Below are 57,671 nucleotides of genomic sequence, written 5' to 3'. Positions count from 1 at the left end.
TATTGAGGATAGCTTCCTGCATTGGAAGCAGATACTGGAAGCCTTGCCTGCTGCAGGTGACCGCGTGTGCGTGTACGTTGCTGAAAGCGAAGGACACATTATCGGATTCGCGTCTGGTATGTTGTTGCCTGAGCCGAAGTTGGGAATGCGCGCAGAATTGACCGCAATTTATCTGCGTCCGGCGTGGCAGCGTTCTGGCATTGGTCGTCGTCTGCTGCAAAAGGTCGCCCGGACATTGCAAGCGCAGGGCGCTGATAATTTGCTGGTCTGGGTGATTTCAGGTAATGCCATTGCCCGCAATTTTTACGAAGATCTGGGTGCTACTTTACTGCATGAACAGGCATTTACCTGGGATGGTATCGATTTGAAAGAAGTCGGTTACGGTTGGCGTGATTTATCGGTGCTGATGGCATCGGTGCATGCGATGCCGACATCGAGTGCAGTGCACTGAGATTTTTGCAAAATAGTTTGATTTTTATTGTTCTTTTATTGTTGTTTAGTCCTTTGGAGATAAAACCATGACGATTCGCGTCGCAATCAACGGCTATGGCCGTATCGGCCGCAACATCCTTCGCGCTCACTATGAGGGTGGTAAGTTCAAGAACGAGATCCAGATCGTCGCGATCAACGACCTCGGTAATGCAGAATCCAATGCTCACCTGACACGCTACGACACGGCCCACGGCAAGTTCCCTGGCACCGTCGTGGTTGAAGGCGACTCCATGATCGTCAATGGCGACAAGATCAAAGTATTTGCAGAGCGCAATCCTGCGAACATTCCTTGGGGTGAACTGAATGTTGACGTCGTGCTGGAATGTACAGGTTTCTTCACAACCAAAGAAAAAGCCTCTGCCCATCTGGCTGGCGGCGCAAAGAAAGTCATCATCTCCGCACCTGGCGGTAAAGATGTTGATGCAACCGTTGTTTATGGCGTGAACCATGGCGTATTGAAATCCACAGACACTGTGATCTCCAATGCGTCCTGCACAACGAATTGCCTCGCACCATTGGCAAAACCATTGAACGACGCGATCGGTATCGAAAGCGGTTTGATGACAACGATCCATGCTTACACCAATGACCAGGTGTTGACAGACGTGATGCATGAAGATTTGCGTCGTGCACGTTCTGCAACGATGAGCATGATTCCAACCAAAACAGGTGCAGCCGCTGCAGTTGGTTTGGTATTGCCAGAGTTGAACGGTAAATTGGATGGTTACGCAATGCGCGTTCCAACCATCAATGTTTCCGTGGTTGATCTGACTTTCATCGCAAAACGTGATACGACAGTAGAAGAAATCAATAAAGTATTGAAAGACGCATCCGAAGGTGCCTTGAAAGGTATTCTGGATTACAACACAGCACCACTGGTGTCGGTTGATTTCAACCACAATCCAGCATCTTCCACTTACGACGAAACATTGACGAAAGTAAACGGCGGCCGTTTGGTAAAAGTATCCAGTTGGTACGACAACGAGTGGGGCTTCTCCAACCGTATGCTCGACACGACTGTTGCACTGATGAGCGCAAAATAACTCCGCGTTTTGATTTCAAAAAATACCCCGAACTTTCGGGGTATTTTTTTGTCTATTCGGTATCACTGTAATAAGCCTTGTGATTTTCATGGTGAGCAATGCACGGTGGAATCTGATGTTGTTTTTACGGTGATTAAAATTAGCCAATAATATTAATCAGGACTGACGTAAAACTGTCCCCAGCAAAGTAACGACTCTTTACTTCCTAAGGCGTCTGCCTTGCCGGAGCAATTTTGTGCAAGTCCAATTAATGATATGTAGCATCCCTTTTTCGGAGTCAAGATGATTAATGTAAGAAAGCTGCTCGTTGAAAACAGAGGTTTTCTGATGTTTTTGTTTGGCATGATATTGGTGCGCAGTGCGCTTGCAGACTATTACACCGTGCCAACCAGTTCCATGTATCCAACGTTGCTGGAGGGGGACAGGGTTATCTGTAACCGGATTGCATACGATGTCAAACTTCCCTTTACGGATATCGTGTTAAAACATATGGCTGATCCTGAGCGTGGCGATGTCGTTACTTTTTCGTCACCGGAAGACGGTACCCGGCTGATCAAGCGACTCATCGCATTACCCGGCGATACTGTCGAAATGCGTGATGAAAGATTATTTATCAATGGACAGTCCGCGACTTATCAGCCTTTGGATCTGAAAAGTGCAGATCATCTGACGCCTGTTCGGGAATATGCCGGTCAGCAGCTCGTTTATCAGGAGCAATTGGGCACGTTGTTACATAAAATGATTGTGATGCCCGAGCGCGAGGCTATGCGTAATTTTGGCCCGGTCAAAGTGCCTCAAGGCCAATATCTGATGCTGGGTGATAATCGGGACAATAGCAAGGACTCACGTTTTATCGGTCTGGTAAAGCGCGAGTTGATTACTGGTCGAGTACAACATTTGCTTTATTCTCTGAACGCCGATCATTATTATCTGCCGCGTACTGAGCGATTTGGTGCCGCGCTGTAAGCCTTGGTGATAAGAGTGACGCAACGTAGGACGGATACGAACGAAGGGCGGATGTCAGGCAGATTCTGCTTAACATCAGCCTTATTTCATTGTTTTGAACGCATGGATGACTGCCATTATCTGAACGCAGATGTTCTCATTGGTTTGATGAGTGACTGCTGATCAGATTTATGCTGTCGTGGATGCATTCTGCCGGGATACTTCAGTATACTTTTTCACACAAGAGTGAGTATCAGGCGATTTTGTAGCCTAACTCAGCAGAAATTTGCTGCGCTGTATCAGTCAAGTTAATCAGCCAGTCATCCTGTAAGCGATCTGCCGGTGCAGAAATTGATAGTCCGGCGATCATTTTTCCGCTGTCATCACGGATTCCGGCTGCCATGCAGCGTACGCCAAGTTCGAGTTCTTCATTGTCACGGGCGTAGCCATTTTCACGCACTTCAGCGAGTTCTTTTTCTAACTTGAGCAAATCCGTAATCGAATTTTTATTGTGTCCGGCAAGGCCAGTCCGCGTTGCATAGGCACGTATTGCTTTCGGCTCATCCAGAGATAAAAACAGTTTTCCGGTCGATGTGAGGTGCAATGGGGCGCGACCACCAATGGCACGCACAACCTGCATTCCCGAGCGCTCAGAGAATGCGCGGTCAATGTAGACGATTTCATCACCTTGACGTACAGACAGATTGACAGTCTGATTGGTTTGTCGATGCAGGGCACGCATGAATTCCAACGCAGCTTCACGTACATTCAGACGGCTTTTGACAATATTGCCCAATTCCAGCAAGCGCATCCCTAACCTGTACGAGCCAGTATCTGCGCGGTCAACAAAACGAGTAATGACCAAGTCATTCAGTATCCTGTGCGTGGTGGATGGATGAAGTCCGGTAACAATGGCGAGTTCTTTCAGACTAACCGGGTCCTGGTAGCGAGAGAGGGCATCAAGCAAAGACACCATCCGCTCTATAACCTGGATAGATGTTTTTTCGGTGGGAGTAGATTCGTTTTTCATATTATGGTTGGTGCAGTGCAATATGTATGTTATACCACAATGTGAAATATTCGTCACGATGACGTCGCTAAAATGCAGCACAAGATTGAACCTGCTCAGAATCTCGTTTGATTTCTGTCAGTGCTTCCTTTCGGCTATCACTATATTGTCCTGTAAAATCCGGCTGCGAGCAGGGAGCTGGTGATCGCTTCCACAATTTCACCGATATTGAGGGCATATATGTCGAATCAGGAACAACCAGTCAGTCAATTCAAAAGCAAGAGTGGTCTGCGCAGAATTTTTTCAGCTTTTTTCTATTCCGTTGATGGATTTTGCTCGGCATGGAAAACGGAGCATGCCTTCAGGCAAGAGTTGGTGTTGGTGATTATCGGCGTCGTGATCGCACTGGTATTGCATGTATCCGTTTTTGAAAAGTTAATGATGATTGCTGTGCTGGCCTTGATATTGGTAGTGGAATTGATTAATTCCGCAATTGAGGCAGTGGTGGATCGCGTTTCTCTGGAGCGCCATACCTTGTCAAAAAATGCCAAGGATTTTGGTAGCGCCGCCGTATTGCTGACTTTTCTGATTGCAGTTGCCACCTGGACTGTGATTTTACTTGACCGTTTTTATTATTAAATCGAATTCCCATGATTCCTACGATCGTCACAACCGCTGATCCCGTATTGCAAGAAGCGCTGACACTGCGCATTGATCACAAAACAAAACCCAGAGGCAGTTTGGGCAAACTGGAGCAACTGGCGGCACAAATCGGTCTGATTCAGCAAACAACTGAGCCATCCTTGCAGCAGCCTGCCATTTTGGTATTTGCCGCCGATCACGGTGTGGTAGAAGAGGGAATATCGGCATTTCCTCAGGATGTAACCTGGCAAATGGTAGAGAATTTTCTTGCGCAGGGAGCTGCTATTAATGTATTTGCACGCCAAAACCGAATCGCTTTGCACATTGTGGATGCTGGTGTGAACCATGAGTTTGGCTCGCGAGAATCATTACTGCAGATGAAGGTGGGCAAAGGAACACGTAACTTTGCCAGACAGCCTGCGATGACCCATGCAGAATGTCAGCTTGCCATTGAACATGGAAAAGCGCTGGTATCTGGTTTGGCAGGTAATGTTCTGGGGTTTGGTGAAATGGGTATTGGCAACACCACATCGGCAGCAGCATTAATGCATGCACTCACCGATATTCCGGTAGCGCAGTGCGCAGGCGCGGGAACAGGGTTATCAGAAGCAGGAATATTGCATAAGCAGCATGTCATTGAGCGTGCGATGACTTTACATGGGAAACTGAGTTCACCTTTGGATGTACTAGCCACTTTTGGGGGCTTCGAAATTGCGATGATGGTAGGTGCGATGCTGGCAGCAGCAGAGCGTCGTATGGTGTTGTTGATTGATGGTTTTATCGTTAGCAGCGCGCTGCTGGTCGCCGCCAGACTGCAACCGGCAATTCTTGACTATTGTGTGTTTGCCCATCAATCAGATGAGAGTGGACATGCCAGAATGCTGGCGAATCTGAACGTCAGTCCTGTTCTAAAGCTGGATTTACGACTGGGGGAGGGGACAGGTGCTGCTCTTGTTTATCCTTTGCTGGAAGCTGCCGTTCATTTTTTGAATCAGATGGCGACATTTGATTCCGCGGCAGTCAGCGGTAAAAGTTCCGACTGAATGACGGATATGAAACCTCTGACGCAGCAATTGTTACACCAGTTGCGCCTTTTTTTTATTGCCCTGCAATTTTTCACCCGCATACCAATTCCAGCCTGGGTGGGTTTCGATCCTGCATGGCTGCATCAGGCTTCACGTTATTTTCCAGCGGTTGGATGGGTTGTCGCATCATTGACGACAACCGTTTATCTATTGGCGGCGCAGTGGTGGCCGCAGGTAGTTGCTGTCTTGCTCTCCATGATTGCAGGTATATTGCTGACCGGTGCTTTTCATGAAGACGGTTTTGCCGATATGTGTGATGGCTTTGGCGGCGGTATGACTGCGGAGCGGGTGCTTGAGATTATGAAAGACTCAAGGATCGGCGCGTATGGGGCGATCGGTATCGGCATGATGTTATTGCTGAAGCTGATCCTGCTGTCGAGCATGCCAACGGCATTGTTGATACCTGCGCTTTGTATCGCACATCCGTTGTCGAGACTTGTGTCATGCAGCCTGATTTGGCTGCTTGATTATGCAAAGTTGGAGGGGAAGGCAAAGCCCTTGGCGCAGCATATGACGAGTTCAGAATTTGCGATTGCGTGCATGACCGTATTACTGCCTGTTGTCGCGATTGCTATCTGGGAACCCGCTGTGGCAGAAAGACTGTTGCCAGCGGCCGTTTTAATGATTCTTGCGACGGTATGGCTTGCCCGTATGTTTATACGCAAAATCGGCGGGTACACTGGCGATTGTCTGGGGGCCGTTCAGCAAGTGGCAGAAGTGATGTTTTATCTGGGTTTGCTGGCCCGTACCGGCAATTAAAGCCAGTTGAGGCCGGCAAATCAATAGTGCCAGATGCCAGGTAAGCTGCATTAAAATTATGCAATAAGTTCAGCAAATTGGATCAATAAATAAGATCGGTAACGACCATCAACTTCAACATGCGACTGCACTTGATTCGTCATCCCCCGCCGGATATTGCCTCCGGTATTTGTTATGGGCAATCTGACGTGCCTGTGCGTCAATCGGATTGTCATGCAATAGCAAAACAGCTTCAGCCCTGTATGCCCGTTGATGCGCCCTTGTTCTCCAGCCCTTTGCAGCGTTGTTTGCAATTGGCGCAATTACTGCACACCACTCCGCGCTGTGATTCCCGCCTCATGGAAATGGACTTCGGTAGTTGGGAGATGCAGTCGTGGAGGCAGATTGCACGTCACGAAGTGGATTCGTGGGCAGCTGATGTCGTACATTATTCACCCGGTGGGTCTGAGAATGTGCTGGCGATGGCCACCCGTATTATTGCGTTTGCAGAAGAGATGATCTGCTTACCTTGTTCAGACATTGTGATTGTTTGTCATGCAGGTTGCATACGTCTGTTAATGCAGTGGCAGCCTGGCATGAGCGCAGCGACATTGGCTGCCCGTACTTGTGAACAGCAGCGTCACTTCGAGTTTGGTAGTTGTACACTGCATACATTGTTGATATAGAATCAACCCATCTGTTACCTGAATTTCCTTTCTCTTCCATGCTAGAACTTAGAAAATCTCCTCGTCTGAACGTCAATTGGCGTGCGGGTATCAAATTGCCCGATGGTAGATTTATCTTTTGCCATGTGATGAATATTTCCAGCGAAGGCTTGTTATTCCATTCTCCCGAAAATCTGATCGTTTTACGTGGTTACCCTATGATGATAGAGATTCCGGGTATTGATGGTGCTGAACAGATGTATAAAGTGAGCTGTAAAGGGATTGTGAAGCATACGATATTGAGTTCGGATTATTACCGTATTGGTGTTCTGCTGACAGACATTTCTTCTTTGCATCAAGAGCTGGTGAATGCTTGGCTTTCAAAAGTGAGCAAGTAAATACCTGATTCTTCGATGTTTCATTTGAGATCAATTGCCATTTAATATCTGTGGGATTTTTGCTGAAATTGATATCCGTCATGTTCAATTCTTGCCCACACCGGCTTCTGCCTATAGAATGGCACTGTTTTGGTGCTCGCGGATATGTTCATATCTGCGGTTAAACGGGAAACATAATGCACCCTGATATCAATCCAGAGAGACAGATTCTCTTTGAGTAGAAGATATAAGGTTGATGCAATAGTGTGCTGCCCCCGCAACGGTGTACAAGTTGCTGCAAGCAAGATGTTGCAGCAAGCCATTTTCCAATACCACTGTGCAATGTGCATGGGAAGGTCAGATGGTGATACTTGTCAGCCCGGATACCGGCCAGAATAAGTGAAGTATTACGGACGGGGAAATTTCGTAAGATGACAGTGACTTTGCAAGTCACTGTGCATTGAGACTGGCGATTGGTAGATATCGAAAACCATTGTCTGTCGAACTCCATTGTTCCTGATATTTTGTTGAGTGTGGCCTGCGGGGACGTCGGCTGCATGCACCTATATAATCTGAAGATCATGACTTTTGTATTCAAACCGCTTGCCATTAGCTTGGCAATTGCTACCGTATTCCCTGCCTACTCCGTTCAGGCTCAGTCCGTTTCTGTTGCCGCAGCCTCCAGCGTGATTGTGACAGCTGGTCGTCAAGCACAGGCTGCCAAAGATGTGCTCGCTGATAATGTGGTGATCACTGCTGAAGAAATTGCCCTGTCCGGTGCCGTTTCTATCGTTGATTTGCTGCAGCAACAGCGAGGTATCGAAATTTCTCGCACTGGTGGGCCTGGCAACGCGTCTTCCGTTTTCATGCGTGGAGGTTCTAATGCGCAGAACGTTGTTCTCGTGGATGGTGTCCGCATTGGTTCCTCCACTACCGGTGGTGCGACCTGGTCTTCTATTCCTTTGAGCCAGATTGATCATATCGAAATCGTGTATGGCCCGCTGTCGAGTTTGTATGGCGCAGATGCGGTAGGTGGTGTTATTCAGGTGTTTACCAAAAAAGGTGAGGGCCCAATAGCCCCAACCGTTTCTGCCGGTTTTGGTACCAATAATACGCGTAAATTACAGGCGGGTGTTTCTGGTTCCGTTGCCAACAATATCAGTTTCGCACTGAGCGCAGGCCATGATGAAAGCGACGGTTTTTCTGCAACAAAACCAGCCGCTGGCCCTTACAGTTATAACGCCGATAAAGACGGCTATACATTGGACAGTGTCAGTGGTCGCCTGAACTGGGAGTTGAGCAAGGGATTTGATCTGGGTGTGCATTTTCTGCAAAGCCGTTTGAACGCACAATTTGATTCTGGACCAGGTTACGATGACCGTAATATTCAAAAACTGGAAACAGTTGCTGTGTATGGTAAAGCCAGAATCAACGACATCTGGACTACCTCTTTGCAAGTATCGCAATCGTCGGATAAAACAAAAACAGATGCCTCGTATGGCAAAAGCAATATAGAGACGCGTCAACAGGCAGTCACGCTGCAAAATGATATTCGTATCGGCAAAGACGTACTGCAACTGATCGCGGAAACTCGCCAGGAGAAAGTCGATACCACCACATTGGCACTGAATGGCATTCGCAATACGGATTCGCTGGCAGCTTCTTATGTATTCAAACAAGAGGCGCATCTTGCCAGTGCCAGCGTGCGCTATGACCGTAGTTCTGTTTATGGTTCTAATACCACCGGCAGTATCGCATACGGATATCGTCTGAATGATGCTTTGCGTGTCAACGCCAGTTATGGCAACAGTTTCCGTGCTCCAAGCTTTAATGAGCTGTATTACCCAGGTTACGGAATTGACAGCAACAAGCCAGAAAAAGCAAAAAATGCAGAAATCGGACTTTATTTTGAACAAGGCGATACTGAACTCAGTGCTGTCTATTATCAAAACAAAGCCACAGATTTACTGGTGACAGCGAATGTTTGTCCTGTACAACAATCTACGCATCCGTATGGTTGTGCTTACAACGTCAACAAGGCAACGATGTCCGGCCTGACGCTGGGTGGGGCATATCATCTGGGCAATTTCATGTTGCGTGGCTCCCTGGATTTGCAAGATCCTAAAGACGATACAACAGGTCTACGTCTCGCCCGCCGTTCCAAGCAGCATGGAACTTTGGCTGCAGAGTATGCGTTGGCGAAAACAAAAATCGGTGTTGAAACAATTTTTTCCGGTGAGCGTTTTGATGACGTGGCAAATAAAAAACGCCTCGGTGGTTACAACTTGCTGAATCTGTATGCCAGCCATGAAATCTCGCATAACCTGTCTGTACTCGCTCGTTGGAACAACGTGCTGGATAAAGACTATGAACTGGCAAAAAATTACGCAACACCCGGTTCTACCTTGTTTGTCGGTCTGAATTACGGTTTCAAATAAGTAGTGTCATGCAAAGTGCCGTGTCATCCGATGATACGGCACTATTCTGAACATTCCCTGTCGCGACGATGAGTGGCGACAGGATGCTATTGACAGCAATGTCGGGTTGAGGCGATCACTAAGCAATACATGTCATCGTGCACATCTCGTCATGCAATATTTTTCAGCCTGGCAAAACATGATGTCTCTCTTATTGAACCGGAAGAGCGTGTCTGCTCCAGCGACATCCAGCATGTTGGCAGCCAGACGTGCGGGTCTGGTGTTGCCGGCATTATTAGTACTTTCTCTTTTCAGTATCTTGCTTGCTTGTCTGGTGGGATCGATATCACTGGGATTCTCAGACTTAGCTCAGGCTGCGCTTGAGTTATGGCATGCACATCCATCGTCATTAGCAGCGAGCGTGCTGGATTTACGTCTCAGCCGTGCATTGACCGGATTTATTACCGGCAGCACATTGGCGTTGTCTGGCGTCATGATGCAGGCCTTATTGCGTAATCCGCTGGCCGATCCTTATGTACTCGGGATTTCTGGCGGTGCTTCGGTCGGCGCGCTGGCAACGATTTTATTCTACGGCGCATTCTGGATGGTCGATCTGGCAGCCTTTGCCGGCGCTGTCGCGGTGGCCTTGCTGTTGTTTGCACTTGCCTATCGGGATTTGCGTGGCAGTGGCAGTAGTGACGGCAGTGCTCCGATATTATTATTGACCGGAGTGATTGTGGCCTCCGGTTGTGGTGCACTGATTACATTGATGTTATCCATCGCGCCGGATAGCCGTTTGCGAGGCATGGTGTTCTGGATGATCGGAGATTTGTCCAATACACAGTCGCGTTATTTGCCGTGGTTGATTGGTGCAGCTGTTTTCTGGTTTGCAATGCGTAATGCGCGTGCGATCAACATCACTGCGATGCATGCTGACAATGCCAGCAGTCTTGGTGTCAATGTGGGACGTTTGCGCCAATGTCTGTTTCTTTGTTCGGCTTTGTTGACCGCCAGCGCTGTGAGTACTGCGGGCAGTATTGGATTTGTGGGACTTATCATACCGCATGCTTGTCGTTTCGCCCTCGGCCCTGATCATCGCTTACTGATTCCTGCGGCGACGCTGACCGGAGGCAGTTTTCTGGTACTGGCAGATATGATTGCCCGTACCGTTGTTGCACCCCAGCAGCTGCCGGTTGGTGTGATTACCGCCATGATCGGCGTACCTGTATTCCTGTTGCAGTTACACCAGTTAAGGAGACGCTGATGGAAACCCGTGCACTCGATATTGTGATTGCCGATCGTCAGCTTGTTCGTCAATTGAATTGGCAGGTCATGCCCGGTGAGTGCTGGTGCATTATCGGGCGTAATGGTGCCGGTAAAACCAGTCTGTTACGGACACTCGCAGGACTGCGACCAACTGATGGCGGGCAGGTTTTTTTACAGAACAAATTATTACCAGATTGGTCGTTGATGGCGTTGGCAAGAGAACGTGCATTTTTATCGCAAGGACGCGTTGATGCTTTTGCTTACTCAGCCATTGATACCGTCCTGAGCGCAAGACATCCCTATCATGATACCCAATACTGGGAATCAGGTGATGATCTGACGACTGCAATGGCGGCGTTAAAAGCACTGGATGTCGAGCATCTTGCACAGCGAGACGTGCGTAGTTTATCTGGCGGTGAGCGTCAGCGTGTGGCGATTGCAGCACTGCTAGCTCAGGATGCACAACTCATGTTGCTGGATGAGCCTGCGAACGCGTTAGACCTTGCACATCAGATCAGCGTGATGCAATTACTCTCCCGACTTTGCAAGGAGCAGAAAAAATCCGTTGTCATGGTCAGCCATGATCTGAATCTGGCACAGAGTATTGCCACACATGCCTTGTTGCTGATGGGGAATGGACAATGGCTGGCAGGTCGCGCGCACGACATTCTGACGGAGCAACAACTGACTGCATGTCTGGGACATCCGATACAACGTATTGAATATCAAGGGCAAATCCTGTTTGTTCCTCAACATTAAATTTTCATCTGCGAATTGTTATGCCGATGACGGATGTCAACGCTTCAAAAACGCTTCAACACGAATACATATAATCATGAGTACAACACAAGAACAGATCGCCGCCGACAATATCAATACCCGACACCAACGTCGCATGGAGCGTAAAAAGGCGTTGATGGATGACAAAATTCAGAGTGCGCAACGTGAAACTGGCGTGTTGCTGGTACATACCGGCAATGGCAAAGGAAAAAGTTCGAGTGCCTTTGGCATGGTCATGCGAGCTATGGGACATGGGATGAAAGTCGGCGTGGTGCAGTTTATTAAAGGTGCGATGTCGACTGGTGAAGAGATTTTTTTGCGCCGTTTTCCAGAAGAAGTCCAGTTTCATGCGATGGGCGAGGGGTATACCTGGGAAACACAGAACCGTGAACGTGATATAGAAAAAGCGCAATTGGCGTGGGAGCAGGCAAAACAATTTTTGAGTGATCCTGCCATTGGTCTGGTCGTGTTGGATGAATTAAATATTGCCCTGAAATATCACTATCTTGATATCTCAACCGTCATTGCGGATATTGATGCTCGCCCCGAAATGCAACATGTCGTTGTCACTGGACGTGGTGCATTACCGGAAATTATTGCCATCGCCGATACCGTCACAGAAATGAATGTCGTCAAACATGCATTCAAAGAAGGCATCGTCGCACAAGCTGGTATCGAGTGGTAAATCCATGAATACCGTGACTGCCAAAGTAGTATTGATCTCTGCCATTGCATCGGGCCAAGGAAAAACCACCACGACTGCCGCTCTGGCGCGCAAATTGCGTCTGCGCGGAGAGCGGGTGGTCGTATTCAAGACGGGGCCAGATTTTATAGATCCTGTTATGCTTGAGCGCGCCAGTGGCGCCGCAGTACATTCTCTGGATTTATGGATGACCGGATTGCCAGCATCCCAAGCGATGCTGGCCCATGCAGCTGCCAATGCTGATGTGATTCTCATCGAAGGTGTGATGGGTTTATATGATGGTAATCCGTCTTCCGCTGATCTGGCTAGCGCGTTTGGTGTGCCTGTGGTGGCAGTGCTGGATGCGTCAGCAATGGCGCAAACCGTTGGCGCACTGGCGATGGGGCTGCGTGATTTTGGTCCCGTCAATCTGGCAGGTGTGATCGCCAACAGGATCGCATCGCCTGGTCACGCGACGATGGTCGCTCAAGCGATGCGTGATATTCCTTTGCTCGGTAGTCTGTCACGTCAGGAAGACGCCTTGCCTGAGCGTCATCTCGGGCTGGTGTTGCCGGAAGAAGTCGGGCATATCGACAACATACTCAGCACGCTCGCCAATCAGCTCATCTTGGATGACGATGCCTGGAATGCTTTGCCCAGCACGACTTTTTCACTGCCTTCATCAGCAGAGAGTGCATCAGAGTGGCAGTCACCGCCGCAATTATTGAAAGGCAAAACGATCGCCATTGCGCGTGACGCGGCTTTTGCATTCATCTATCCGGCAAATCTGCGCTGCCTGCGCGCGTTGGGGGCGACATTGATTTTTTTCTCGCCGCTGGCCGATATGCCTGTGCCTGCCACTGCGGACGCTGTATATCTGCCCGGTGGCTATCCAGAATTACATGCGGAAACATTGAGTAGTGCGATGCAATGGCGTGCATCTGTAATTGCCGCCCATGCAGCGGGCATGCCAATCCTCGCAGAATGCGGCGGCATGATGGCGATCACGGATGCGCTGGTGGATATGCAGGGACATTCATGGACTATGGCGGGCTTATTGAACGGACGTGTCATCATGCAAAAAAAACTGGCTGGTTTAGGTGCGCAGGCCTGGATGTTGCCAGCAGGAGAGTTGCGTGGCCATACCTTCCATTATTCCCGTTTTGAGACAGAGTTAAATGCCGTCGCCCACACGCTTAAGCACAGACCCGGATACAACATTGAAAAAGGTGAGGCGATCTATCAAAATGGCAATCTGCGCGCTTCGTATTTTCATAGCTACTTTGAGTCTCATCCCTCAGCGACTGCCTCTTTGTTTCTGAGAGCTGCTACATGAGTTGTACGTTGATTTTCGGCGGAGCACGTTCAGGCAAAAGTGCCTATGCGGAACAGCTTGCACAACAATCTGGGCGGCGATCCGATCAGACCGCAGCACACAGACAAGTATTGTATCTGGCGACCGCTCGGGCCGATGACGAAGAAATGCAGACACGGATTGCACATCATCAGCAGCGTCGCCCGGTGGATTGGAAAACCCTGCAAGAACCACTCAACCTCGGGACTGTGATACGTGAAAACAGCCGATCTGATACCGTCTTGCTGATCGACTGCCTGACTGTCTGGTTGTCGAATTGTCTGTTCAGTAGTGGGCAGGTGTTTCCTGAGGTGGGAAACATCGAAGCACCTGCAATCTACGTGGAACAGCGAGCAGAATTGTTGGCAGCACTATCAATTGCCAGTAGCCAGAAAGCTGAAGTGATTCTGGTATCGAACGAGGTTGGCATGGGCATTGTTCCGATGGGAGCTGCATCGCGCTGGTTTGTCGATGAAGCGGGGCGGTTGAATCAGGCGGTGGCAGCCTTGTCTGACCGAGTGATCTGGGTTGCTGCCGGATTACCTTTATATCTGAAAGGGCAGCCATGCTGATGTTAAGTGGCTTCACACTGGCGCTATGCCTGGTGCTGGGCGTGGCCCTTGATATGGCTTTAGGGGAGGCGAAACATTGGCATCCTTTGGTTGGATTTGGACGATATGCAGGCATGATCGAAAGAGTGACCAATCATCCGGCCAGCACGCGCTGGAGAGGCGCTGTGGCATGGATACTGGCAGTGATACCAATCGTGATAGCGATTCAGAGCGCGCTGTTACTGGCTACCTATCTGAGCACATGGCTGGCACCGGTATTACACGGTGTATTGCTATATGTCTGTCTGGGTTTGCGCAGCTTGCGGGACCACAATTTACCGATACAACAAACACTGGACGCGGGCGATTTATCTACCGCACGACAACTCACTTCCCGTATTGTCAGCCGTGATACTGCCGATGCCGATGAGGCAGGGTTGGCTAAAGCCAGTGTTGAATCATTACTGGAAAACGGTTGTGATGCTGTGTTTGGTACCTTGTTCTGGTTCATTTTATTTGGTGGTGCCGGGGCAGTGTTATACCGGCTGGTGAACACGCTTGATGCCATGTGGGGTTATCGCACGCCAAAATGGATACGTTTTGGTTGTGTGGCGGCGCGTGCCGATGATGTACTGGGGTGGATACCTGCCCGGCTGACGGCTATTACCTACGCGCTACTGGGGCATACCCGACGGGCGTTGAATTGCTGGCGTATCCAGGCACCTGCATGGCCTAGTCCGAATGCTGGGCCTGTCATGTCGGCGGGAGCAGGTGCTCTGGGTATTATATTGGGTGGAAGCGCACGTTATGACGGTGTGGATGAATTGCGTCCTGTGTTGGGAAGCGGGACTCCAGTTGTGGTCGCTGACATTACCAGAGCATGGCGGCTGGTATTGTATGGTGCGCTCTTGTGGTGTGGCATTGTCATCCTGGGAACGATTTTTCTGAGCGGAGTTTTATATGCTTGAACACGGCGGTAATCTGCGTGATGCAGTGAAGAATTTTGGACGTCCGCTGGAGGACTGGGTGGATTTATCCACTGGTATCAATCCTTATTTTTACCCCGTTCCAGCGGTCAGCGTACATGCCTGGCATCGCCTGCCAGAACCATTGGAAGCATTAACAGACGCGGCTCAACACTATTACAACGCACCACATCTGTTGCCAGTAGCGGGCACCCAGGCAGCAATTCAGGCCTTGCCACGACTGCGCAAGACTTTGCATGATATTTCCAGCGTCGTAGTGTCTGCTCCATCCTACGCTGAACATGCATACCAATGGCGACAAGCAGGACACACCGTGACCGAGTGTCTGTACACAGAATTGGATGCAGCGAGTCATGCGGCAGATGTCGTGGTCGTCTGCAATCCCAATAACCCCACTGGTGAGACGCTGGAGGCAGCGCAGTTGCTTGCATGGGCTGGACGCCTTGCTGAACGGGGGGGCTGGCTGATTGTTGATGAGGCTTTTGCTGACACACTTCCTGAACTGAGTGTAGCCGCACACTCTCAACAACCTGGTCTGATCGTATTGCGGTCGATTGGTAAATTTTTTGGTTTAGCAGGAATACGACTGGGTTTTGTCGCGGCGGAATCTGCTTTGTTGCGAATGTTATCGAGTTTACTGGGACCATGGACGATCAGCGGTCCTGCACAGGAAATCGCTATTACTGCGTTACATGATCGCCATTGGCAGCAACAGACTACCAGGCACCTTCAGGAGCAAGGGCATCGTTTGCGCAGTTTGCTGCTGACACATCAGATATCGAGTTCTGGAACTGATCTATTTCAATGGGCGAGCCATAGAGACTTGAATTCATGCACAGAAATTTTCTGGCAGTTTATGGCACAGCATGGTATTTGGTTACGCTGGTTTGCTGAAGGTGAAGCGCGACCACATGGCGTACGCTTTGGTTTGCCTGGTTCAGAAGCAGCGTGGGGGCGGTTGGAGAATGTGTTGTCAGCCTGGAATAAAAAACATGCCTTTACAGCAGAGAGTTAGCGTGCCGCAGTGAAAAAAATAATAAAAGTAATACAAAATAACTGGCCGGTGTTTTTTTTGCTTGGCGTCTTTTCTGTTGCAACTGCCGCACCTGTGATTGTTTCTGACGATGCTGGCAATACTCTGACAATTAATCGGGCACCACAACGTATTGTCAGTCTGGCTCCGCATGTGACAGAGCTGATTTTCGCTGCAGGTGCGGGTGACAAGATTGTTGGCACCGTGAGATATAGCGATTTTCCTGCGGCAGCAAAAGATATTCCTCGTATCGGTGATAACCGTCAGCTCGATATGGAGCGTGTTATGGCGCTCAAGCCTGACTTGCTGGTAGTTTGGATGCATGGTGCATTTGAACGCCAACTGGATGTATTGAAGCAATCAGGAATCCCATTTTTTTTCAGCGAGCCACATAAACTGGAACAGATTCCGGAAACACTGGTCAAATTCGGCAGTATGTTCGGCACCGAAAAAACAGCCAATGCGGCTGCGGCTGATTTCCGGCAACGTTTGTCAGAGCTGACGAATAAATATCAGGGCAAGCCGAAAGTCAGAACGTTTTACCAGGTATGGCATAAGCCTTTGTACACGCTCAACGATAAGCATATCGTCAGCGATGCGATACGTTTGTGCGGCGGGGAAAATATTTTTGGCAAGTTACCAGTGACGGCTCCTGTTGTCAGTATTGAGGCTGTATTGCACGAAAATCCAGAAGTGCTGATTAGTGCCGAGAGCAAAAATCAGCGCGATAACGGACTAGAACAATGGAAGACATTCAGCAGCATGACTGCTGTAAAAAATAATCAGCTGATGACAGTCGATGGTGATCTGGTGAACCGCTCCGGGCCACGTATCATCGATGGAGCAGCAGCGATTTGCGATGCTCTGGAACAAGCGCGCATTCATCGTAATTCCGGCAATAATAAAGAAAACAAAGGGAAAAAATGAGTTATTACCAGCGCATTGCTTGTTTATCTACCGAAGCTGTTGAGGTGATGTACGCCCTGGGCGCAGAAGATTTACTGGTGGGTATTTCCGGTTATACCGTCAGACCGCCGAGGGCGCGTGACGAAAAGCCAAAAGTCAGTGGTTTTTCGTCTGGCAAGATAGAACGCATTCTGGCGGTGAACCCCGATCTGGTAATCGCCTATTCGAACATGCAATCTGAATTGTGCCGCGATTTGATCAGCGCCGGTATTGAAGTTCATGCGTTTAATCAGCGCGATGTTGCAGGCATATTCCGGATGATAGGCGTGCTTTCAGCATTGATCGGTAAAGCGTCAGAAGGGCAGGCACTGATCAGCAGGCTGGAACAACAGATCACCGCCATTCGCGCTCAGACAGCCACCTGGACCCGCCGCCCTAAAATATATTTCGAAGAGTGGAATGCGCCTCTGATGTCCTGTATCGGCTGGGTCTCTGAGCTGATCGGCATTGCTGGTGGTGAGGATGTGTTTTCTGATCTTGCCGGTTTTCACAGCGCCAGAGAACGCATCATTGCTGACCCATGTGAAGTGATACGTCGCGCGCCCGATATCATTATTGGTTCCTGGTGTGGTAAAAAATTCAGACCAGAAACTGTCCGCGACAGAGCTGGTTGGGAGCAGATTCCGGCGGTTCAGTCAGGTCGGGTGCTGGAAATCAAATCGCCCGATATTTTGTCCCCCGGGCCATCTGCTATCGAACACGGATTGTTGCAGTTACATGTGCTGATCGCAGAATGGCAGTCTGCACAAACCAGATAAATCACAAAAATGACGTAAGCCGGAGGCTGACGCAAAACTACTCCGGTGGTGTGATGGTTTTTTTTTAAACCTGTAAAAACACAGTATATTCAAATTCGCATAGCACTCGTTTTTTTCAGATCAGGATGGGCATGAATATTTCCACTTTAATGGTACAAGGCACGACGTCTGATGCGGGCAAAAGTACGGTTGTTGCCGCTTTGTGCCGGCTGTTACATCGCCAAGGTGTCAGTGTCGTGCCAATGAAACCCCAAAATATGGCGCTCAATAGCGCGGTCACTATCGATGGTGGTGAAATAGGCAGAGCACAGGCTTTGCAGGCAATTGCAGCGGGTTTGCCTGCGCATACGGACATGAATCCGGTTTTACTCAAGCCGTCATCCGATATTGGGGCGCAGGTGATTGTGCACGGCAAAGTCAGGGCAGATATGGATGCCCGTGATTATCATCAGTATAAAACTATCGCCATGAGTGCTGTGCTGGAGTCTTATCAACGTTTGCAAGAACAATATGACGCGATCATTGTGGAAGGGGCTGGCAGCCCGGCAGAAGTGAATTTGCGCGATCGGGATATCGCGAATATGGGATTTGCCGAAGCTGTCGATTGCCCGGTCATTCTGGTTGCGGATATTGATCGTGGCGGCGTGTTTGCTCATTTTATTGGCACACTCGCTTGCCTGTCTGAGTCAGAGCAACAACGCATCATTGGTTTTGTCATTAATCGTTTTCGTGGTGATATTGGATTGTTGGAACCCGGTCTGGAGTGGTTGCAGAAAAAGACCGGGAAGCCAGTGTTGGCGGTATTGCCCTATCTGCACGGTTTGCAACTGGATGCGGAAGATGCGATTCAGTCCAGTCAACATAGCACCGGAAAATTCCGCATCATTGTTCCTGCAATTCCTCGCATCTCCAACCATACGGATTTTGATGCGCTGCGTGCTCACCCTGATGTCGATTTGCAATTCATTGGCCCTGATATGCCGATACCGGCCGCAGATTTAATTATTTTGCCTGGCAGTAAAAATACGCGTGCCGACCTGGCATTTTTACAGCAACAAGGTTGGGACCATGTGCTGGAAAAACATTTGCGCTATGGCGGTAAAGTGATTGGTATTTGTGGTGGTTACCAAATGTTGGGGCAGGTTGTCAGTGACCCGCACGGTGTCGAAGGAATCCCCGGCGATTCTGACGGTTTGGGCTTACTGGAAATGAAGACCGAATTGACGCAGGAAAAGCGTCTTCAGCAAGTGAGTGGTGTCTGTATGTTTGAGGCGGAGAATAATGAAAGTCCGGCAGCAGTCAGTGGCTATGAAATCCATATGGGGTTGACGTATGCCACGCATTCGACTTTGCCGGTATTTCATATCGATGGTCAGAACGAAGGTGCACGGTCAGCAGATGACTTGATTTTGGGAACCTATCTGCATGGCTTGTTTGATCACCCTGAGGCATGTGCTGCGTTGTTGTCATGGGCCGGACTCAAAAGTGAGTTCAGAATTGATCTATCGGCATTACGTGAACACAGCATTGATCGTGTTGCGGATGCCTGCATTCCTTTATTGATGGCGTTGCAGGCACTCTAGCGTCCATATTATTTTTTGCTGATGACATGTTGAACCATTGTTTTAAGGCAGAGTGGCATGAATGATTTTGGCGACATCAGCAACATCAATTCCATCAATATCGACAACAACTTTGATACATCAGATGAAGATCGATCGATGAAACTTAATGAAGCTTCATCTGATACAGCAATAGTTTACTGCCAACGGATTTTGTTAATCCGAATGCGATACGGATAGTGTGATCAACACAATCTTTATTGCAGACTGTTTTAACATTCATCAATCACCTCTTTTAAATCTTCTCAACTCAGCTGCACCTTACTGGGCTCATTGCTTCGGCATTGCGCGGTTTCTCATCTCACAGCAATCTGAGTGCAGCATGTATTTTTCATTTTATATGGTGAGATATGTTGAGCAACGACACCTGTTCTTTTCAATGAAAGCTGATTTTTTTAGTGCGTTTTGATACCGCTGAGTAGAAATGCGTCATTTCAAGGTCATAAAAGGTCACTAAGCTACGCGGGCTATTTATATTGCTTTGCGTTACTTACCTTATTTATTGAAGAGAAACAGATGAAATCAGCTCAATTAAAAAAGAAATCGAAGGCGCCGACGGTTTTTCCATTGCTCGCCATTTCTGCCGCTTGTTTAATGGCATTCTCTCCTGTAATCAGTGCACAAACTACGCCCGTAAAGGCTGGTACAAATCAGGATGATAAGGGAGACAAGGCTGAAGGTAGCGTGGCAACTGTGGAAATTTCTTCGCAAAGCACACGTTCGGCAGTGTCCTTACGTGGTAGCGAAATGCAGAAAATTCTTCCTGGCATCAACCCTGTCAAATCCTTGCAGACCTTGCCAGGCGTGACCTTCGCAACTGCTGATCCCTGGGGTAATAACGAACAGAATCTGTCATTGTTTGTTCATGGATTCAACGGGCAGCAACTGGGCTACACGATGGACGGCGTACCATTGGGTGATCAGCAATACGGTAATTACAACGGGCTGTCACCGCAACGTGCTGTCATCAGCGAAAACGTGCGTAACGTCATCTTGTCATCGGGCGCTGGTAATCTGGCGACGCCATCCACTAGCAATCTGGGCGGCACGATAGAGGTATTTTCCAGTGATCCGCTGGCCACCCGTAAAACAACGCTAGAACAGACGCTGGGTAGCTATCGCGCCTCCAGAACTTATGCACGCTTTGACACCGGTAATTTTGGCGAGGGCAATGCTGCTTATGTGTCAGTCATGCGCCAGGATGCACGTGCCTGGGACTTTGATGGAAAACAAGGCGGCAAACAGTTCAATGGTAAATTTGTCAGTAATAAAGATGCAGGCAAGCTGACTTTATTCTTCAATTACAACGACAAAATAGAACCGAATGAAGATAGCACCGTGCATGTTACGGGGGAAACCAGTGCGCCATATACCCGTCCTTTCCTGTATCCCGATTTCAAGGCGGCATTAGCGTATTTGTCAGCAAACGGTGCCACGCCTGCTGCAGATGGCTCCAACTATCGCAATTTTTACAGTGATGCACAGCGTAAGGACGTGCTGACTTATGCCAAATACGACTGGAATCTGAGCCCAACTACTGTTTGGTCGAATCAGGTATATTTTCATCGTGATGATGGTGTCGGTGTCGTCGCAGGCCCTATCAGCGCGGCGGGTTTGCCTGCTTTGTTCGGTGTGTATTTTCCTAACCAGGATTTGAAAAAAGTATTTGGTAATTCTGGCTATGCCACACGAACAACCGAATATGATATTCACCGCACCGGACTGATCTCTAATCTGCGTACCGAGTTCGGCAATCATCAGATTGAATTGGGCGGCTGGTGGGAACACAACGAATCTTCCGCATATCGCCGATGGTATCCGCTGGATGTGAATAATCCAAGTTCCCCTTACGATCGTCCTTCTAATTCGCTGATCACACAATACGGTAGTGAAATCCGTAACAATGTCGTGCAGTTACATTTGCAGGACGAGTGGCGCGTGCGTTCTGATCTTGCTTTGCAAATGGGTTTCAAATCCAGCTTGCAATATGCAAAAGGTGATTTCCCGGTACAGCCATTGCCAGGCGCAATCTCAGGTGGCTCTACTGCATTGCCAGTCGGTGATATCACGACGAAGAAATGGTTCTTGCCACAAGTTGGTTTGTTGTGGGATATCAATTCACGTGATCAGCTCTTTATCAATATCCAGAAGAACATGCGCCAGTTCGTCACTTATGGCGGTGGTGGCGCATCGCCGTGGAGTTTGTCCAGCCAGTCTGCTTTTGATCTGTTCAAGAACACTGCACAGCCAGAAACATCGGTGACTTATGAAGCAGGTTTGAGGGGTAAGCGTAATCTGGATCTTGGTGCATTGACGCGTGTTGATGGTCAGGTGACTGTCTATCATGTTGATTTCAGTAACCGTTTGCTGCAGATTAGCCCGACTCCTGTGATTTCTTCTATCGTTGGCGGCAATCCTGTGCTGGCGAACGTAGGTAGTGTGACTACGGATGGTATTGATCTGGCCGGTACACTGCATTTTGGGAAACACTTCAGCTTCTACAATGCGCTGTCGTATAACCGTTCTGTGTACAACGATGATTACAACAATGGTAAAGCGCTGGTTTCCACTTCTGGCAAGCGTGTTCCGGGTAGCCCTGAATGGATGAATAAGTTTGTGGCGACCGCAAACTTTGGCAATATCGAAGCGCAATTGATTGGTGATTACGTCGGCAAGCGTTACGCGACTTATACCAATGATCTGGCCGTTGACAGTTATTTCATGCTGAATCTGGGGGTGACGGCGAAAATTCCTATGGAAGGCAATTCATTCGTCAAGAACGCCCGTGTGCGTCTGAATGTCACGAATTTGAATCAGATTACCGGCGTATCCGCTGTTGTGGTTGGCGCCGCAAGTGGTACGTATAACACTTTCCCTATCGCACCGCGTCAGTTCTTCGTCACTTTTGGTGCTGACTTTTAATGGAGAATCGTATGAGTCAATTTCGCAGAACATTGTTGAAAACCGGCACAGTAAGTTTGTTCATGGCTGCTGCTCCGATACGGTTGTTATCTTCAGCCCTTGCCGCAACGCCGAGAACGGTTGAGTTGTTCGCGCATCGTGGTGCCTCTGCATTGCGTCCTGAACATACCTTGGCGTCTTACGCCAAGGCGATTGTGGATGGTGCAGATTATATTGAGCCTGATCTGGTTATTACTCGCGATGGTGTGCTGGTCGCCAGACATGAGGCATTTCTGAGTGAAACAACGGACGTTTCCAAACGCCCTGAATTTGCTTCTAAAAATGTGACGAAGACAATTGATGGCGTGACGCACACAGGATGGTTCGTCGAGGACTTCACACTGGCAGAACTGAAGACTTTGCGCGCAGTTGAACGCTTGCCAAGCGTGCGTCCACAAAATACTCGCTACGATAGGATGTTTCAGATACTGACCTGGGATGAGATTATCGATTTTGCTGCGGCACAATCCGTCACTAGCGGTAAGGTGATTGGCTTAATTCCAGAATTGAAGCATTCCACGTATTTTTCCAGCATCGGCTTGCCGCTGGAAGACCGGTTTTTAGCAAGTATCGCGGCGCATGAATATACGCAACGTTGTCCGCTGGTGATTCAGTCGTTTGAAGTTGCTAACCTTAAATATCTGCGAAAGAAGATTGGTAAAAGTGCGCATATCAGGCTGATGCAATTGGTCGAGCGTGGCAGTGTTCGTCCTGCGGATGTGGTTGCCAGCGGTGGTGATCTGACATTTGAAAAAATGTGTAGTAAAACAGGTTTACGCGACATTGCTCGTTATGCCGACATTATCGCACCACCAACCCGAGCACTGATACCATTGTTAAGCAACGGCAAATTAGGTGAACCCACATCCTTGATCGCTGATGCACACGACGCTGGCTTGTTGGTGCATACCTGGACTTTCCGTCCAGAGAATCGCTTTCTGGCAGCCGATTTCCGTAACGACCAAGGTGATGATGCGAGGCATGATCAAGGATCGGTGGCAGAAATGCGGCGTTATATCGATGCTGGAATTGATGGATTTTTCTCGGACGATTCTGCGCTTGGCCGACTGGCAATTTCAGGGCGGTGATCGTTTGATGACGAGGTTGATAAGGTAGTCTCACTTATTCTCTAAGCCGGCATGAGCATGCCGGCTTTTTTATTTATTTTGCAGACCGTAGAAGCGAAATCCGAGATGGTCAGGGGAGAGCAATGATGACCGCTGTGTAGGTTTTGATCCTGCTGCTGGATGGAGGATCATTCACTTTTGTTCAGCTTGCATTGGCTGCACTGTTACTAAAATGGATTCCATCATGATTTAGTGGTTGCTACTGGTTCCCATTCCCGTGCAGTGGCTGTTGCTTCCTCTATTTGCTCTTCACTCATGCTCTGACGCGCATATTCACGGAAAGTCACTGCATCATCATATTCACCTGCCAGCGTCATCCATTTATAAGCCTCTACTTTATCGACAGTCATTCCTTTGCCTTTAAAGTACATCAGGCCCAGCTGATACTGGGCGCTGGCATTGTTTTGATCGGCTGCTTGCTGAAATAAATCTTTCGCTTTGTTGAAATCCAACGATGTGCCATTTCCCGTCACATACAGTACACCCAGACTATATTGCGCATCCGCATACCCTTGATCAGCCGCTTTTTTGAACCACGAAACTGCCGTATTGTAGTCAGGTGCGACGCCTTTGCCTTTGGCATACATACGAGCCAGATTCACCTGTGCCCGGACATTATTCTGCGCTGCGGATTGTTCAAACCAGTGCATGGCTTGCTGGTAATTTTCTTCTATACCTTCCCCATTCAGATACATTAGCCCCAAATTGAATTGTGCATCGGCATTGTCCTTATCTGCCGCGGCCTGGAAGGCATCAGCAGCCTCAGACATTTCCTGATTCTCGTATAAATTCACGCCATCTTCAAAGTCATCAGCATGTGCCAGGTGAATGGAAATGCCAGTGAGCGTGATGGCTGACATCGCGATCGCGTATTTGAATATCCGGGAGTTCATATTATTGCCCTGTTGCAATTAAACGAGAGCTTTTATTGTAGTCGTTTTATCTGGCAACTTAAAGAGTAGCGCGAGAGAATCGCTCCAGATGCCGCCGGATATGGTTTGGGTCTATTTGTACCTTACACAATATTGCGAAGAAATAAATGCACAGACGAATTCGTAGGTGAATCAGCAGATGGCTCAACATCTCTTCTCAGTGACATTTTATAGGCCAGATGGGGAGTTCAGATAATGAGCAAATGGATTATATGCTCACTGTATGGGGTGGAATTTAACCAGCAGTTTCTGTGCTGACTTTATCCCAATCATGTTCGTCTTCGTACTGAATCATCCAGTTGGCAGCTTGATGCCATGCATGGACCGCATGAGCATCAAGCCTGCCAGGTGTTGGCTTACCTGTAATCTGCGCATGTCGGACAGCCCAGTGCAAACGGTAAAGTAAGTCAGCCCAGTCGAGTAATAATGTTTTGGAACGGAGTTTGATTTTTTTTTGCACAAGCATCGCGTCCGCGCTGACATCTCTCCAGAGTTGCTCAACAACCGATTTTTGTTGTCTGCCATCTGGCATACCAATATCTTCTAGTCCGGCAGCCCACATTAAAAAATGTAATGCCTGAGCTTGTTGATAAACCATGCATGTCTCATCAGTCATTTTTGCGCCAGAGAAAAGATATGACTGCTCCTGTGGAGAAAAACATGCCTGTAGCTGTGCAGACTCGATCAGATCGATCACAGCCTGACGCTGTTCCGGTTGGGCAAACTGATGCATGAGACATAGTGCGATCAGTCGTTGTGATATTTCGTCAGAAGAGCGTACATGAATTTCATCTTCACTTTCTATGAGCGGAAGTTGAAAGTTAATGCGAATACCGCGCTTGTGTAACATTAATTCAGATAGTTCTTTGCGCAATTCCGGAGATTTCATGACTAGCCGGTAGAAAAAAGGGTGCCAGATTGTACCGCGCTCATCAAGTCTGCAACAGATGCATTCTTTAAAGCAGTGATATTTTTGAGCAACTCGATATTGAGGGAGTGGAAGTTATTCACTTCTATCGAAGTTCGATGCGCTTATCGAGGACTGCAACTAATATCAGAAGCTTTCGTAAATAAAGCGGTATCGCAAGATCATAGGATTTTATGATCGGTTTTATATTCGTTTGTACTGAAATGTACTTTTGTCAGAATTTAAAAACAAAAAAGCCCTTGATTTTTCAAGGGCTTTTGTAACCTTGGCGGAGAAGGGGGGATTCTTCGCCAACATTTATAAGTCATTGATTTGTTAGAGGTTATTTTTTTGAATTTCACAGAATGAAAGCAAAAAGGAGTGACCCCAATGAGTGACACCTGTCGATTATATTGGAAAGTGGAATGCTGCGTCGATTCAATACGAATTCGTGTTTGGGATTCGAATTGCTGATAACAGGATTTTTTTAGGGGCAGGTTACTTGCCCCCGCCTAATCTATACTCCCAACGCATTCGTACATGTCCATGTCGTGCCATTAAAATCAAATTCGCATAAGTCGCCGCCAAGCTCACAGTCACGAGCATATTTTTCGTAATCAATATAAGCACGGACTGATTCAGGCACGTCGTCTAAGTAGAATTCGTCAAACAGGGTTTCGGCTACATCCATCAAATTACCTTCAGACAAATTTACGTCGTCCAGCTTATCCAAAGCATTTTCCAAGCAGTAGCCCAAAACACTCCGCAAATAATACAAGCCAGTTTTTTCATAATCGCTCAGGTCAACGATCGTTTCAAACCATACAGCCAAACTCCCCTGATCAATGCTACAAGCTGAAAATAACTCGCTGTCGTCGCCGTCTATAAACTGGATTTCAAACTCTTCCACAGGGTTTCCAAAGCGATCCAGCAGGTTTTCCGACTGGCTGGTGTAATCGTCCAGGCTGTCAAAGTAAAAACCGTTTGCATTGGTGTTATACGGCTGCGCAAAGTAGGTGCTCATGGTGTTCCTGCTTTCGTATCGTTTTTAGGCTGGTTGAGCCTGAAGTTGATTTTGACTTGCTCTGTTTTTGCAGACTTCACAACTCGTTTATCTGCATCATTTTTGAGTCGTTTCGCCTGCCAGCGATAGGCACGGACGAACAAGAAGCAATGCAAGCAATTTGTCAAAATCGCAGTCGCAACGAAGTGAGAACCGATTGCAGAAAATCCCGAAGGGCGTGTGCTTGTGTTGATTCGCGTCCGGGCAAATCTTGGTGACTTGGCGAGACGGGGAAACGGTGGTGCAGATAGATTGACGGGCAAAAACAGAGAAGCAGTGGAGGTTGAATTTGAGTTCAAAAAAATTTTTTCAATTAAATGAGGTTTTTTTATCAATATTGAATAAGGCAAGCCCAATGCCATAATATGAATTTGTTGACACTTTTGATACCATTTAACGGTTAAATTTATTGTCCCTCTCGTCGCGTTAATTACTCAGGAATCTTATGGAAATTACGGATACTCAATTTGCTCGGGCATACGCAATAGCAAAACAAGTATTTATTGGTCAGCTTTCTGCTTCACGTGGAATAGAGGTTTTACATTTAGAACACGGGTTAAATGAAGCCTCAGCAGGTGACTTCATAAATGACTATAAATATTTACGTCGAGGCCAGGTTTTTCATAGGACGATGAGTGCTTCTGCGATGCACTACTTCATTGAGCAAATTTTCACAGAGCATGGTTCTACTGGATTGAATATTGCTTTAACTTCTCTTCGCTTACATATCCAATATTACGAAGGACACACAAAGACAACTATGCATCGCATGCGGTCGGTCGTTGACGACTTAGAATTACTTGTCGACAAACCTGTTGAATCGTCAATTGCAAAGGCGGTCACGTGCGCAGATTTATGTCCGATAGAAAAACTATTGGTTAAGAAGGTTGTTGAGCTAGTCAATATCAGAACTGACGACTGGAAAGGAGTTGGCGATACATACAGAAATAGCCAATGGAGTTTCGGTGGTAAAGGTGAACCTGTCTTACTATTTATTTGGTGGAAACATTTAGAAAATTCAGAAAACGGCAAAATATTTGTCAAAATCAATATGCTTAGTCTGGCAAACAAACTGAGAAGAAGCACAAATAAAAATCTTGGGATTAAAGCTAAACGGGCAGAAGAATTTCATGGTCGATGTCTCACTGCATTCAGTAACAAAACACCGGTTAGAGTAGCATTATTAGCAGGGCAAGAATTTAACGACATAGATAAAGCTGATACTGTCGACGCTCGTGAATTAGACAGTGAGAGTTGGTATGTCAGCAATTACGATGAACCGACCAATGAGTTTATTTTGGTTCGTGGATCTAGGAGTTTCGAATGCTCAGACTCGATTGGTAACACCGAAAATGAAATTTCAGCGAATGCAAATTTGCCTATTAGTGACACCCGACAACAGAAGCATATAAGCCGCACAACTACATTTTCTCGTGACTCCGAAGTTGCACGAACTGCAAAAAATCGTGCCGACGGAATATGCGAGTATTGTAAGCAGCAAGGTTTTGAAACTGCACAAGGCGGATATTATCTGGAGGCACACCACGTAATTCCATTAAGCTGCAATGGAGATGATCAAGAATGGAATGTTGTTGCCATTTGTCCAGAAGACCATAAGAAAGCACATTTCGGAATTAATAGAAATGAAATGCGAGATGAGCTAATTGAATTTTTAGGAAAAGAATACAGCGCATTCCATGAAGTACTTAAGCAAAAAGCACTATTAATGGACTCTGACTTAACCACTGGTGATCTACTAGAAACCAATCTTGAACTTTAATTCATGGGCCAGATAAATATGAGAAAAATTTCTGACCAGTTTTTATGACTTGAATTGAGGAGTAAATTTATTTTGGCTCACATATTTATGATAAGCAATTTAATATCTGAAGAATTTGAAAGATTAAAAGATAAATTTTCGTCTATTCAACATTACCAACGATTGGTCGCTAAGAACACCGAGAATATTTTAGAGAAATTGCTAAATGATGAGGAGCGTAACCAAAACGCACCTGAAATTTTCAAAGATATTGTTGGTACTTCCTACGACAGTTTTTATTATCCAGCTCCTTGTACTGGCGAACCACTAATTTACTCGCATAAAAAAACCAGTATTCAAGAAATAATTCAACTTACGTACCTGGTCAAGAACAAGCAATATCAATGGCTTCTTTCTGAGGCATATGAAGCATTTGAAGATTTCATCGAGATGGTTTATGCCCATTGCGGATTTGTGGAAAATGATTTTTGGAGTATGCAACACAGAAAAAAATTGTCTCAAGCTTCCGACACTTCAGACATTGAAAATTTTAAAATAGCCTCAAAAAATATTTCAGTTTTTGAAATACTAAATAGAATTCGTTGCAAAGTTCCAAGAATAAAAAATGATGAAAATGGGCATTCAATTCATGGTCATCTTCGGTTTTATTTGATTCTTATAGAAAAAATCCGACACGTTGTGGTTCATGTGAATGGTATTACCGCAGATAAGGAAAAATTTGCAAAGGAGATATTGGACAAATGCAATGTGTCCGGAAATAAGGAAGTTGAACCAATAGTAAGAAATATGATTGAAGAATATTTCGGTACCGAAGAATATTCAAATTATATTAACCTTTTAGAGAGAAATATTAAACATCCGTCTGGGCTACCATTAAATTCGAACATACAGGAAAAATTGATCAACAAAATGCTTACGTATGCACATCTTTTAATTACACATCTGAACAGTTATTTTGAGCCTGTAAATTCTGATAGCCAAGTGAGAAAGAGTCTAAGTTCAGGTACTTTGCAAGGCTGAGATTCATTATTTTGAATTGTGCAAAAAATTCTGATAGGACTATTTCAGGCAATCGTGTGACGAAATGATTTTTTCGCTGAACTCTGGGAACTGTTCAAGAAAGCGAAGCAGTGAATAGGAATGTTTTGGCGCTGAAAATCCATCTTTCCTGCAATCAATGGTAAGAGTCGTCTTATCATCAAAAATTTCTATTTCAGGATAAATCAGGGCGATCCAGACATGCTCAATATTTGCATTGGTATCGTCGTCAAATGGCGATTGAATGAATGACTTAAAAAACGCGAGAGACGATTCGGCATTCACGTTTGTATCGGATTTCGCAGCCATGGCAATGGTGGGTAGTTGCTGGTGATTTGTACACTAGCGGCGTACCGATTTCTGCGTCAACTGGAATTTAACGGTGCGAATATGTTGAATGCAGGAAGTGTATGAACAATCTACTCGATTATCGTTCAAGCCAAAAAAGCGCAGAACCGTACAAGCCAATGCCAGCAACACTCTTAAGACGAAACCCTTACTGGCATTGGCTTTCAGCCGAGTAGAACCATGAAAGCCTTGTCTATCAATGCTTTTCAGCAAAAAAACAGGTTCTGCGCGAATCATGGAAGTTTGGTATAGGTAAAAAGAGCAGTAGCCTTTCTGCTCTTTTTTTATATCAATTATTTAGAGTAGAACCGCAGAACCAATAAGGAAAGCTATGCGGGGTAAGGCTTTCATGGTTCTACTCGGTTATTTTTTTAGAGTAGAACCGCGCAGAACTAACAAGCAAGATGTTTGTGTATAACCATCTTTATCGCCAGTCCAAGCAATTTACAACTTCGTTAGTTGAACGGAATTTGAAGTTTGTCAAAGAATGCTCGATTACGTTTTTTCGCATCATTAAGCATTTTGTCGTAAGACAAAATTTCAATGTAGCAGCCACTATTTTTATGAAAGAAAAAATATCCTTCATCATCAGCAGTGGGCGTAAAATCCCTGTCCGCCGCAATTTGTCTTATTTTTGGAGTGAGGCTGCAAATTATGTAAGCGTAAAATGGTATCCGCTGACCATTTATAGTTTTACCTTTAATACTCTTAGCTTCCCCATCCTTTATTTTTCGTACATAACGAAGAATTTGCTCTACAGGGTCTTCATCTTTGCTCGGATATTCATTTCGTTCTGGGCGTTTAAACTCAACGAGTACAATTGACTGAAACGCCTGCTCTGACTCAGAAAAAGCAGTTGGTGCATTGAACACAACAATGTCAGGCTCGTCCGTATCATCTAAATTCACGACCTTCAATTTTTTTAATGCAACATCAGAGCCTAAATGCATATGAAAGGCAAGTCGTTCGTCAATAACCCAAAGATTCTGTTCTGAGAATGGAACATCGTCAGACGTAACACGCATTGGAAAAATTAGTTTATGCACTAACTCCTCTTTTGCATAACGACCGTCTTCCTGAAACTCTAGTGCTCTATCCAAAAGCTCAAGAATGGTTCTCCTATGAATGACATATTTTGCTAATGCGGCTTTTCCCAGCTCATTTTCTTCTTGGATGTAGCGATCGTAAAGTTCCGTATATTGCTCAGAATCAGACTGCGCATTATTTGAAAGAGTTGTGATCTGTTTTGCTCTTTCACGGTGTTCAATTTCAATGTCGCGTTGAACCTTAAACAGTGCTAAGTCGAGTGCATCATCTGACAAGTGAGGTGGAACAGAATCAAGATGCTCTTCGTATCGTTCGTTCAAAATGAATCTATATTCAGGCCCTTTATTTGCGACAAACTGCTCCACATTTCGAATTTTTTCGACTTTTAGCGTGGCTAAAAATGGTGCAGCTACACTTCTAATTTGAGCACCAACGGCTTTGTAGAGATCTTGCTTGGAAAGCTCCTCGATTAAGTCAGTCTCGTCATCACGCATAAATAAAAAATCTGTGCGTTCAGAATTCACATTCTCATCTAAATACTGCCCTGAGACATATGTAAGAAACACAAATGACTCTTCTGCGTCGTCCAATAATTTGACCGTTAAATCTGAAACTAACGAACTGGCTTTTTGTGTTCGCACTTCTCGCTGATGTGCGCAATAGGAAACGGAATGCTGTTTTGCTGAACTTGAATGGTATTTCACAATTCTTGCAGTGAATGGCCACTCTTTAACTTTGAACGACATCTCTGTGACGGAAGAACGAATTTCGTCAGCAAACATATTATTGACACTTAGCGAAGGGCTTCCCAAATTATCATGCAGCCAAATTTCTGGGCAATTTCCTGATACAAGATAAATCAAGAGGTGGTCAATAATTTTGCGACTTATTGTTTCCAAATTTTTTGGAAAGTGCTTTTGGTATTCTGTTCGTAACGAATTTAACGATACTATCGTTTGATATTTTTTATTTTTTGCTTCTGAGGTATTTTCGTTTTCAACCCCGTTTTTCGTTTTCAAGAAATCGAAATTACGCTGAGACCAGTCTGCTCCATCAAGGTATGTACTTCTAACAGATGCTTTTTCAAAAACCTTCAGCCATGTAAACCGACCAATTCCTTTATTACCGTTTGACACTTTGTTAGTGGAGTCTGAAAGAAAAAAAGCTTGAAAATTTGTATCATCAAAACCAACGCCAGTATCGGAAATAGATATGTTTTGTATTGACGATGCGGCCTCCTCAATACCTTTTAAACCTTGCTGACGAATATCGTGCTCAATACTGACATCAATTCGTCGCGGACTAGAAGCCGGCAAATTTTCCATAGCTTCAATCGAATTGACCAAACATTCAAACAATGGGATATATGGCTGAGTTCTTGGTAATTGCAGATTATTAATTCTTCCAACAATATCGACCAGCATTCCAGCTCCCTAAATTTTCAGCTTCGATAAACTTGCTTAAATGTGGTACGTAAATTAACAGAAAATTTACTAAACAGCAATTTTAAAAACCACAAAAACAACCATCTTCAAATTTGCTCAAAGTAGATATATATTTTTATTTTTGCGTCCAAACATCCGATCAATCCATACAATCTTGGACTCGACTACAAAACATCTCCAAGAAACTTTTCAACGACCTTCCTGTCTTTCGGATTGAGCTTGCCCATAGCCAGTGCAACCTTGCCGAATAACTCCAGCAACACGGTCTTTTGACTATCGCTGAGGTCTTCCATACGGTTCATCAGGGTTAATGCCTGGTCATTCACATCCGGTGTGCTGATTTTCAGCAAATCGCTGATTTCGCAGTCCAGCAATTTGGCGATCTGAGCCAAGCGTGCCAATGACGGGGCGATATGCCCAGTTTCCAGTCTGCTGACCGATTCTTTTTCAATGTCCATGTGCTCGGCAAGTTGTGCCTGAGTCCATCCCTTGGCTTTCCTGCGAATCGCAATGATCCCGCCGACCTCACGGGCTAACTGCTTTTCTGAATTTTTTTCTTCTTGTGGCATGACATGCTCCGTCATCTTGGAGCTGGAAGCATGATCTTTTTACGTCAACCTTGGAATGATTCAATGCGTTAATGTAAAATGACATATTAAATCATTATTAGTTGATTTTATAGGTCTATTACTTAACGGCGGCACTTGCTGCCTCATCAAGCGAAAGGAAGAGCATGAATTGCCCTTACTGCCAGTCAGAGCACTCACATAAGCTGTCGGCGATCTATCAGGCTGGCACAAGCATTTCAACCGGATCAGGCATTGTTATTGGTTCGCAACCCGGTCAGTTTGGGACGGTCAATACCACCACGATATCCAGAACGATTGAAGCGGAAGGGGCAAAACCGCCAGAGAAAATGTCCTACAGCAATATCTATGTCGCCATGATTTTGTGGATTGTTCCCATGATTGGTTTGGGCATGGCGGGAAGTCGGTTTGTGCCTGTTCCGTTCCTCCTTGCCTTGTCCTACATCATTTATCACTTCCCGACGATTTATCACCAGCGAAACTCAGTCTATCCCGAATTAATGCGCTTCTACCACAGCACACGGAAATGTCAGAAGTGTGGGGGAACCTTTCAGGAAAACTTTGAATGGAATCCTGCTGTGTATGACTGGAGCTGGAAAAAATTCATTCAGGATAATTTCAACTTCACGACAACTTCCCTTGTACTGATTGGTCTGGGGGCGGCGTTTGCCCTGTATCCGTTCGTACTGAATTTCGTGTTCATGCATTCACTTCCGTATTTAGGCGGGTATTTCTTTGAATTTTTCGTGGCAACACTGCTGATTCTTTCGGGATTGATTACTGCGAAAAATTCCAAACAAAAAGCAGCAACTTAAAACAGACCGATTTTCAGTCGGCACTTTCAAACACTTATTTCAACTTAAGGAAAACAACATGAAATTACATATCGTGGTCGCTACTGTATTCGCATTCGCTCTGTCAGCCTGCGGTGGTGGAAGTGGAAATTCGGGAGGTGGTTCTGGTTCAGGTGGTGGTTCAGGTGGTGGTACAACAACACCGACAGTTACAACCTATGTCGGTTACAACTATCTGCAAAATCTCAATGCCACCTCAGCCTATACCGCGACATTCACGGATAACGGGCTTGGCAATGCAGGGACTTTGAATTTTGGAGTCACACCTGTATCTGTAACCATGACACCAGATTCAAATGGCGACGGTGGCATTGCCTATGGCACACCTGTCACGGCGGGTGTTGCTATCGGCACCAATAGCAAGGATAAAAATCTGCCTGCGGTCGCGATGATTTGCCAAAGTGTTGCGGGGACTGGTACTGGCTCGTTCGGCAAGTCCACCGACGCGCTAATCACCAGCAATGCCACACAGATTACCTCGGCTACCGCATTGGCGAATCAAAGCTTTACCTTCCTCCGCGAAGATTGCCTGCAAGGTGGAACCAATCCACCGACAACGACTGGCAATGTTTTGGCATTTGATGCAAACGGGAATGTCGCTGTGACGGGCAATGCCACGGTTTTGTTGTCGACGATTTCATCTGGAACATTTACCTCGGCATTAAATGGTCAAGCGATTTACAACCCCGCCTCCAATGCCTACACCGTCTTTTACGCATACAGCTACACCAAACAAGATGGTTCAACGGCTTATGCCATTATTGAACACGATGCACCTGGATTGACGGGATTGAGTAAGGGTGTGATTTCTGTTTGGACTCAGCAGTAATTTTGCTAAATGTTTTAACATAGGCCGAACTCATGGACAGTTTTGATTTTGCATGTCCATGCACCACCTATCCTAAGTCCACAGATAGCTACAGCACCTCGTATGTTCCACCGGGTTCTACAGATTATCAAAGCTACGGTGCAAATGTCACAACGGGACCAAGTATTGGAAACGTCGTCCTACCTGATAATCAAAACGGTAAGCGCAGCCAACAAGCTAAGTTAAGGGCAAAAAATTTAGAAACGAAAGTATGCAAATCAAAATTATTTTTTATTTAATATTTAGAGTTCGTTCATTCCACTCATGTTGATATCCTCATTGTTGTATTCAGTTTGCAATATGACTGGACCCATCTTTCAAAGCTAGTATTTTATGAAGATACACGTTTGAAAATGCTTTCACATTTGATTTTCTGACTAGGTGATCTGCGCGACTAGGTATACTTGTCCTCCGAGGAAAATGGAGAGCAAAAGCTTCCCCAAGATATAGATCTAAAATACTGTTCTTCGCTAGTCGCCAGTCCCCATTCATACGGCCACTTCCGGCTTCAGCAACAGCTTCACATACGATCTGACTCAAGAACAGTTTGCAGAGTCGATCACGAGTGGCAACATACGGAAATACTAAAGTTTTGCTATTTATACCTGCTTGAAATATTGAAGTGGTTGGTAAAATTAAATCATTGGATAGATTTTTAATTTTTTCTTTTTGGACTTCATAATTACTGGCAATTTTCATATCTTCTCTAACTTTTTCGCAATCTTTACCATGAAATAATTCTGGTCTTTCCTTGACAAGAAAAACAAGACCAGCGAAGTAAAAGTGAAGCTGAAAAATCGGAATGTCCGAATATAAAATTAAGCCAGCCAACCATTCAAGTTTTTTCTCGGCAGACTCATTTTGATGATAAAGATAAATGATGGCGCTTAAGTATCCTGACAGAAGGTCGGCGTTTTCAATAAAACTCGGTTTGCCTCGCTCCAAATCGGCCTCAAATTCCTCCAAATTTTCTAAAGTAATTTCGTGGTTAAAGGTCTTACGCATGTAAGTTACATATAATTTCAAATCATCAGACGCTTTCGCGTATTTTTGCCTCTGCTCTACGATTGCCAGCGTCGGATTTATTTCAATGCAAACAGTTCTGAAAAGATTTTCCAAAAATCTATTATTGGCTGGACGACGCTCTAAAATTAGATCCTTAAAAACATTGAGATCAAGTATCAGAGTATTGTGAACATTCACAGCTGAAACAAAAAATTCCGACGGCAACATTGGCTTAATATAAAGAGCATCATCCTCTGGTGCTGGAGTTTTTTGACTGATTCCGTCTAACACCCACTGCTCTTGAATAATAGGTTTTACTGCGATCATTCTGCCTCCTAGGAAATATCAAAAATTAACTAATATTGCTATGAATCGGTTCATTCATTGTTGTATAGTTAAAGCCATTCGGACAATCTTAGCACCGGAACCAATCAAATTTTCAATCGTGGAATATGCACCTGTTCGGCTCCACCAGTTTCACCACTACCAGATTTATCCACGGCATAGCTCTTAATCACATTGCTGTCATTCGCAATCTTCAATGCAGGTCGGCAATCACGGATAACTTCCAGATTGGCTTTGCTTGGTTTGTAACCAGTGATTTGTTCAGGACGAAATGCCCCTGATAAAACTGCCTCAAGAAACACCTGCTCTTTGAAATGCTCACTGCCAGTTAGGTGCAATCCTTCCCAACCCTTTTCCTGAGCAAGCTTGATCGCTACCTTGATTTCTTCGTCTGTGCCATTCTCAATTTTGATTTGACTTCCATAGTCATAGATTTTTCCTCCACCGATCAGATTGATTTGAAAGCACATGCCAATATCGGTTTCTATCTGATCTACACCTGTGCATAGCTCTTCAAATATCTCCAGCAATATCGGAATGTAAGTGCGACTGAAATTCGCTTCACGATATTTTCTGTGGTTCTTATAGTCGGTGGCATTCAGGAATAAATGTCTGGCTTTTTTTGCTTCTACTATCTCGGTTTTTATTGTGCTGTCGCTGGCTGGTTCGTTTTCCAATTTCAATTCGGCGATTGCTTTTTTCCATTGCTGGTTACTCATATTTTTCTCCTTGATTAAATTGTTGAGTTCCTTTCGTTTTGAGGTGATACCGCGTTTATCCATAGCATGAGAATTTGCACCGACATGCACGGTTGGGATTTGGTCCAGTCCTTGATTCTGCAAACTGCGGTGATCAATGCGGGATTGGCTACATGCGACAGATAGTCGTCTGTTGCAGTGTTTCGCCCATTGCTCACGCCATTCTTCCAATTGTTCTTTACTGTTCCAGTCACGGTTCTTCTTGCCGAAGCCGTCATTAGTAATATTGATTTCACGGGTGGTTAGGAGAATGTGAGCATGGGGATTGTCCTTTTTGTTGTGTATGCAAACGTCGGCAATCATGCCTTTGCTGGTGAGTTGGGTATGCACAAATCGCTCTAGCAAAATAATGTGCTGTGACGGACTTAATTCAATCGGTAAGGCGACTTCTATCTCGCGGGCTACCTGTGCATCCTTTCTGGTTTCAGACTGCTCTACGGCGTTCCAAAGCTGTTCACGGTCTTTCATCCATTGCGGTGCATTTAGTGGTGCGAAGATACGGCGGTAGGAAACCTCTTTTTTCCTGGAATAGTCAAAGATTTGACCGGTGCAGTTGTCGTGGATTTTTTCACCTGCACGATATGCAGCGGCTGCGGTAGCACTTCGCCCTGAAGATCGTGCAATCACTTTTGCACAGAGGTGGTATATCGCCATAGGTTTTCTCCTGAACGTCTTTGTTTAGGCTTTCAGCTTTGAGCACACGTCGAGTAACGACGTATAAGTGCGCATTTCGCTGTTCTGCTCTTGACGTTTCTTTTTTGTTTGTTATTTGTGGTACTACAGCGTGAATTTGAAATGTCAACGCTCAAACAATAAAACAGGAGATGAAAAAAATGAGCAAACCAAATTTGAATAAATTACTTCAGCAAAAAGCAGAACTCGAAACCCGCATTCAGCAGACAAAAAATCGTGAAGCTATGGAGGAAAGAAAACGCGATACCAGACGAAAAATTTTGGCAGGTGCTTATGTGATCAGGCTCGCTGAAAATGACTTGAGAAAGCTAGGAAAGGAATTGATTGCAGCAGGCATCCTGGAACCAAGAGACTATGCTTTATTTGGGATTGGAAATGATCTTGATGGCACTGATACTGATAGTCTGGCTTTGGTCTGATTGATGTTTGTGCATTGGTACTTGTGGTCGCTGAATTCAGAAATCTTCTTGACCCTTTGTATTAAGGTTAGTCACAGGATTTTCATTACGAGCGTTGTCAAAATAATCACCGTCTGTTACTATAGGTAACAGGGAGGTGGCAGCATGGACACAAGTCCAATTCGGATGAACCGTGTGATTAAAGTCGGGATGTATCTTTTATCACTATGGCTTTTGCTTGTTCTGATATTCGTCAATAAAATTGACGTTAACTTGTGCTTTGACTGCAAATTCGCCACCTTGAAGCAACTTTGTGACATCGCTTTGAAGAACTATCTACCGTTGATATGTGTGATTGTTCTAGTAGTGTCAATCGGTTTTTACATCGCTTTCACACGAATCATCGAGGGGGCAAAAGACGGTCCTTTCAAAGTAATCGAGATTGAGGATAAAACCGCAGATCACCTAGTATTTCTTGCGACGTATGTGATTCCGCTATTGAGTTTCAATCTGGACACGCTACGCCAAATCGTGACTCTCGTCATCACTCTCTCATTGATAGGGGCGATCTATGTTCGGACTAATCTCTTTTATGCGAATCCGACCTTATCGCTACTCGGGTTCAAAATCTGTACAGTTAAATTCGAACAAAACGGCGCAGGTGTACCAACGGGTACAGCAGTATTGATTACACGGGAGGATATTGATTTGAACACTTGTGTGAATATGCTCAGACTCGATAAGAATATTTTCTTCGCACGGAAAGCAATCGTCATCAAACCATGAAAACAATAGAAGAACTACGGACGGGACTGGCTGAGATTCTGCATGCCGATGGGATTAATTTGAAATTGTATTTGGGTACAGAGAATAGTCAAACTCGAGAATACCGGTTGGCTGATTTTGCTGATGGAGCGACAGAAGCGGTCTGTCGGCAATTCGTAGCCAGCATTGATCAATTTTTGTTGAACGAAGACTTGGCCACTAAGTCTCTTACGGAATTGGACCACCGAACCGATACATTATTCGTCTACGACCTTGACGAACAGCCGGTCGAGTTCGCGAAGCTCAGCGAGCTAGTGACAGGGGACGATCCAGACGTGTTTAACTTTGCAGAGCGTGATTTGGCGGATGTGACCAGTCTTGCGATCAAAATTTCGTCAGCACAGAATTCTGTATTATTTTTCAAAAAATTCTATCCTGTCTCGCTTGTCAAGCGAGATCAGATCTTACTGGTTCTTCGGGATAACACACGATTTTCGCTTATTGATCAAGACATTCTAAAAGTGACCGGTGGCTTCGAAGTTCTAAGGCTAGGTGACGAGTTTTACATCAATGATTTTGGGAAATTTGAGAAATCCTTTGCATTCGACCAGATAGCAAAGAATGCGATAGGGCAGATCACAGCCAAAATCGTGGCTAGCGACTTGGTGAGCGACGTTAAGGGGTACTTGGCAGCCGGATTTGGATCGAGGAAAGATATTCTTCGAGCTAGAAAAAGTCGAGTGCTGAATATGGACGTAGCTACGGTCATCGCTTTCGCACAGGCTAAACAGCAACAAATTGGCATCAAGGTGGCAGATGGGAAGTTGTTACTTTCGTCGAAAGACAGTATAAAAAAACTTTATAGACTTTTGAACGACGATTATTTGACCTCAGAATTGACGCATGTTGACTACGAAACGCTGGCTAAGAACGAACTGACTGCCGCCCCTAACCCCGTTTGATTTCACCCAGTTAGTCACATTGTAGGATTCTACTTTTGCAGAACGAACGGCTTGTTGGGAGACTTTGAGACTGGTGAATTTGGCCGTCTCTCCTCAGTTTCTGAAAATCGACTAAAGCTCCATTCAAAACGATATGTAATTCAGCCTGGTTCTGCGCGATTCTACGCTTTTAGAAATGCGGGTAGAACCGAGAAAGCATTACTAGGCATAGCTTTTCCCATAAGTTCTGCGGTTCTACTCTAAATAATTGATATAAAGAAAAAGAGCAGAAAGACTACAGCGCTTTTTACCTGTACCGAACTTCAGTCATTCGCGCAGAACCTATCTTTTTAATGCAAAACCGCATGGATATTAACTCTCCCGGTTCTACCCGGCTGAAAGTTAATACCAGCATAGGTTTTACAATAAGAGTGTTGCTGGCATTGATTTATACGGTTCTGCGCTTTTGCTTGATCAGGTATACCAATCCGAGAAATGAAAAAAGAGCCTCACGGCTCTTCGTTCGTTGCAGGTCAAACTGATTATGCCTGTTTCTGAAAATTCACAACATTGGATTTGTCGTCACTGGATTCCAATGCTGCCTCATATTCATAGTCAAAGAAAACCATTGCTGGTTCAGCCCTGCAAATGTTTTGAGCGAATCGCTTCATACATTCAGCTCGGCTTGGTAGCTGGTAAAAATAGCCTTGTGTTTTACTCTTCCAGTTGGATCTCCAGTTGGGATTATCCTGCTCAAAGGCAAACACTTTGCTCATAGCCTTTCCCATTTCATCAGCACTAGGCATAAAACGAAATCCAAGGCTCTTGCACCACTCCAAGCAATCAGCATAGAAAGCATTGCGGTAACAACGGCTGGTGCCATCAGCCGCCTTTACAATCGTTTTATTTTCGACCAAGGCTGAACCATTCAAGACTTCATAAATAAATCGCTCTGGCATTGGCAAGCTGCGAATCATCAATGCCATGCGAGCCTTGGTATTCGGAAAATCTCGTGGTGCAAATTCTGAAATGTCGCGAGTTTTAAGGGCATGGAAAATCGCTTCACGACCACCGTTTTTAATCCAGTCATTGTATTGAGAGAAGAATTCGCCCGGCTTGGTTTTTCCCTTATAGCGAGGGCTACCTTCAATCACAAAGAAACGACGATCTTCTTCGCCAACAGGAATACACCATTCTTCATTGGAAGCCACAAAAATACGAGAATAATTGCGAACTTGAATTTCAGGTCGTCCTTTGTCATTAATCGAATTCGTGCCTTCGGTGATCATGGCTTTCAATCGCCCTTCGGCTGATTTGTCACCACCCCACACGGCTTCGTCGGCAAAGATAACGAAGGCATTTAATAAGTGTCCATTGAATTGCCCGGTTAGGCTGTTGGTGGAAGATAAGTGCTTGTAGTTATCGGTAAATTCACCAATCGTTTTCATGAGCGAACCTTTGCCGATACCTTGAGTGCCGCGCATCACAATTGCCACCTCTGGCAATTCGGCAGGTTTTTGCACCATGTGAGCCAGATAGTTCAGCAAGTAGGTAATGCAAGTTTGATCGTCATTGCACAAGGCAGCAATCAAATCCATGAATAATGAAATATCGCCCTGCTTAGCTTGAACCTTAAATCCTCGCCACAAGTTCCAATATTTCTTACCGCAGGTTTCTGACGGATCAAACACAATGCCCTCGTAACGAGTCGCTTGTTTATCTTCAAGGAATGCCTGAGTGACCAGCACTTTTTTGTCTTCACGGACTTTTCCTGACTTCGCTTTTCCCTGTGGGATAAAGTGATAGTGTTGGGCATTGAAATTATGGAAGTCCACAATATTTTGAAACTCGAGAGTTTGCAAAAATGTGTCTTCCCAGCAGATATAGGTTTTGCCTGTGCGATTGATAATCGCATATTTCTTGCGGAATTCCTGCAAATCACGAAGCAAGGCTAATTCGCTTGCCATGTCGCTGTAGCGATCAGCAGGTTTGCCATTTTCAGCTTTATTCTGAGGGACACCCACGGTGACAGGTGCGTCAGCAAATGGGTCAAATAAATCTTCATTCAAATCGTCTGTTGTATTCATAATGTTTCTCCATTGTTTTTCGTTTTTGTTTTCCATGGATACGGTGGAACTTCAAAGCCTGCACCCACAGGCCTGAACCGCTGTGCCACCATAAACCCCGCTGCAACAGGGTTCTACACATAGGTGCGTCGCTGTAATTTTCGAGTTGATCGCTATTAGTGGAAAGTCGCCGTGCAGTCGGATTCGTCTTTGAAGTTCAACTTCAAGTCAAAATTATTGCCTGCTTGGTTGAGCTGAATCGATTGAATGTCCGTGACGGAATAGCCTTTGTGGGCAATATCAATGATCACTGCGAACATAATTCCCATGGCTTCGCCATCCATACTTTCAGTCAAACCTTCAGTCAAACCTTCAGTCAAATTCACCCAAAGGGAAAGGCTGATCGGTGAAAGATTTTTGTCCAACACAATGCCTGCGGCATCGGCAATATCTTTAATGGTTTGAATGCCAGAAATGGCGGAAAGAACGGGATGCTTTTTATGTTTGATAGACATGATTTTTTCCTTTAAAAATAGTGGATTGTTTTTACTGCTGCTTTTTATCTTTTTCCTGATCGCAGGTGGGTTCCTGTGATTTCGGATTGCCGCTACTCCCGGCAAGCTCGCTCTATTTTTTGGAAACTTTATCGCTGTAAATTTGCTGCATGATTTTGCTACTATTAACCCACTGTCAGTGCTGCTTATCGTGGGCTAATTATTTCTATGCTGTTTTACACCTGAGCATAAACGGTGGTGATCACTGGATCGCTTCTGCCATAGCCTTGCCTTGGTTTGGCAAAGTGCTGGTCAGGTATGACGGTAATCGCCTGGATTTTTTGAATATCCAATAGCTTCCAGCCGACTTCTTCGGTGCAACTGGTGCCACCGACTTGATAGCCACGCACAAATTCTTGCCCTGCTGAATTTGCGCCAACAATATGGGCTTCAATCATTCTGGGTAGCCCCTTATAACAAACCATTAGAACCTGCTTATTCTTTATCGCTTCTTGAATCACTTGCATACAATTTCCTTTCGTTTAAATGTTGTTTACTTCTCCTTGTGCTACAAAACTTCCGCGTTAAGCGATGGATGTTTTATCGCTGAATGTGCTGCTTAATTAGTTGTGCAGTGCTTCGTAATACTTGTTGCTGAAATTTCCGTATCGCTCAAACTGCCTGTCTTCTGGTGGATCGGTATAACCGACTTCCCTACGGATTTCTGCCCTTGTAACCGTCTCGCAACGAGCGATATAAGGTGGCAATCCTCGCTTGGGTTGGTAATCGCACAGAAAACTGTCAATGGCAAATTCCTCGTTACAGGCACGGACGATTTTTTCGTCAAAGACACCCATGTCGTAATAGCCGATCAGGTAGTCTTTTTCGGTGACCCTGTCTTCCCTCGGAAAGTAAGCATAGTCATTCCATTCGTCTTCTGTCAGCGGTACGGATGTACTCATATCCAAGTCGCCAAACCACTCGCTAAAATCAAATTCGTCGTTCGTTTCTGGTTTCATATTTTTTCCTTTATGTAAGTTGCTGTTGCGGGGGAAATTATATAAATTTGACCAGAGCTTAGATATTGATCGTTTTGGCAGAAATGTGCTTGGTATAATTGCAATTATTCTGTCATGGAAAATTACCCTGCTTGTTATTGAAAAAAACATGGAAGCCAATAAGAAAATTGCCCAAAAATTGCTGGGATTACCGAAATTAAGAAACCAACTTTGGTTAGCTTCAGTCATCAAAGGTAGTGGGCAAGTATCCCTTGAGCAAACGCTCAATTGGCTGTATCGCAAAGGGCTGGAGGGGGATTCAAACAAGTGGTATCGGTACAGCTCTAATTCTTCCAAGCCGCGACCAGAGCTCATTAGCGAGGTCGATAAAATATTGCCTGGCACAGCCAAGATATATCGCTCAGGTTCTGACCGATTTCCATTGTTTCTTGTACTGGACAGGAATGAAGGTGCTTGCAAAAGAGTGGTGTCTAGCTTGCTGGCAGATGCGAAACTATATAGGTCAGGGCAAACGTTGACTGAAAAATGCCACACCTTGTTTCAGCATATTGTTGAAATAGATTTTCAGAAAGTTTGGTGTCGCCCACACTATGATTTTGAAAAATTGATTGCTGAGCCAACTGCAAATGCAATCGGCGAGAGTATTCAAGTGCAGAATTTGTCGTCACGGACTATGCTGGCGATCATCGCTTTGTGGAACGTCGCCGTTTTACATGCAGATGCTGTCGCGATTAATTACAGCAAATATTTAATGCTTGGGATATTAGGGAAGCCGTTAGAGGAGAATTTCGGTCAGCCTGTCGCTGAGTATGTGACTGACATGTTTCAGAAAGCGGATTAAATCAGGTAGCCTGTCGAGTGATCAGGCTACCTATTCTTAGGCGGATTAATTTAGCTTGGCTTTCGCCAATTTATTATTTTGACGTTTTTCTTTGAGACGTAACTTTTGTCGCGTGCCATCTAAAATTAACTGGCGTGGATAAATTAACTCGGTAAATGGCAATTCAAATGAGAGTTTCGGTGCAACATGTTCCAGCAAATAGGTGACAGAATGTTCGCTGGAATAGACTTTCGAGTTGGTTGTTTCATGCTCATGCCCGATAAATTGGCAACGAGTTTCTTCGGGAATGCCGTTCTGCTTCAGCATGTTATTTGATGTTGAGCGGAACGAGTGAAACACTTTCTTGGCATCACTGATACCCAGAACGTCCAAATATTTTCCGAAACGTTCGCTCGGTGTTTCGCTGAAATTTCCAAATCTGTTTGGGGTCAGATATGGAAATAACATTCCGCCAAATTCCTTCATATCTTTTACAAAGTCCAGGAAGCCGATTTTAATTAGGTTGGGATGAACAGGAATTGTTCTCTTGGCGGCAGGTGTTTTCAGGCGCTGACATTCATCTTCATCACTGATAGAAATAGCCCATACCGAGTCAATTTGCTTAATGTCGTGAATTAGTAGTTGGCATAATTCACTAATCCGTCCACCTGTGTATAGCCCTAACAAGGGGAGCCAAAAATCCGTAGGATTTTGTTGATTTAAATAGTTGCTTGGATTGAATATGATCAACAAATCTTCGGCGGTAAATGGTTTCCAGCTATTTTTTTCCTTAACCTTTTTTGCAGTCGCTTTGGTAAAAAGCTTATGTCCATAGGTCGGGAAAGTCGCCTCCGCTTCCCATAATCCAGAATTTTTTGCCAATTCAAATAAGCCTGTGACTGCACTTAGGTATTTGAGTTGCACAGTTTGATTGGATAGTCCCTTTTGTAAAAGCTCGTCTATAAAATCAGAAACGTCTTGACGAGTAATATTTTTGATAGGGAAGTGGGGCGTATTTTTTCGGGTAGCAATCCAATCTGAGAAAAACTGTTGGTGCTTTCGGTATTCGTATAAAGTTTTGGGAGCAAGCGTATCTTTTTTGCGGGTTGCAAATTTTTCGATTAAATCTGGCAATGGGGTGCCTGCGACAATCTGTGTTTCAGCGATTGCTGTTTTAATTGCCGAATTGGAAATAGTGTTTAAGGCAGGTGATTCGCTAATAGCTCGTTCTGATTGCACCATGTTTAATTTCATGGATTGACCTATTTCACTCGCCCAAAAATCCTTGCTTGCCTGAAGCATGGCTTGGATATCTGCTGGATTATTTGGGTCGGCTTTTATAGAAATATTGCCGCCGCTCGGTGGAGTAATAACAATTTCAAGATTGCGGAATGCTTCTTCCAATTCTTTTTGGTTAAGTAATTCAATCTTCTTGAGAATTTCGCGTTCGTTATCGTACATACGTTCACCTGTTTTATTTGCAATCATCATAGCGGAAATGAGCAATGATTTTTCTTTTGCAATAGCGGGGTTTTTGGTTTTTAGCGAAATTCTGCGTTCTCTGCGAATACCTTGGGCAGAAAATTGGTGGCGGTAGTAATAAACGCCATGACGGGATTGTTGAATTCTGCAAGCGATTTTCATAGTAACCTCTGGAGAAGAGGTACCCCTATGAGTGCCACCATGTGCGAATCCAAAAGAAAAAAGCCCTTGATAAATCAAGGGCTTATGTATCTTTGGCGGAGAAGGGGGGATTCGAACCCCCGGTAGGGATAAACCTACGCACGCTTTCCAGGCGTGTGACTTAAACCACTCATCCACCTCTCCTGCTACATATCGCTGTTGCTGCATCAGCGAAGCTCACTATTCTAGCAAAAGATCCTTTGCTTTGGAAGTTTTTTCTTAGCCTTCGTGTTGATGATCCAGGTTTCTTTTCAGGCTCCTGTCCATGGAAGACCTTTTTGACACCAGCCACCCACGGTTTTTCTATGTCCGAGGGCGTCTTTATCGCCTTCGAAGCCTTGCAGGATGTCATAGCATTGCGTGTACCCGTTTTCTGTCGCCAGTTTTGCAGCGTGTCTTGAACGGACACCGGATCGGCAAAGAAATAACAGCGTCGTATTTTTGTCGGACGTGATGGTAGTTAATTGCTGTATAAATTCTGGGTTTGGGATACCTTCAGGATACAGGCTCCATTGAACTGCATGATGTTGTTCTATCGGCAGTTCTACTCTGCCAACCCAATCGCGCTCTGCATTTGTACGCACATCTATGAGTAATATCTGAGGAGCCTGTTGCAGGAGTTGATAAGCCTCTTCGGGGTTGACAGCGCCGGCATAGGGAAGCGATTGTTCGTGACCGCGTTGGCGAGCGATATGTAAATAAGTGGTTGTCATGATGCATTGCCTCGATATGAAATGTTCTTGGTCTGTTCGCAATTATGCATGATGCTATCAAGCTTGGTAGTCTGCTGGCTTACCGTAGGAGTTTATTTCTGTGGCGATGTCAGGATTGGGTTTGCCGAACAGATAGCCTTGAAACGCTTGACAGCCTTGAGCCTGAAGTATTGTGCGTTGTTCATCCGTTTCCACGCCCTCCGCAATAACAGTTAATCCAAGACTCTGACCCAGACCGATAATTGTTTTGGTAATCACTTCATCGTTGGTATCGATAAGGATGTCGCGGACAAATGATTGATCAATTTTTAATTGATCAAGCGGTAGGCGTTTTAAATAAGATAAAGAAGAATAGCCTGTACCAAAATCATCAAGTGAAAATCCAACACCGTAGGATTTCAGTAAATTCATTTTTGCGATAGTTTCTTCGATATTTTCTACCAGCAGACTTTCTGTTAATTCAAGTTTGAGGCAACGCGCATCGATACCTACTTCTCGTATCACTGAAAGCACTTGTTCAACAAAATCGACTTGTCGAAACTGGCGTGCGCTGACATTCACTGCCAGCGTCAATTCTGCTGTATGCGCTGATTGCCCCCATTCGCGTAGTTTCTGACAGGCTGAGCGCAGTACCCAGGCGCCAAGAGGCAAAATGAGTCCAGACTCCTCGGCCAGTGGGATAAATTCGGCAGGGGAAATCAGATTTTTTTGTGGGTGTACCCAGCGTATCAGGGCTTCAGCACCGATCAATTTTCCTTGGTGGTTAATTTGCGGTTGGTAATACAGAACGAATTGCTCCTGAGCGATACCGATGCGCATATCGCTCTCCATCGCCGCACGTGCGCTGACGATGTTAAGCATATCGGGATCAAAGAAGCACAGAGAATTGCCACCTTCTGATTTGGCTTCGTACATGGCAACTTCTACTTGTTTGAGTAGTTCTTCGGCAGATTCGTTGTGCTGCCCATACAAGGCAATACCGATGCTGGCACTGCTATGGTATTCCAGATGGTCGAGTTCATACGGATGCTTCAGATCGGCCAGTATGTTGGTGGTAATGAATTTGGCTTCAATTGCTGCGTCACGAATGTTATCGCTCAAATCTTCCAAAATCAGAACAAATTCATCTCCCCCCAGTCTTGCCAGGGTATCGCCCTTGCGTACGCTATTGACCAGGCGTTTTGCAACGTGTTGCAATAATAAATCACCTTTCCCATGACCACTGGTGTCGTTAATTGTTTTGAAATTATCGAGATCAAGAAACAAAATCGCACCGTAACGCTTGCTGCGCGTGTTGGCAATCAACGCATGTTGTAATCTGTCAAGCAACAGCCGGCGATTGGGAAGGCCGGTCAGAGGATCATGATAGGCAAGGTGTTCGAGTTTTGCTTCTGTCGCTTTGCGCTGCGTGATGTCGAGCATCGTGCCGACGTAATTAACCGTGTGACCATCGGCAGATTTGACAGCCGTGATCGTCAGCCATTCGGGATAGACTTCCCCATTTTTTCGGCGATTCCAGATTTCACCCTGCCAATAACCAGATGTTTCTAATTGGCTGGCCATCTCAATATAGTAGCTGTCCCCGTGCAAGCCCGACTTCAGGAGACTGGTTGTTTTGCCGATAGCCTCTTCGCGGCGATAGCCGGTGATGCGGGTAAAGGCGTGATTAACGCGTAGAATTTTTCTCTGTGCATCAGTGATGACCATGCCTTCCTGACCTTCAAATGCAATTGCAGCAATCCGCAGATCGTCTTCAGCTTGTTTGCGATCAGTAATATCTTGCACGATACCTAAGTGATGCTTCACCTGTCCATTTTCATCTTTATCAAATTCAATTTGGGAATGTATCCAGCGAATCTGATCATTGATGATGATTCTGTGCTCCAGCGCGCAGCCACTCTCCGCAGAAACATTTTTCCATGCTAATTTAACTGCAGCTTTATCTTCAGGATGTATGCGCTCCAGTATTAATTTACAACTTACTTTTTGTTCCGGAGGTAAGTGCCATATTCTGCGAGCTTCTTTGGAGAAGCGGATATGCTGATAATCCGGAGTAGAGATCCAGCTACCAGTTTTTGAGATGGTCTGGGCTCTGTTGAGGTCTGCTTCACTTGCTTCCAACTCTGCCGTTCGTTGCGCAATAGCGATGTGCAAACCCTTTTTTTGCTCTCGTATGGCAAGCAATAATTGCACGAGGTAGGCAAGCATGCTGCTGAACACCAGGCCTAATAAAATATTGATAATTAATCGATATGGAACATGATTATTTGTATGACTGGATACCTCCAGCGTCCAGACGGCATTAGGAAGATGAAAGGCTTGTTTGATTGTTTCTTCCGGTTTGTACTCATCACTTTGAGTGATGATTTGTTGAGCACCGTTGATGGGGTTAATACGCCATAACTTGTATTCGTATCCACGTTGTTCCAGTTGCGGCAACGCTGCATCAGAGACTACTTTGGGTAAGGAAATAACAGCCGATACTAATCCCCAAAACTGCTTTTTCCCTTCTTCATTTGTCAGGAAAATAGGGAGGCGACCAATTACTCCCATGCCGCCTTGCGTTAATTCTAATGGGCCAGCTAAGGTCAATTGCCCTGTATCACGAGCAAGTAGTGCTTCCGACTTTCTGTTTGAATCTGTTAGCAAATTAATGCCCGTACCTTTTGCTTTCCAGGACCGGGGTACAACATTGCTGGTAATTCCACCGGGTGCTGCATACAGCGCACTCACTCCAGTGTGATAGGTCAATATTTCAGCTGCAAATGAGTCAAAATGATCAATGTTCCCATTGCTATCTACGATTAATGCAGCAAGTGCGTAGGTTGCAGACAATGCCTGTTCTATATTTCTTTGTAGTGAATGTGCATGAACGCGAGCCAGATCATTGGTAAATGTTCTTTCTTCCTTGCGTTGAATTTTTTCAAATTCGAGAATAATTCCGCAGCAGGCAATCACCGACAAAAAAAATGTCAGAATAGAATAAAAAGATGGCCTTTTTGAAAAATAAGATGGCAGCGGAGACATGTTCAATGATGACGAAAGACAAATTACTGCGTTAATAATATATTACGCAATGATTAAGCGATTTGCTGGCGTGCGCAGTTATTGTCGAGTTGCAAACAATAACTGTCGATTAAATGAGAGTCAATCTCATTTAAGTAAAAGGAAATTATAATTGATTTAAATCAATTTCTTTTTGGAAATTAATTCAGGCAGTAAATTAAGTAATTAATTGAAATAATACGCTTATGTATTTGCGTTTCACATTCCATGTTAGGTGAATAAGTCTGATGTTTAGTGGCAAAAAATTTCATGTGCCAATTTTATAATTTTTGTTCTTACTTGCATGAAGTATAAGCCCTGTTATTTCACCAAATAAGTGCATAATTAATTCCTGCAAATATAAATGCACCAAAATAATTCATTTTATTTGTTTTGCACTTATTTTGTGCGTTGTTATTTTGGATATTCTGATTCTCATCCTTCTGTTTAGTCCAGAAATCAGCACAAAAACAAGTATTTAGAAAAAAACTTATTTGAGACAGTTAATCTGGAAGATGGCATGGATTCTGCTATCATTGCCTATTGAGTTTGACCGTCATATTTTTCTGTAAAGATTTAGCGCAGTTTATTTGGCAGGCAAAATAACTCAGCAATTTCCGAATTTATTTTTAGCTCTATTTGAGGAGTTTCACATGGCAATGACAGCCGCAGAAGTCTTGAAAATGGCGAAAGACAACGAAGTTAAATTCGTTGATTTCCGCTTTGCTGATACACGAGGCAAAGAACAGCACGTAACTGTTCCAGTTTCCCAGTTCGATATCGATAAATTCGAATCTGGCCACGCATTTGACGGCTCGTCTATCGCAGGCTGGAAAGGTATCGAAGCATCTGACATGATTTTGATGCCAGATCCAAATACAGCAAATATCGATCCGTTTATGGAAGAAACGACATTGTTCATGCAATGCGACGTTATCGAGCCAGCAGATGGTAAAGGTTATGACCGTGATCCACGTTCCATCGCGAAACGTGCTGAGGCATATCTGAAATCCTCCGGTATCGGCGATACAGCGTTTTTTGGACCAGAACCAGAATTCTTTATTTTTGACAGCGTTCGCTGGAAAATCGATATGTCTGGTTGCTTCGTGAAGATTGATTCTGAAGAAGCTTCCTGGACGACAGGCGAAAAACTGGAAGGTGGCAATACTGGTCATCGTCCAACAGTTAAAGGCGGTTACTTCCCAGTTCCACCAGTCGACAGCTTCCAGGACATGCGTTCTGAAATGTGTCTGATTCTGGAATCTTTGGGCATTCCAGTCGAAGTACATCACCATGAAGTAGCTGGCGCAGGTCAAAATGAGATCGGCACTAAATTCTCTACATTGGTTGAGCGTGCTGATTGGACGCAAAATCTGAAATACGTTGTATGGAATGTTGCTCATACCTACGGTAAAACAGCGACTTTCATGCCTAAGCCTATCGTTGGCGACAACGGCTCTGGTATGCACGTTCACCAATCTATCTGGAAAGATGGCAAAAACCTGTTTGCAGGTGATGGCTACGCTGGTTTGTCTGATTTTGCACTGTATTACATCGGCGGTATCATCAAGCACGCTCGCGCACTGAACGCGATCACGAATCCAGGTACCAATTCTTACAAGCGTTTGGTTCCAGGTTATGAAGCACCAGTAAAATTGGCTTACTCTGCTAAAAACCGTTCTGCCTCGATTCGTATCCCTTATGTTGCTAATCCAAAAGGTCGTCGTGTTGAAGCACGTTTCCCGGACCCTCTGGCAAATCCATACCTGTGCTTTTCTGCATTGATGATGGCGGGTCTGGACGGCGTTCAGAACAAGATTCATCCGGGCGAAGCTGCATCTAAAGATCTGTATCACTTGCCACCAGAAGAAGACGCGTTGATCCCAACAGTCTGCCATTCTCTGGAGCAAGCGTTGGAAGCTTTGGATAAAGACCGTGAATTCTTGACACGTGGTGGTGTGTTCAGCGACAGCATGATTGATGCTTACATCGAATTGAAAATGCAAGATGTACAGCGTATGCGCATGACGACACATCCAGCTGAATTCGATATGTACTACTCTCTGTAATTGAGATGAGTTACCAAAAGCGGGGGAAACCCCGCTTTTTTTATTTGCACAGTCTGGTTCCAGTAATTGTGCTGCTTCGCGGCATGACATACACTAGATGCCTGTCATTAATGATTGTTTTGATATGAACCGACTCTTGATTGGCCTGGCTTTTATCCTCTGCGCACAAGGCGTTGCTTATGCGCAGGCAGATGTGTATTTGTGTGTGGACGAGAACGGTAAAAAAGAATACAAAAACACGGGCGCGACGAAAGGGTGTAAGCGCGTCGACTTGCCCGGCATCACTGTCGTACCAGCTCCCGTGTTACCACCTGCGACAAAAAAGACGCAAGGTGCCAAGACTTCTGCCGGACCTTCTGATTTTCCGAAGGTGGATGAGGGAACGCAAAAAGCTCGTGATTCAGATCGCAAACAAATTCTTCAGGATGAGTTAAAAACGGAAGAGCAAAAATTGGCTGACCTGAAAAAGGAGTACAACAATGGTGAGCCGGAACGTCGCGGTGATGAGCGTAATTTTGCCAAGTATCAGGAACGCACCACAATGATGAAAGAAAATATTGCACGCACCGAAAAAAACATAGAAGCGCTCCGCCGTGAACTTAGTAATTTGAAATAATTTTACCTATTCCATGCTGGTTTTATACATCATCAGTATGTTGCAGGCATGATGCTTGCCTAACTGGGTCGCTATTGGCGACCTTTTTTTATGGATCATCTTGAAAACTCTTCTTACATCATTTGCTGGCCTGGACTTACTGACGTCTGCCGTCATTGTATTAAATCCAGATGGCTGCATTATGTTTGCGAATGCAGCGGCCGAAAGCTTGCTGGATAGTTCGTTTAAATCACTGACGCATCAGAAACTTGGTGATTTGTTTTTAAATGGTAATGAACTATTGGCGGTATTTCATCAGGCGGTAGAGCATCAATTTGCGGATAAACGTCAGGATTTGACTTTGGAGCGTGTCGGGCGAGAGCCCTTGCATGTTCATAGTATCGTGACCGCCTTGGATAATCCTGAGATGCCAGTATTGATCGAATTGCGAGAGAACGTTCAGCAACTCAAACTGGATCGTGAAGAGCGAATGCTGGATCAAAGCAAGGCGAATAAAGAGCTTATTCGTAATCTTGCTCACGAGATTAAGAATCCTCTTGGCGGTATCCGTGGCGCAGCCCAATTGCTTGAACTTGAGTTACCAGAGCGACACTTGCGTGAACTGCGCGAATATACGCAGGTTATTATCAAAGAGGCTGATCGTTTACAAACGCTGGTTGATCGTTTATTGGCTCCTCACCGCTTGCCGCATATTGTTGGTGATGTGAATATCCACGAAGTATGCGAGAGGGTAAGAAGTCTGATCGTCGCTGAGTTTCCGCAGGGTTTATCTATCATGCGTGACTACGACCTGTCGATTCCAGAGTTTCGGGGGGATAAAGAGCAACTGATTCAGTCCGTGTTAAACATCGCGCATAACGCTGCACAAGCACTCAATGAGCGTATCCGACAGGGTGACGCGCGTCTGATCTTCAAGACGCGGGTAGTGCGTCAAATCACTCTGGCGAAAGTGCGCTATAGGCTGGCATTAGATTTGCATATCATTGATAACGGTCCTGGAATTCCTCCCGAGATTCGTAACCGCATTTTTTATCCTCTGGTATCAGGAAGAGATGGCGGTAGCGGTCTGGGGCTGACTTTGGCACAAACTTTCGTTGAGCAACATATGGGTGTCATCGAATGTGAGAGCCGGCCCGGATATACGGATTTCAGAATCCTGATTCCACTGCCTTGAAGCAGGGGAGTGGAAAAAATAATGGCGTCAAAAGCGCTGTTCCCAACCGATATGTTTAAACCTGACAGTTAGACGACAATATGAAACCAATCTGGATAGTGGATGATGACGATTCAATTCGCTGGGTGCTTGAAAAAGCCTTGGCCCGTGAGAGTCTCATTACAAAAAGTTTTACGAATGCACGTGATGCCATGCTTGCACTGCAGAACGATACGCCTCAGGTGCTCGTTTCTGATATCCGTATGCATGGTGCGTCTGGACTGGAGTTGTTGCAAACAGTAAAGGCAAAGCATCCAGGGCTTCCAGTGATTATCATGACTGCGTTTTCAGATCTGGACTCTGCAGTCGCAGCTTTTCAGGGCGGTGCTTTTGAGTATCTTGCCAAGCCGTTTGATCTTGATAAGGCCGTAGAGTTGATTCGCCGTGCTCTGGATGAGAGCTTGCGTGAATCCAGTGTTGAACAGACGATATCGGAAACCCCCGAAATACTGGGGCAAGCACCCGCGATGCAAGATGTATTTCGTGCGATCGGACGACTGTCTCAATCGAATGTCACCGTTTTGATTACGGGTGAATCTGGAAGCGGCAAAGAGCTTGTTGCCAGGGCATTACACAAACATAGTCCCCGTTCCTCGCAGCCGTTTATTGCGTTAAACACGGCAGCCATTCCCAAAGATTTGCTGGAATCCGAATTGTTTGGTCATGAACGTGGAGCCTTTACAGGTGCGCAGACAACCAGACGCGGACGTTTCGAACAGGCTGAAGGTGGAACGTTATTTCTGGATGAGATCGGCGATATGCCGTTTGATTTACAAACACGATTACTCAGAGTGCTTTCGGATGGGCATTTTTATCGCGTTGGCGGGCATCAGCCGATGAAAGCCAATGTGCGCGTCATTGCAGCCACGCATCAGAATCTGGAATCCAGAGTGAAAGATGGGTTGTTCAGGGAAGACTTATATCATCGTTTAAATGTGATTCGTCTGCGCCTGCCAAGTTTACGTGAGCGTCGTGAAGATATTCCATTGCTGATTAAATATTTTCTGACACAAAGTGCCAAGCAGTTAGGCGTAGAAGTGAAGAGAGTGTCTGAACCTGCCATGCATTTTTTATCAGGTCTCGATTTCCCGGGAAATGTGCGTCAGCTCGAAAATTTATGTAACTGGATTACGGTCATGGCACCCGGCCAGACTGTAGAAATTCCGGATTTACCTCAAGACCTGACGCCTGGCGCCCCGTCCGTTTCACACACGCATATTTCTGCTAGTGTCGAAGAGGTGGGGGGACGCGCGCATGAAGCTGCGCCACTGACTCCCGCACATGCTTCCGCTGCCAGCATGTCGGATAAAAATCTGTATCGTACTGGCGATAGTTGGACCTTGCTATTGGAAGCGGAAGCTGCCGCCATGCTGGCAGAGGGGCAGTCGGAAGTGATTGATAAATTAGGGCGCAGTTTTGAATCGGTCGTTATTAAAGCTGCCTTGAAACACACGCACGGACGTAAGAATGATGCTGCGATACGGCTCGGAATCGGGCGTAATACCATTACGAGAAAGATTCAGGAGTTAGGTATTGACGGCGCTAAAGATGATTAGTTGAACTGCATTAATCCTTGCTACTCCAAAAATACTGACTGATATTCAATTACTTGTATCAGTCAGTATTTTTTTGTCTTGCCGTATTAGTGCGTAGTCGATACATCAACAGGCGTATCAGTTGATAGAAAAATATGTTGATTCGGTGAAGAACAAGGTATTATTTTCTGGGTAAAAACAACGATAAGTTCCTCGGGATGTGTTGAGGTGATAGACGGGCTAGATTTCGTATAGCTGCAATCGTTACGCTATCTGATCAAAGGAGATGCCATATGAATATAGATACTCTATTTTTGCAGCAAAATGCCCTGCCAACGATTCCTAAAGTTGTTCAGGAAGTCATTGATAGCTTTAATGATGATCATATTTCGATCGATGAAATTTCAAAAAAGCTGTCTGCTGATCAAGTTCTGAGTGCCAAATTATTACGCCTCGCTAATTCCTCGTACTATCATTTTTCTCGCAGTATCGGCACGGTAGATGAGGCGGTCCTGATGTTGGGATTCATGAGTGTCAGAACGCTGGTAATCAGCAGTGGGCTGACTGGTGGTTTTAAACCCGTTCACGGCCTGGATTTACAACAGTTCTGGCATTACAGTTTGCGGGTGGCTGTGATTTCAAAGTGGATCGCCAAAAAAATCAAAAATAATCAGGATTTTGCTTTTCTTATTGGTTTGATGCATGCCATTGGTCAATTGGTGATGCGCGCCGCAATGCCTGGTCAGATGTCGGAAGTGGATAAGCTTGCACATTTTTTTGATGCGCGCAGGGCGAATGCCGAAGTGGATATGCTGGGATATAGTTTCTTTGATATTGGCTCGGAATTGGCAAAGCGCTGGCGATTTCCCGAAACATTTTCTACTGCAATAAAAGAATGTGCATCCCCTTTGGCATCAACTGAATTCAACCCTGTTTCTGGAGTTGTTCACGTTGCTATCTGGTTGGCGAGGGCGCGCGAATGTGCCTGTTCTCAAGAAGAAATGGAGGCGACCATTCCTGAAGATCTTCTTCTTCGTCTAGGTTTGACAACTGCGCTAATTCTTGACGAAATGCCTCCTTTTTCTGAAATCAGTGAAGGACTGGATGGTTTGATAAACTAAATGTTCTTTTCTTGATGTAACCGCAATTCGTTTTATACTCAATTACGGTTACGTGGTCGTAATTCTTATGAAGAACTGTTGTTTTGTATATCGAGCGCGATTGCTTCAGCGATTCTGATACCATCAACGCCCGCAGATAAAATACCACCGGCATATCCCGCTCCTTCTCCCGCAGGATAAAGACCGCGTGTATTCAAACTTTGCAGATCATCATCGTTACGCTTGATTCTGATGGGGGAAGATGTTCTTGTTTCTACGCCTGTTAATATGCCATCTTGCATGCCAAAGCCTTTAATTTTTTTATCAAATGCAGGAATGGCTTCTCGTATTGCAGTAATTGCAAATTCAGGTAATGCATCCGCAAGATCGCATAGCGTGATGCCGGGTTTGTACGATGGCTCGACTCCCCCGAGACTGGTTGATTTGCGTCCCTTCAGAAAGTCACCGATCAACTGACCAGGTGCATTGTAATTCTGACCGCCTAACGCATAGGCCCGTTGCTCTAATTTCTTCTGAAATTCAATACCTGCAAGTGGGTGACCAGGATAATCCTCAGGTGTAATGCCAACAACAATAGCGCTATTGGCATTGCGCTCGTTACGGGAGTATTGGCTCATGCCATTAGTGACTACATGACCAGGTTCGGAAGTAGCCGCGACCACTGTCCCGCCCGGGCACATACAAAAACTATAGACAGAACGCCCATTGCTGGCATGGTGAACCAGTTTATAGTCAGCCGCTCCTAATATTTTATTTCCGGCATTAGGACCAAACCGCGCTTTATCAATAATGGATTGCGGGTGCTCAATTCGGAATCCGACAGAAAATGGTTTTGCTTCGATATAAACCCCTTTTGCATAAAGCATATGAAAAGTATCTCTTGCGCTATGCCCAATAGCGAGGGCGACATGATTGGTTGGAATATATTCGCCATCATTAACATGAACGCCAAATACTTTGCCTTCGCGGATGTCAATATCAGTTACTTTTTGTTCGAAGCGTATTTCACCGCCAAGAGCTTCAATAGAAGTCCGCATTTCTTCAATCATTTTAACTAAGCGGAATGTGCCTATGTGTGGCTTGCTGACGTACATAATCTCTTCTGGTGCGCCAGCCTTGACAAATTCCGTTAATACTTTACGCCCATAATGTTTTGGATCTTTAATTTGGCTATATAGTTTGCCATCAGAGAATGTACCGGCACCACCTTCGCCAAACTGAACATTGGATTCCGATTGCAATTCGCGTTTTCGCCACAATCCCCATGTGTCTTTGGTTCGCTCTCTGACTGTTTTTCCGCGCTCCAGAACGATGGGGCGAAATCCCATCTCGGCCAGAACTAGCGCAACGAATAAACCGCAAGGACCAAATCCGATTACCACAGGTCTTTGAAAATTCTCGTTATGTGCCTTCGTGACAAATTTGTAGCCGGTATCGGGCGTGACTGATATTTTATTGATACCTTGCATTCGTTGCAAAATATCCGCTTCAACATTTGTTTCGACATCTAATGTGTAAATAAGAACGATGGCTGTTTTTTTTCTTGCATCGTAACTACGACGAAATATGGAGTAGCGTACTAGATGATCAGGTGTAATTGACAGTGTATTGAGAACGGCATTTGTCAGTTCATTCTCAGAATGATTCAATGGTAATTGTAAATCCGTGATGCGTAACATGAATGGGCTCGTGTGACATCAGCGCAATGAGTACATGCGTTGATGGATAGTCGATAAAAGTAACATTCTACCTTTTGTAGTCAATGCTCACTATCTCTTGATAACCTACCCAGCAAAAAGGCATTCGTATTATCAAACAAGTTTTTATGTATGTGGTTTTGAATCAGTTAAGGATGCCTATCTTTTGATTCTGTTGATAAAGTTTGGCAGGCAGTTGACATGTACGGTTAGATCCTGCATAATCTCGCTTCTCTGCTGCTGACGAACACAACGCTTCGAAGCAAAAGCAGAAAAGAATACGGTTCTTTAACAATTAACAGTCAAT

52 protein-coding genes, 1 tRNA gene and 1 riboswitch (1 of these 54 running past the window's edge) are annotated in these 57,671 nt (G+C 45.4%); of the genes, 35 read left to right on the top strand and 18 right to left on the bottom strand.

Translation table 11 applies throughout. From position 1 onward, the window contains the following. From ACO0LB_RS11270 to lepB, 3 genes are all read left to right on the top strand, one after another. Positions 1-451: the 3' portion of a GNAT family N-acetyltransferase gene (locus ACO0LB_RS11270; protein WP_186883267.1), read on the top strand. The gene continues 158 nt to the left of window position 1, outside the view; the window shows 451 of its 609 coding nt (coding positions 159-609); its start codon lies beyond the left edge, outside the window; the stop codon is at positions 449-451. 67 nt (positions 452-518) lie between these two features. After that, the gene (gap, locus tag ACO0LB_RS11265; RefSeq protein WP_423049192.1) at positions 519-1,535 is read left to right on the top strand and encodes a type I glyceraldehyde-3-phosphate dehydrogenase; all 1,017 of its coding nucleotides are present in this window, start codon (positions 519-521) and stop codon (positions 1,533-1,535) included. Between the two features lie 282 nt (positions 1,536-1,817). Beyond that, on the top strand, positions 1,818-2,501 hold the full coding sequence (lepB, locus tag ACO0LB_RS11260; RefSeq protein WP_423049191.1) for a signal peptidase I: 684 nt from the start codon (positions 1,818-1,820) through the stop codon (positions 2,499-2,501). Between the two features lie 232 nt (positions 2,502-2,733). On the opposite strand, the gene ACO0LB_RS11255 is transcribed toward lepB, so the two are convergent. Then, positions 2,734-3,510: an IclR family transcriptional regulator gene (locus ACO0LB_RS11255; RefSeq protein ID WP_423049190.1), complete on the bottom strand. Its 777-nt coding sequence runs from the start codon at positions 3,508-3,510 to the stop codon at positions 2,734-2,736. 219 nt (positions 3,511-3,729) lie between these two features. Between ACO0LB_RS11255 and ACO0LB_RS11250 the strand changes: the two genes are divergently transcribed. The 18 genes from ACO0LB_RS11250 (at position 3,730) to ACO0LB_RS11165 (ending at position 23,460) form a co-directional block, all read left to right on the top strand. Further along, the gene (locus tag ACO0LB_RS11250) at positions 3,730-4,128 is read left to right on the top strand and encodes a diacylglycerol kinase (RefSeq protein WP_423049189.1); all 399 of its coding nucleotides are present in this window, start codon (positions 3,730-3,732) and stop codon (positions 4,126-4,128) included. An 11-nt stretch (positions 4,129-4,139) separates the two neighbouring features. Beyond that, entirely contained in the window at positions 4,140-5,174 is a 1,035-nt protein-coding gene (gene cobT, locus ACO0LB_RS11245; RefSeq protein WP_423049188.1) for a nicotinate-nucleotide--dimethylbenzimidazole phosphoribosyltransferase, read from the top strand. Positions 5,175-5,183: 9 nt separating this feature from the next. Beyond that, positions 5,184-5,975 carry an adenosylcobinamide-GDP ribazoletransferase gene (locus ACO0LB_RS11240; protein ID WP_423049187.1) on the top strand — a complete coding sequence of 264 codons (792 nt, stop codon included), beginning with the start codon at positions 5,184-5,186 and terminating at the stop codon, positions 5,973-5,975. A gap of 131 nt (positions 5,976-6,106) precedes the next feature. Then, complete coding sequence (locus tag ACO0LB_RS11235; protein ID WP_423049186.1) at positions 6,107-6,640, top strand: histidine phosphatase family protein; 534 nt, start codon at positions 6,107-6,109, stop codon at positions 6,638-6,640. A gap of 38 nt (positions 6,641-6,678) precedes the next feature. Further along, the gene (locus tag ACO0LB_RS11230) at positions 6,679-7,017 is read left to right on the top strand and encodes a PilZ domain-containing protein (RefSeq protein WP_423049185.1); all 339 of its coding nucleotides are present in this window, start codon (positions 6,679-6,681) and stop codon (positions 7,015-7,017) included. Positions 7,018-7,131: 114 nt separating this feature from the next. Continuing rightward, positions 7,132-7,405: riboswitch (cobalamin riboswitch) on the top strand. 172 nt (positions 7,406-7,577) lie between these two features. Then, complete coding sequence (locus ACO0LB_RS11225) at positions 7,578-9,434, top strand: TonB-dependent receptor domain-containing protein (RefSeq protein WP_423049184.1); 1,857 nt, start codon at positions 7,578-7,580, stop codon at positions 9,432-9,434. A gap of 232 nt (positions 9,435-9,666) precedes the next feature. After that, complete coding sequence (locus tag ACO0LB_RS11220) at positions 9,667-10,677, top strand: FecCD family ABC transporter permease (RefSeq protein ID WP_423049266.1); 1,011 nt, start codon at positions 9,667-9,669, stop codon at positions 10,675-10,677. Further along, complete coding sequence (locus ACO0LB_RS11215) at positions 10,677-11,438, top strand: ABC transporter ATP-binding protein (RefSeq protein WP_423049183.1); 762 nt, start codon at positions 10,677-10,679, stop codon at positions 11,436-11,438. The genes ACO0LB_RS11220 and ACO0LB_RS11215 overlap by 1 nt, the downstream gene beginning before the upstream one ends. A 76-nt stretch (positions 11,439-11,514) precedes the next feature. After that, a complete protein-coding gene (gene cobO, locus ACO0LB_RS11210; RefSeq protein ID WP_423049182.1) occupies positions 11,515-12,144 on the top strand; it encodes a cob(I)yrinic acid a,c-diamide adenosyltransferase in 630 nt (209 codons plus the stop codon). Further along, positions 12,098-13,477, top strand: a complete 1,380-nt coding sequence (locus ACO0LB_RS11205; RefSeq protein WP_423049181.1) for a cobyrinate a,c-diamide synthase — start codon at positions 12,098-12,100, stop codon at positions 13,475-13,477. Before cobO ends, ACO0LB_RS11205 begins: the two co-directional genes overlap by 47 nt. Further along, on the top strand, positions 13,474-14,067 hold the full coding sequence (cobU, locus tag ACO0LB_RS11200; protein ID WP_423049180.1) for a bifunctional adenosylcobinamide kinase/adenosylcobinamide-phosphate guanylyltransferase: 594 nt from the start codon (positions 13,474-13,476) through the stop codon (positions 14,065-14,067). Before ACO0LB_RS11205 ends, cobU begins: the two co-directional genes overlap by 4 nt. Beyond that, positions 14,067-15,014, top strand: coding sequence for an adenosylcobinamide-phosphate synthase CbiB (cbiB, locus tag ACO0LB_RS11195; RefSeq protein WP_423049265.1), 948 nt, complete (start codon positions 14,067-14,069; stop codon positions 15,012-15,014). Before cobU ends, cbiB begins: the two co-directional genes overlap by 1 nt. Beyond that, complete coding sequence (gene cobD / locus ACO0LB_RS11190) at positions 15,007-16,047, top strand: threonine-phosphate decarboxylase CobD (protein WP_423049179.1); 1,041 nt, start codon at positions 15,007-15,009, stop codon at positions 16,045-16,047. Before cbiB ends, cobD begins: the two co-directional genes overlap by 8 nt. Before the next feature lie 9 nt (positions 16,048-16,056). Beyond that, entirely contained in the window at positions 16,057-16,992 is a 936-nt protein-coding gene (locus ACO0LB_RS11185) for a cobalamin-binding protein (protein ID WP_423049178.1), read from the top strand. Further along, entirely contained in the window at positions 16,989-17,789 is an 801-nt protein-coding gene (locus ACO0LB_RS11180) for a cobalamin-binding protein (protein WP_423049177.1), read from the top strand. Before ACO0LB_RS11185 ends, ACO0LB_RS11180 begins: the two co-directional genes overlap by 4 nt. A gap of 125 nt (positions 17,790-17,914) precedes the next feature. Continuing rightward, on the top strand, positions 17,915-19,372 hold the full coding sequence (locus ACO0LB_RS11175) for a cobyric acid synthase (protein WP_423049176.1): 1,458 nt from the start codon (positions 17,915-17,917) through the stop codon (positions 19,370-19,372). A gap of 555 nt (positions 19,373-19,927) precedes the next feature. After that, positions 19,928-22,333, top strand: a complete 2,406-nt coding sequence (locus tag ACO0LB_RS11170; protein WP_423049175.1) for a TonB-dependent receptor — start codon at positions 19,928-19,930, stop codon at positions 22,331-22,333. Between the two features lie 11 nt (positions 22,334-22,344). Further along, on the top strand, positions 22,345-23,460 hold the full coding sequence (locus ACO0LB_RS11165; RefSeq protein ID WP_423049174.1) for a glycerophosphodiester phosphodiesterase: 1,116 nt from the start codon (positions 22,345-22,347) through the stop codon (positions 23,458-23,460). Between the two features lie 221 nt (positions 23,461-23,681). Here the strand turns inward: ACO0LB_RS11165 and ACO0LB_RS11160 are convergent, their stop codons facing one another. The 4 genes from ACO0LB_RS11160 to ACO0LB_RS11145 all read right to left on the bottom strand — a co-directional run bounded on the left by ACO0LB_RS11160 (position 23,682) and on the right by ACO0LB_RS11145 (position 26,763). After that, positions 23,682-24,392 (bottom strand): tetratricopeptide repeat protein, encoded by a 711-nt coding sequence (locus ACO0LB_RS11160; RefSeq protein WP_423049173.1) that lies wholly within the window; start codon positions 24,390-24,392, stop codon positions 23,682-23,684. Positions 24,393-24,666: 274 nt separating this feature from the next. Next, positions 24,667-25,320 carry a DUF4272 domain-containing protein gene (locus ACO0LB_RS11155; protein WP_423049172.1) on the bottom strand — a complete coding sequence of 218 codons (654 nt, stop codon included), beginning with the start codon at positions 25,318-25,320 and terminating at the stop codon, positions 24,667-24,669. Between the two features lie 535 nt (positions 25,321-25,855). After that, positions 25,856-26,362: an antirestriction protein ArdA gene (locus ACO0LB_RS11150; protein WP_423049171.1), complete on the bottom strand. Its 507-nt coding sequence runs from the start codon at positions 26,360-26,362 to the stop codon at positions 25,856-25,858. After that, a complete protein-coding gene (locus ACO0LB_RS11145) occupies positions 26,359-26,763 on the bottom strand; it encodes a hypothetical protein (RefSeq protein ID WP_423049170.1) in 405 nt (134 codons plus the stop codon). The genes ACO0LB_RS11150 and ACO0LB_RS11145 overlap by 4 nt, the downstream gene beginning before the upstream one ends. An 83-nt stretch (positions 26,764-26,846) precedes the next feature. Between ACO0LB_RS11145 and ACO0LB_RS11140 the strand changes: the two genes are divergently transcribed. Together ACO0LB_RS11140 and ACO0LB_RS11135 are read left to right on the top strand one after the other, a co-directional pair. Beyond that, complete coding sequence (locus ACO0LB_RS11140) at positions 26,847-28,181, top strand: HNH endonuclease (protein ID WP_423049169.1); 1,335 nt, start codon at positions 26,847-26,849, stop codon at positions 28,179-28,181. Between the two features lie 87 nt (positions 28,182-28,268). Then, positions 28,269-29,201, top strand: a complete 933-nt coding sequence (locus ACO0LB_RS11135) for a hypothetical protein (RefSeq protein WP_423049168.1) — start codon at positions 28,269-28,271, stop codon at positions 29,199-29,201. A gap of 821 nt (positions 29,202-30,022) precedes the next feature. On the opposite strand, the gene ACO0LB_RS11130 is transcribed toward ACO0LB_RS11135, so the two are convergent. Both ACO0LB_RS11130 and ACO0LB_RS11125 read right to left on the bottom strand, forming a co-directional pair. Beyond that, positions 30,023-32,038: a hypothetical protein gene (locus tag ACO0LB_RS11130; protein ID WP_423049167.1), complete on the bottom strand. Its 2,016-nt coding sequence runs from the start codon at positions 32,036-32,038 to the stop codon at positions 30,023-30,025. A 185-nt stretch (positions 32,039-32,223) separates the two neighbouring features. Then, positions 32,224-32,628, bottom strand: coding sequence for a helix-turn-helix domain-containing protein (locus ACO0LB_RS11125; protein WP_423049166.1), 405 nt, complete (start codon positions 32,626-32,628; stop codon positions 32,224-32,226). Positions 32,629-32,792: 164 nt separating this feature from the next. On the opposite strand from ACO0LB_RS11125, the gene ACO0LB_RS11120 reads away from it, so the two are divergent. From ACO0LB_RS11120 to ACO0LB_RS11110, 3 genes are read left to right on the top strand one after another with little or no spacing between them, the layout of a single operon-like run. After that, the gene (locus ACO0LB_RS11120; RefSeq protein WP_423049165.1) at positions 32,793-33,461 is read left to right on the top strand and encodes a hypothetical protein; all 669 of its coding nucleotides are present in this window, start codon (positions 32,793-32,795) and stop codon (positions 33,459-33,461) included. Between the two features lie 58 nt (positions 33,462-33,519). Further along, positions 33,520-34,329, top strand: coding sequence for a hypothetical protein (locus ACO0LB_RS11115; protein ID WP_423049164.1), 810 nt, complete (start codon positions 33,520-33,522; stop codon positions 34,327-34,329). A gap of 32 nt (positions 34,330-34,361) precedes the next feature. After that, on the top strand, positions 34,362-34,607 hold the full coding sequence (locus tag ACO0LB_RS11110) for a hypothetical protein (RefSeq protein ID WP_423049163.1): 246 nt from the start codon (positions 34,362-34,364) through the stop codon (positions 34,605-34,607). A 49-nt stretch (positions 34,608-34,656) separates the two neighbouring features. Here the strand turns inward: ACO0LB_RS11110 and ACO0LB_RS11105 are convergent, their stop codons facing one another. Together ACO0LB_RS11105 and mobQ are read right to left on the bottom strand one after the other, a co-directional pair. After that, the gene (locus ACO0LB_RS11105) at positions 34,657-35,700 is read right to left on the bottom strand and encodes a hypothetical protein (RefSeq protein ID WP_423049162.1); all 1,044 of its coding nucleotides are present in this window, start codon (positions 35,698-35,700) and stop codon (positions 34,657-34,659) included. A gap of 104 nt (positions 35,701-35,804) precedes the next feature. Continuing rightward, entirely contained in the window at positions 35,805-37,130 is a 1,326-nt protein-coding gene (gene mobQ / locus ACO0LB_RS11100) for a MobQ family relaxase (protein WP_423049161.1), read from the bottom strand. A 170-nt stretch (positions 37,131-37,300) separates the two neighbouring features. Between mobQ and ACO0LB_RS11095 the strand changes: the two genes are divergently transcribed. From ACO0LB_RS11095 to kwaB, 3 genes are all read left to right on the top strand, one after another. Next, entirely contained in the window at positions 37,301-37,588 is a 288-nt protein-coding gene (locus tag ACO0LB_RS11095) for a hypothetical protein (protein ID WP_423049160.1), read from the top strand. 144 nt (positions 37,589-37,732) lie between these two features. Beyond that, a complete protein-coding gene (gene kwaA, locus ACO0LB_RS11090) occupies positions 37,733-38,353 on the top strand; it encodes an anti-phage protein KwaA (protein WP_423049159.1) in 621 nt (206 codons plus the stop codon). Beyond that, positions 38,350-39,294, top strand: a complete 945-nt coding sequence (gene kwaB / locus ACO0LB_RS11085; protein WP_423049158.1) for an anti-phage protein KwaB — start codon at positions 38,350-38,352, stop codon at positions 39,292-39,294. The genes kwaA and kwaB overlap by 4 nt, the downstream gene beginning before the upstream one ends. Positions 39,295-39,815: 521 nt before the next feature. Here the strand turns inward: kwaB and ACO0LB_RS11080 are convergent. From ACO0LB_RS11080 to ACO0LB_RS11065, 4 genes are all read right to left on the bottom strand, one after another. Next, entirely contained in the window at positions 39,816-41,360 is a 1,545-nt protein-coding gene (locus ACO0LB_RS11080) for a primase-helicase family protein (RefSeq protein ID WP_423049157.1), read from the bottom strand. A 155-nt stretch (positions 41,361-41,515) separates the two neighbouring features. Beyond that, a complete protein-coding gene (locus ACO0LB_RS11075; protein ID WP_423049156.1) occupies positions 41,516-41,854 on the bottom strand; it encodes a hypothetical protein in 339 nt (112 codons plus the stop codon). Positions 41,855-42,069: 215 nt separating this feature from the next. Continuing rightward, complete coding sequence (locus tag ACO0LB_RS11070) at positions 42,070-42,360, bottom strand: hypothetical protein (protein WP_423049155.1); 291 nt, start codon at positions 42,358-42,360, stop codon at positions 42,070-42,072. A gap of 96 nt (positions 42,361-42,456) precedes the next feature. Beyond that, a complete protein-coding gene (locus tag ACO0LB_RS11065; RefSeq protein ID WP_423049154.1) occupies positions 42,457-42,852 on the bottom strand; it encodes a hypothetical protein in 396 nt (131 codons plus the stop codon). 25 nt (positions 42,853-42,877) lie between these two features. Here ACO0LB_RS11065 and ACO0LB_RS11060 point away from each other — a divergent pair, with 25 nt between their 5' ends. Beyond that, entirely contained in the window at positions 42,878-43,693 is an 816-nt protein-coding gene (locus tag ACO0LB_RS11060) for a hypothetical protein (protein ID WP_423049153.1), read from the top strand. 45 nt (positions 43,694-43,738) lie between these two features. Here the strand turns inward: ACO0LB_RS11060 and ACO0LB_RS11055 are convergent, their stop codons facing one another. The 4 genes from ACO0LB_RS11055 to ACO0LB_RS11040 form a co-directional block, all read right to left on the bottom strand. Further along, on the bottom strand, positions 43,739-45,316 hold the full coding sequence (locus tag ACO0LB_RS11055) for a tyrosine-type recombinase/integrase (protein ID WP_423049152.1): 1,578 nt from the start codon (positions 45,314-45,316) through the stop codon (positions 43,739-43,741). Positions 45,317-45,409: 93 nt separating this feature from the next. Beyond that, positions 45,410-45,499, bottom strand: a tRNA-Ser gene (locus tag ACO0LB_RS11050). A gap of 107 nt (positions 45,500-45,606) precedes the next feature. Continuing rightward, complete coding sequence (locus ACO0LB_RS11045; protein WP_423049151.1) at positions 45,607-46,068, bottom strand: rhodanese-like domain-containing protein; 462 nt, start codon at positions 46,066-46,068, stop codon at positions 45,607-45,609. Between the two features lie 57 nt (positions 46,069-46,125). Continuing rightward, positions 46,126-49,095 (bottom strand): EAL domain-containing protein, encoded by a 2,970-nt coding sequence (locus tag ACO0LB_RS11040; protein ID WP_423049150.1) that lies wholly within the window; start codon positions 49,093-49,095, stop codon positions 46,126-46,128. A gap of 671 nt (positions 49,096-49,766) precedes the next feature. Here ACO0LB_RS11040 and glnA point away from each other — a divergent pair. The 5 genes from glnA (at position 49,767) to ACO0LB_RS11015 (ending at position 55,667) form a co-directional block, all read left to right on the top strand. Beyond that, complete coding sequence (gene glnA, locus ACO0LB_RS11035) at positions 49,767-51,182, top strand: type I glutamate--ammonia ligase (RefSeq protein WP_423049149.1); 1,416 nt, start codon at positions 49,767-49,769, stop codon at positions 51,180-51,182. 124 nt (positions 51,183-51,306) lie between these two features. After that, complete coding sequence (locus ACO0LB_RS11030) at positions 51,307-51,798, top strand: DUF4124 domain-containing protein (RefSeq protein ID WP_423049148.1); 492 nt, start codon at positions 51,307-51,309, stop codon at positions 51,796-51,798. A 100-nt stretch (positions 51,799-51,898) separates the two neighbouring features. Then, on the top strand, positions 51,899-52,972 hold the full coding sequence (glnL, locus tag ACO0LB_RS11025) for a nitrogen regulation protein NR(II) (protein ID WP_423049147.1): 1,074 nt from the start codon (positions 51,899-51,901) through the stop codon (positions 52,970-52,972). A gap of 80 nt (positions 52,973-53,052) precedes the next feature. Next, a complete protein-coding gene (gene ntrC, locus ACO0LB_RS11020) occupies positions 53,053-54,567 on the top strand; it encodes a nitrogen regulation protein NR(I) (RefSeq protein WP_423049146.1) in 1,515 nt (504 codons plus the stop codon). A gap of 272 nt (positions 54,568-54,839) precedes the next feature. Next, the gene (locus ACO0LB_RS11015) at positions 54,840-55,667 is read left to right on the top strand and encodes an HDOD domain-containing protein (protein ID WP_423049145.1); all 828 of its coding nucleotides are present in this window, start codon (positions 54,840-54,842) and stop codon (positions 55,665-55,667) included. Positions 55,668-55,732: 65 nt separating this feature from the next. On the opposite strand, the gene ACO0LB_RS11010 is transcribed toward ACO0LB_RS11015, so the two are convergent. Beyond that, the gene (locus tag ACO0LB_RS11010; protein WP_423049144.1) at positions 55,733-57,346 is read right to left on the bottom strand and encodes an NAD(P)/FAD-dependent oxidoreductase; all 1,614 of its coding nucleotides are present in this window, start codon (positions 57,344-57,346) and stop codon (positions 55,733-55,735) included. Positions 57,347-57,671 lie beyond the last annotated feature (325 nt).

This window comes from Undibacterium sp. SXout7W, from assembly GCF_049339385.1.
Taxonomy (GTDB): domain Bacteria; phylum Pseudomonadota; class Gammaproteobacteria; order Burkholderiales; family Burkholderiaceae_D; genus Undibacterium.
This window is presented reverse-complemented; position numbering and strand designations above follow the sequence as displayed.

Bases quoted from the DNA above. Each gene is read 5' to 3' on its own strand.
- gap (WP_423049192.1), top strand. From the start codon at position 519: ATGACGATTCGCGTCGCAATCAACGGCTATGGCCGTATCGGCCGCAAC.
- lepB (WP_423049191.1), top strand. From the start codon at position 1,818: ATGATTAATGTAAGAAAGCTGCTCGTTGAAAACAGAGGTTTTCTGATG.
- ACO0LB_RS11255 (WP_423049190.1), bottom strand. From the start codon at position 3,510: ATGAAAAACGAATCTACTCCCACCGAAAAAACATCTATCCAGGTTATA.
- ACO0LB_RS11250 (WP_423049189.1), top strand. From the start codon at position 3,730: ATGTCGAATCAGGAACAACCAGTCAGTCAATTCAAAAGCAAGAGTGGT.
- cobT (WP_423049188.1), top strand. From the start codon at position 4,140: ATGATTCCTACGATCGTCACAACCGCTGATCCCGTATTGCAAGAAGCG.
- ACO0LB_RS11240 (WP_423049187.1), top strand. From the start codon at position 5,184: ATGAAACCTCTGACGCAGCAATTGTTACACCAGTTGCGCCTTTTTTTT.
- ACO0LB_RS11230 (WP_423049185.1), top strand. From the start codon at position 6,679: ATGCTAGAACTTAGAAAATCTCCTCGTCTGAACGTCAATTGGCGTGCG.
- ACO0LB_RS11225 (WP_423049184.1), top strand. From the start codon at position 7,578: ATGACTTTTGTATTCAAACCGCTTGCCATTAGCTTGGCAATTGCTACC.
- ACO0LB_RS11220 (WP_423049266.1), top strand. From the start codon at position 9,667: ATGTTGGCAGCCAGACGTGCGGGTCTGGTGTTGCCGGCATTATTAGTA.
- ACO0LB_RS11215 (WP_423049183.1), top strand. From the start codon at position 10,677: ATGGAAACCCGTGCACTCGATATTGTGATTGCCGATCGTCAGCTTGTT.
- cobO (WP_423049182.1), top strand. From the start codon at position 11,515: ATGAGTACAACACAAGAACAGATCGCCGCCGACAATATCAATACCCGA.
- ACO0LB_RS11205 (WP_423049181.1), top strand. From the start codon at position 12,098: ATGCATTCAAAGAAGGCATCGTCGCACAAGCTGGTATCGAGTGGTAAA.
- cobU (WP_423049180.1), top strand. From the start codon at position 13,474: ATGAGTTGTACGTTGATTTTCGGCGGAGCACGTTCAGGCAAAAGTGCC.
- cbiB (WP_423049265.1), top strand. From the start codon at position 14,067: ATGTTAAGTGGCTTCACACTGGCGCTATGCCTGGTGCTGGGCGTGGCC.
- cobD (WP_423049179.1), top strand. From the start codon at position 15,007: ATGCTTGAACACGGCGGTAATCTGCGTGATGCAGTGAAGAATTTTGGA.
- ACO0LB_RS11180 (WP_423049177.1), top strand. From the start codon at position 16,989: ATGAGTTATTACCAGCGCATTGCTTGTTTATCTACCGAAGCTGTTGAG.
- ACO0LB_RS11175 (WP_423049176.1), top strand. From the start codon at position 17,915: ATGGGCATGAATATTTCCACTTTAATGGTACAAGGCACGACGTCTGAT.
- ACO0LB_RS11170 (WP_423049175.1), top strand. From the start codon at position 19,928: ATGAAATCAGCTCAATTAAAAAAGAAATCGAAGGCGCCGACGGTTTTT.
- ACO0LB_RS11165 (WP_423049174.1), top strand. From the start codon at position 22,345: ATGAGTCAATTTCGCAGAACATTGTTGAAAACCGGCACAGTAAGTTTG.
- ACO0LB_RS11160 (WP_423049173.1), bottom strand. From the start codon at position 24,392: ATGAACTCCCGGATATTCAAATACGCGATCGCGATGTCAGCCATCACG.
- ACO0LB_RS11155 (WP_423049172.1), bottom strand. From the start codon at position 25,320: ATGAAATCTCCGGAATTGCGCAAAGAACTATCTGAATTAATGTTACAC.
- ACO0LB_RS11150 (WP_423049171.1), bottom strand. From the start codon at position 26,362: ATGAGCACCTACTTTGCGCAGCCGTATAACACCAATGCAAACGGTTTT.
- ACO0LB_RS11145 (WP_423049170.1), bottom strand. From the start codon at position 26,763: ATGGCATTGGGCTTGCCTTATTCAATATTGATAAAAAAACCTCATTTA.
- ACO0LB_RS11140 (WP_423049169.1), top strand. From the start codon at position 26,847: ATGGAAATTACGGATACTCAATTTGCTCGGGCATACGCAATAGCAAAA.
- ACO0LB_RS11135 (WP_423049168.1), top strand. From the start codon at position 28,269: ATGATAAGCAATTTAATATCTGAAGAATTTGAAAGATTAAAAGATAAA.
- ACO0LB_RS11130 (WP_423049167.1), bottom strand. From the start codon at position 32,038: ATGCTGGTCGATATTGTTGGAAGAATTAATAATCTGCAATTACCAAGA.
- ACO0LB_RS11125 (WP_423049166.1), bottom strand. From the start codon at position 32,628: ATGCCACAAGAAGAAAAAAATTCAGAAAAGCAGTTAGCCCGTGAGGTC.
- ACO0LB_RS11120 (WP_423049165.1), top strand. From the start codon at position 32,793: ATGAATTGCCCTTACTGCCAGTCAGAGCACTCACATAAGCTGTCGGCG.
- ACO0LB_RS11115 (WP_423049164.1), top strand. From the start codon at position 33,520: ATGAAATTACATATCGTGGTCGCTACTGTATTCGCATTCGCTCTGTCA.
- ACO0LB_RS11110 (WP_423049163.1), top strand. From the start codon at position 34,362: ATGGACAGTTTTGATTTTGCATGTCCATGCACCACCTATCCTAAGTCC.
- ACO0LB_RS11105 (WP_423049162.1), bottom strand. From the start codon at position 35,700: ATGATCGCAGTAAAACCTATTATTCAAGAGCAGTGGGTGTTAGACGGA.
- mobQ (WP_423049161.1), bottom strand. From the start codon at position 37,130: ATGGCGATATACCACCTCTGTGCAAAAGTGATTGCACGATCTTCAGGG.
- ACO0LB_RS11095 (WP_423049160.1), top strand. From the start codon at position 37,301: ATGAAAAAAATGAGCAAACCAAATTTGAATAAATTACTTCAGCAAAAA.
- kwaA (WP_423049159.1), top strand. From the start codon at position 37,733: ATGGACACAAGTCCAATTCGGATGAACCGTGTGATTAAAGTCGGGATG.
- kwaB (WP_423049158.1), top strand. From the start codon at position 38,350: ATGAAAACAATAGAAGAACTACGGACGGGACTGGCTGAGATTCTGCAT.
- ACO0LB_RS11080 (WP_423049157.1), bottom strand. From the start codon at position 41,360: ATGAATACAACAGACGATTTGAATGAAGATTTATTTGACCCATTTGCT.
- ACO0LB_RS11075 (WP_423049156.1), bottom strand. From the start codon at position 41,854: ATGTCTATCAAACATAAAAAGCATCCCGTTCTTTCCGCCATTTCTGGC.
- ACO0LB_RS11070 (WP_423049155.1), bottom strand. From the start codon at position 42,360: ATGCAAGTGATTCAAGAAGCGATAAAGAATAAGCAGGTTCTAATGGTT.
- ACO0LB_RS11065 (WP_423049154.1), bottom strand. From the start codon at position 42,852: ATGAAACCAGAAACGAACGACGAATTTGATTTTAGCGAGTGGTTTGGC.
- ACO0LB_RS11055 (WP_423049152.1), bottom strand. From the start codon at position 45,316: ATGAAAATCGCTTGCAGAATTCAACAATCCCGTCATGGCGTTTATTAC.
- ACO0LB_RS11045 (WP_423049151.1), bottom strand. From the start codon at position 46,068: ATGACAACCACTTATTTACATATCGCTCGCCAACGCGGTCACGAACAA.
- ACO0LB_RS11040 (WP_423049150.1), bottom strand. From the start codon at position 49,095: ATGTCTCCGCTGCCATCTTATTTTTCAAAAAGGCCATCTTTTTATTCT.
- glnA (WP_423049149.1), top strand. From the start codon at position 49,767: ATGGCAATGACAGCCGCAGAAGTCTTGAAAATGGCGAAAGACAACGAA.
- ACO0LB_RS11030 (WP_423049148.1), top strand. From the start codon at position 51,307: ATGAACCGACTCTTGATTGGCCTGGCTTTTATCCTCTGCGCACAAGGC.
- ntrC (WP_423049146.1), top strand. From the start codon at position 53,053: ATGAAACCAATCTGGATAGTGGATGATGACGATTCAATTCGCTGGGTG.
- ACO0LB_RS11015 (WP_423049145.1), top strand. From the start codon at position 54,840: ATGAATATAGATACTCTATTTTTGCAGCAAAATGCCCTGCCAACGATT.
- ACO0LB_RS11010 (WP_423049144.1), bottom strand. From the start codon at position 57,346: ATGTTACGCATCACGGATTTACAATTACCATTGAATCATTCTGAGAAT.